At 67.1% G+C, this 54484-nt stretch carries 46 protein-coding genes and 12 pseudogenes (2 of these 58 running past the window's edge); 21 read left to right on the top strand and 37 right to left on the bottom strand.

Annotation, left to right across the window (positions count from 1 at the left end; all coding sequences use genetic code 11):
* From ACUDAL_RS18870 to ACUDAL_RS18850, 5 genes and pseudogenes are all read right to left on the bottom strand, one after another.
* Positions 1-136, bottom strand: the beginning of a protein-coding gene (locus ACUDAL_RS18870; RefSeq protein ID WP_444679213.1) for a hypothetical protein. 197 nt of this gene lie to the left of the window's left edge; 136 of the gene's 333 nt are visible here — the first part of the coding sequence; it begins with the start codon at positions 134-136; the stop codon falls past the left edge of the window.
* A gap of 55 nt (positions 137-191) precedes the next feature.
* A pseudogene (locus ACUDAL_RS18865) lies at positions 192-284 on the bottom strand (alpha/beta fold hydrolase); the annotation flags it as partial.
* Positions 285-390: 106 nt separating this feature from the next.
* A complete protein-coding gene (gene pcaF, locus ACUDAL_RS18860) occupies positions 391-1593 on the bottom strand; it encodes a 3-oxoadipyl-CoA thiolase (RefSeq protein ID WP_444679212.1) in 1203 nt (400 codons plus the stop codon).
* An 18-nt stretch (positions 1594-1611) separates the two neighbouring features.
* Complete coding sequence (locus ACUDAL_RS18855; RefSeq protein WP_444679211.1) at positions 1612-2400, bottom strand: CoA-transferase subunit beta; 789 nt, start codon at positions 2398-2400, stop codon at positions 1612-1614.
* Positions 2384-3228: pseudogene (locus ACUDAL_RS18850) on the bottom strand (CoA transferase subunit A). Before ACUDAL_RS18850 ends, ACUDAL_RS18855 begins: the two are co-directional and overlap by 17 nt.
* A gap of 353 nt (positions 3229-3581) precedes the next feature.
* Here ACUDAL_RS18850 and ACUDAL_RS18845 point away from each other — a divergent pair.
* On the top strand, positions 3582-4337 hold the full coding sequence (locus ACUDAL_RS18845) for an SDR family NAD(P)-dependent oxidoreductase (protein ID WP_444679210.1): 756 nt from the start codon (positions 3582-3584) through the stop codon (positions 4335-4337).
* A 6-nt stretch (positions 4338-4343) separates the two neighbouring features.
* Here the strand turns inward: ACUDAL_RS18845 and ACUDAL_RS18840 are convergent, their stop codons facing one another.
* The 4 genes from ACUDAL_RS18840 to ACUDAL_RS18825 form a co-directional block, all read right to left on the bottom strand.
* Positions 4344-5567, bottom strand: coding sequence for a CaiB/BaiF CoA transferase family protein (locus ACUDAL_RS18840; protein WP_444679209.1), 1224 nt, complete (start codon positions 5565-5567; stop codon positions 4344-4346).
* A gap of 42 nt (positions 5568-5609) precedes the next feature.
* Positions 5610-7115 (bottom strand): tripartite tricarboxylate transporter permease, encoded by a 1506-nt coding sequence (locus tag ACUDAL_RS18835; RefSeq protein WP_444679208.1) that lies wholly within the window; start codon positions 7113-7115, stop codon positions 5610-5612.
* Positions 7116-7145: 30 nt separating this feature from the next.
* Positions 7146-7646: a tripartite tricarboxylate transporter TctB family protein gene (locus ACUDAL_RS18830; protein WP_444679207.1), complete on the bottom strand. Its 501-nt coding sequence runs from the start codon at positions 7644-7646 to the stop codon at positions 7146-7148.
* A gap of 73 nt (positions 7647-7719) precedes the next feature.
* Positions 7720-8706, bottom strand: coding sequence for a Bug family tripartite tricarboxylate transporter substrate binding protein (locus ACUDAL_RS18825; protein WP_444679206.1), 987 nt, complete (start codon positions 8704-8706; stop codon positions 7720-7722).
* Positions 8707-8948: 242 nt separating this feature from the next.
* On the opposite strand from ACUDAL_RS18825, the pseudogene ACUDAL_RS18820 reads away from it, so the two are divergent.
* Positions 8949-9729, top strand: a pseudogene (locus ACUDAL_RS18820) (IclR family transcriptional regulator domain-containing protein).
* 330 nt (positions 9730-10059) lie between these two features.
* Positions 10060-10374 (top strand): hypothetical protein, encoded by a 315-nt coding sequence (locus ACUDAL_RS18815; RefSeq protein ID WP_444679205.1) that lies wholly within the window; start codon positions 10060-10062, stop codon positions 10372-10374.
* A gap of 77 nt (positions 10375-10451) precedes the next feature.
* On the opposite strand, the gene ACUDAL_RS18810 is transcribed toward ACUDAL_RS18815, so the two are convergent.
* The 6 genes from ACUDAL_RS18810 to napE form a co-directional block, all read right to left on the bottom strand.
* Positions 10452-11051: a cytochrome c3 family protein gene (locus ACUDAL_RS18810; protein ID WP_444679204.1), complete on the bottom strand. Its 600-nt coding sequence runs from the start codon at positions 11049-11051 to the stop codon at positions 10452-10454.
* A 9-nt stretch (positions 11052-11060) separates the two neighbouring features.
* The gene (locus tag ACUDAL_RS18805) at positions 11061-11528 is read right to left on the bottom strand and encodes a nitrate reductase cytochrome c-type subunit (protein ID WP_444679203.1); all 468 of its coding nucleotides are present in this window, start codon (positions 11526-11528) and stop codon (positions 11061-11063) included.
* Positions 11529-11540: 12 nt separating this feature from the next.
* Entirely contained in the window at positions 11541-14033 is a 2493-nt protein-coding gene (napA, locus tag ACUDAL_RS18800; protein ID WP_444679202.1) for a nitrate reductase catalytic subunit NapA, read from the bottom strand.
* The gene (locus ACUDAL_RS18795; RefSeq protein WP_444679201.1) at positions 14030-14311 is read right to left on the bottom strand and encodes a chaperone NapD; all 282 of its coding nucleotides are present in this window, start codon (positions 14309-14311) and stop codon (positions 14030-14032) included. Before ACUDAL_RS18795 ends, napA begins: the two co-directional genes overlap by 4 nt.
* Positions 14312-14323: 12 nt before the next feature.
* Positions 14324-14830 carry a ferredoxin-type protein NapF gene (gene napF, locus ACUDAL_RS18790; protein WP_444679200.1) on the bottom strand — a complete coding sequence of 169 codons (507 nt, stop codon included), beginning with the start codon at positions 14828-14830 and terminating at the stop codon, positions 14324-14326.
* Positions 14831-14917: 87 nt separating this feature from the next.
* Positions 14918-15109 carry a periplasmic nitrate reductase, NapE protein gene (gene napE, locus ACUDAL_RS18785; RefSeq protein WP_444679199.1) on the bottom strand — a complete coding sequence of 64 codons (192 nt, stop codon included), beginning with the start codon at positions 15107-15109 and terminating at the stop codon, positions 14918-14920.
* A gap of 125 nt (positions 15110-15234) precedes the next feature.
* On the opposite strand from napE, the gene ACUDAL_RS18780 reads away from it, so the two are divergent.
* Positions 15235-15765, top strand: a complete 531-nt coding sequence (locus ACUDAL_RS18780; RefSeq protein WP_444679198.1) for a DUF4142 domain-containing protein — start codon at positions 15235-15237, stop codon at positions 15763-15765.
* Between the two features lie 105 nt (positions 15766-15870).
* Here the strand turns inward: ACUDAL_RS18780 and aroQ are convergent, their stop codons facing one another.
* The 5 genes and pseudogenes from aroQ to trmB form a co-directional block, all read right to left on the bottom strand.
* Positions 15871-16311, bottom strand: coding sequence for a type II 3-dehydroquinate dehydratase (gene aroQ, locus ACUDAL_RS18775; RefSeq protein ID WP_444679197.1), 441 nt, complete (start codon positions 16309-16311; stop codon positions 15871-15873).
* A gap of 28 nt (positions 16312-16339) precedes the next feature.
* A pseudogene (gene glnE, locus ACUDAL_RS18770) lies at positions 16340-19320 on the bottom strand (bifunctional [glutamate--ammonia ligase]-adenylyl-L-tyrosine phosphorylase/[glutamate--ammonia-ligase] adenylyltransferase).
* A gap of 81 nt (positions 19321-19401) precedes the next feature.
* Positions 19402-19772: pseudogene (locus ACUDAL_RS18765) on the bottom strand (diacylglycerol kinase).
* A gap of 40 nt (positions 19773-19812) precedes the next feature.
* Positions 19813-21249: pseudogene (gene dacB, locus ACUDAL_RS18760) on the bottom strand (D-alanyl-D-alanine carboxypeptidase/D-alanyl-D-alanine endopeptidase); the annotation flags it as partial.
* Between the two features lie 112 nt (positions 21250-21361).
* The gene (gene trmB / locus ACUDAL_RS18755) at positions 21362-22072 is read right to left on the bottom strand and encodes a tRNA (guanine(46)-N(7))-methyltransferase TrmB (RefSeq protein ID WP_444679196.1); all 711 of its coding nucleotides are present in this window, start codon (positions 22070-22072) and stop codon (positions 21362-21364) included.
* A gap of 316 nt (positions 22073-22388) precedes the next feature.
* Here trmB and ACUDAL_RS18750 point away from each other — a divergent pair.
* From ACUDAL_RS18750 to ACUDAL_RS18740, 3 genes and pseudogenes are all read left to right on the top strand, one after another.
* Positions 22389-24264 (top strand): annotated as a pseudogene (locus ACUDAL_RS18750) (beta-ketoacyl synthase).
* Between the two features lie 81 nt (positions 24265-24345).
* Positions 24346-24825 (top strand): pantetheine-phosphate adenylyltransferase, encoded by a 480-nt coding sequence (gene coaD / locus ACUDAL_RS18745; RefSeq protein WP_444679195.1) that lies wholly within the window; start codon positions 24346-24348, stop codon positions 24823-24825.
* Between the two features lie 80 nt (positions 24826-24905).
* Positions 24906-25154 (top strand): YfhL family 4Fe-4S dicluster ferredoxin, encoded by a 249-nt coding sequence (locus ACUDAL_RS18740; protein ID WP_444679194.1) that lies wholly within the window; start codon positions 24906-24908, stop codon positions 25152-25154.
* Positions 25155-25225: 71 nt separating this feature from the next.
* On the opposite strand, the gene ACUDAL_RS18735 is transcribed toward ACUDAL_RS18740, so the two are convergent.
* Positions 25226-25546: a hypothetical protein gene (locus ACUDAL_RS18735; RefSeq protein ID WP_444679193.1), complete on the bottom strand. Its 321-nt coding sequence runs from the start codon at positions 25544-25546 to the stop codon at positions 25226-25228.
* 175 nt (positions 25547-25721) lie between these two features.
* Here ACUDAL_RS18735 and ACUDAL_RS18730 point away from each other — a divergent pair, with 175 nt between their 5' ends.
* From ACUDAL_RS18730 to ACUDAL_RS18720, 3 genes are all read left to right on the top strand, one after another.
* Entirely contained in the window at positions 25722-27050 is a 1329-nt protein-coding gene (locus ACUDAL_RS18730) for an MATE family efflux transporter (protein ID WP_444679192.1), read from the top strand.
* 128 nt (positions 27051-27178) lie between these two features.
* Positions 27179-28489, top strand: coding sequence for a short-chain fatty acid transporter (locus ACUDAL_RS18725; protein WP_444679191.1), 1311 nt, complete (start codon positions 27179-27181; stop codon positions 28487-28489).
* Positions 28490-28549: 60 nt separating this feature from the next.
* On the top strand, positions 28550-29053 hold the full coding sequence (locus ACUDAL_RS18720) for an acyl-CoA thioesterase (protein ID WP_444679190.1): 504 nt from the start codon (positions 28550-28552) through the stop codon (positions 29051-29053).
* A gap of 24 nt (positions 29054-29077) precedes the next feature.
* Here the strand turns inward: ACUDAL_RS18720 and ACUDAL_RS18715 are convergent, their stop codons facing one another.
* The 3 genes from ACUDAL_RS18715 to ACUDAL_RS18705 all read right to left on the bottom strand — a co-directional run bounded on the left by ACUDAL_RS18715 (position 29078) and on the right by ACUDAL_RS18705 (position 29867).
* On the bottom strand, positions 29078-29410 hold the full coding sequence (locus ACUDAL_RS18715) for an I78 family peptidase inhibitor (protein ID WP_444679189.1): 333 nt from the start codon (positions 29408-29410) through the stop codon (positions 29078-29080).
* Positions 29411-29507: 97 nt separating this feature from the next.
* Entirely contained in the window at positions 29508-29639 is a 132-nt protein-coding gene (locus ACUDAL_RS18710) for an entericidin A/B family lipoprotein (RefSeq protein ID WP_444679188.1), read from the bottom strand.
* Between the two features lie 96 nt (positions 29640-29735).
* On the bottom strand, positions 29736-29867 hold the full coding sequence (locus tag ACUDAL_RS18705; RefSeq protein WP_444679187.1) for an entericidin A/B family lipoprotein: 132 nt from the start codon (positions 29865-29867) through the stop codon (positions 29736-29738).
* A gap of 130 nt (positions 29868-29997) precedes the next feature.
* On the opposite strand from ACUDAL_RS18705, the gene ACUDAL_RS18700 reads away from it, so the two are divergent.
* Positions 29998-30423, top strand: coding sequence for an HIT family protein (locus ACUDAL_RS18700; RefSeq protein WP_444679186.1), 426 nt, complete (start codon positions 29998-30000; stop codon positions 30421-30423).
* On the opposite strand, the gene ACUDAL_RS18695 is transcribed toward ACUDAL_RS18700, so the two are convergent.
* From ACUDAL_RS18695 to ACUDAL_RS18680, 4 genes are all read right to left on the bottom strand, one after another.
* Complete coding sequence (locus tag ACUDAL_RS18695) at positions 30424-31485, bottom strand: nickel/cobalt transporter (RefSeq protein ID WP_444679185.1); 1062 nt, start codon at positions 31483-31485, stop codon at positions 30424-30426.
* Positions 31476-32168 carry a DUF1007 family protein gene (locus tag ACUDAL_RS18690; RefSeq protein WP_444679184.1) on the bottom strand — a complete coding sequence of 231 codons (693 nt, stop codon included), beginning with the start codon at positions 32166-32168 and terminating at the stop codon, positions 31476-31478. Before ACUDAL_RS18690 ends, ACUDAL_RS18695 begins: the two co-directional genes overlap by 10 nt.
* A 129-nt stretch (positions 32169-32297) precedes the next feature.
* On the bottom strand, positions 32298-32453 hold the full coding sequence (locus tag ACUDAL_RS18685) for a hypothetical protein (RefSeq protein ID WP_444679183.1): 156 nt from the start codon (positions 32451-32453) through the stop codon (positions 32298-32300).
* Between the two features lie 118 nt (positions 32454-32571).
* Positions 32572-33156 (bottom strand): hypothetical protein, encoded by a 585-nt coding sequence (locus tag ACUDAL_RS18680; RefSeq protein WP_444679182.1) that lies wholly within the window; start codon positions 33154-33156, stop codon positions 32572-32574.
* A gap of 253 nt (positions 33157-33409) precedes the next feature.
* On the opposite strand from ACUDAL_RS18680, the gene ACUDAL_RS18675 reads away from it, so the two are divergent.
* Positions 33410-33883, top strand: coding sequence for a Dps family protein (locus ACUDAL_RS18675; RefSeq protein ID WP_444679181.1), 474 nt, complete (start codon positions 33410-33412; stop codon positions 33881-33883).
* Between the two features lie 191 nt (positions 33884-34074).
* Positions 34075-34638 (top strand): type 1 glutamine amidotransferase domain-containing protein, encoded by a 564-nt coding sequence (locus tag ACUDAL_RS18670; RefSeq protein WP_444679180.1) that lies wholly within the window; start codon positions 34075-34077, stop codon positions 34636-34638.
* Positions 34639-34680: 42 nt separating this feature from the next.
* Here the strand turns inward: ACUDAL_RS18670 and ACUDAL_RS18665 are convergent, their stop codons facing one another.
* The 4 genes from ACUDAL_RS18665 to ACUDAL_RS18650 are packed head-to-tail and all read right to left on the bottom strand — an operon-like array spanning position 34681 to position 38331.
* Entirely contained in the window at positions 34681-36153 is a 1473-nt protein-coding gene (locus ACUDAL_RS18665) for an aminoacyl-histidine dipeptidase (protein ID WP_444679179.1), read from the bottom strand.
* 35 nt (positions 36154-36188) lie between these two features.
* Entirely contained in the window at positions 36189-36953 is a 765-nt protein-coding gene (locus ACUDAL_RS18660; RefSeq protein WP_444679178.1) for a GNAT family N-acetyltransferase, read from the bottom strand.
* Complete coding sequence (locus ACUDAL_RS18655; RefSeq protein WP_444679177.1) at positions 36872-37891, bottom strand: hypothetical protein; 1020 nt, start codon at positions 37889-37891, stop codon at positions 36872-36874. The genes ACUDAL_RS18660 and ACUDAL_RS18655 overlap by 82 nt, the downstream gene beginning before the upstream one ends.
* Before the next feature lie 14 nt (positions 37892-37905).
* Positions 37906-38331: a hypothetical protein gene (locus ACUDAL_RS18650; protein WP_444679176.1), complete on the bottom strand. Its 426-nt coding sequence runs from the start codon at positions 38329-38331 to the stop codon at positions 37906-37908.
* Positions 38332-38719: 388 nt separating this feature from the next.
* Here ACUDAL_RS18650 and dctP point away from each other — a divergent pair, with 388 nt between their 5' ends.
* The 4 genes and pseudogenes from dctP to ACUDAL_RS18630 all read left to right on the top strand — a co-directional run bounded on the left by dctP (position 38720) and on the right by ACUDAL_RS18630 (position 43574).
* Positions 38720-39817, top strand: coding sequence for a TRAP transporter substrate-binding protein DctP (gene dctP, locus ACUDAL_RS18645; protein ID WP_444679436.1), 1098 nt, complete (start codon positions 38720-38722; stop codon positions 39815-39817).
* Positions 39818-39883: 66 nt separating this feature from the next.
* Complete coding sequence (locus ACUDAL_RS18640; protein ID WP_444679175.1) at positions 39884-40387, top strand: TRAP transporter small permease subunit; 504 nt, start codon at positions 39884-39886, stop codon at positions 40385-40387.
* Positions 40384-41719, top strand: a pseudogene (locus ACUDAL_RS18635) (TRAP transporter large permease). The gene ACUDAL_RS18640 and the pseudogene ACUDAL_RS18635 overlap by 4 nt, the downstream one beginning before the upstream one ends.
* A 178-nt stretch (positions 41720-41897) precedes the next feature.
* Positions 41898-43574 (top strand): ABC transporter permease, encoded by a 1677-nt coding sequence (locus tag ACUDAL_RS18630; protein WP_444679174.1) that lies wholly within the window; start codon positions 41898-41900, stop codon positions 43572-43574.
* Here the strand turns inward: ACUDAL_RS18630 and ACUDAL_RS18625 are convergent.
* A complete protein-coding gene (locus ACUDAL_RS18625) occupies positions 43560-44678 on the bottom strand; it encodes an ABC transporter ATP-binding protein (protein WP_444679173.1) in 1119 nt (372 codons plus the stop codon). The two genes, ACUDAL_RS18630 and ACUDAL_RS18625, sit on opposite strands and share 15 nt — an antisense overlap.
* 268 nt (positions 44679-44946) lie before the next feature.
* On the opposite strand from ACUDAL_RS18625, the gene ACUDAL_RS18620 reads away from it, so the two are divergent.
* Positions 44947-45972: a Fe(3+) ABC transporter substrate-binding protein gene (locus ACUDAL_RS18620; protein ID WP_444679172.1), complete on the top strand. Its 1026-nt coding sequence runs from the start codon at positions 44947-44949 to the stop codon at positions 45970-45972.
* Positions 45973-46075: 103 nt separating this feature from the next.
* Here ACUDAL_RS18620 and polA read toward each other — a convergent pair.
* Positions 46076-48870 (bottom strand): annotated as a pseudogene (gene polA / locus ACUDAL_RS18615) (DNA polymerase I).
* A gap of 227 nt (positions 48871-49097) precedes the next feature.
* Between polA and ACUDAL_RS18610 the strand changes: the two are divergent.
* The 3 genes and pseudogenes from ACUDAL_RS18610 to speA all read left to right on the top strand — a co-directional run bounded on the left by ACUDAL_RS18610 (position 49098) and on the right by speA (position 52380).
* Entirely contained in the window at positions 49098-49394 is a 297-nt protein-coding gene (locus ACUDAL_RS18610; protein ID WP_444679171.1) for a DUF2782 domain-containing protein, read from the top strand.
* A 108-nt stretch (positions 49395-49502) separates the two neighbouring features.
* A pseudogene (locus ACUDAL_RS18605) lies at positions 49503-50463 on the top strand (homoserine kinase).
* Positions 50460-52380 (top strand): annotated as a pseudogene (gene speA, locus ACUDAL_RS18600) (biosynthetic arginine decarboxylase). Before ACUDAL_RS18605 ends, speA begins: the two co-directional pseudogenes overlap by 4 nt.
* 105 nt (positions 52381-52485) lie before the next feature.
* Here speA and ACUDAL_RS18595 read toward each other — a convergent pair.
* From ACUDAL_RS18595 to ACUDAL_RS18585, 3 genes and pseudogenes are all read right to left on the bottom strand, one after another.
* Positions 52486-53149 (bottom strand): annotated as a pseudogene (locus ACUDAL_RS18595) (fumarylacetoacetate hydrolase family protein).
* A gap of 108 nt (positions 53150-53257) precedes the next feature.
* Positions 53258-54250 carry an ectoine hydroxylase gene (gene thpD, locus ACUDAL_RS18590; RefSeq protein WP_444679170.1) on the bottom strand — a complete coding sequence of 331 codons (993 nt, stop codon included), beginning with the start codon at positions 54248-54250 and terminating at the stop codon, positions 53258-53260.
* A 159-nt stretch (positions 54251-54409) separates the two neighbouring features.
* A protein-coding gene (locus ACUDAL_RS18585) for a hypothetical protein (RefSeq protein WP_444679169.1) crosses the window boundary here: on the bottom strand, positions 54410-54484 show its 3' end. It continues 348 nt past the right edge of the window; 75 of the gene's 423 nt are visible here — the last part of the coding sequence; its start codon lies beyond the right edge, outside the window; it ends in the stop codon at positions 54410-54412.

Raw genomic sequence — 54484 nt, 5'->3', positions numbered from 1 at the left:
GCCTGGGCAGGAACAGGGCGCCCATGACCATCGGGAACAGCTGGACGATCAACCCGTAGGCACCGAGCAGCAGCAGCACCAGCGAAGCGGGGTTGAGCAGGGCGAAGCCGTAGGCAAGCAGCGACAGGCCGATCACGCTCCAGCGCCTCAGCGGCCAGGTCGGCCGGGGTGATCGGAGCCGCCCCCCATGCCTGACTGGCGCCGTGGCCGGGCAGGTCCCAGGTCAGCACGCGGTAGCGCGGCAGCAGCGCCGGCAGCAGCTCGTCCCACACCGCCTGGCTCATGCCCAGCGGATGGGCCAGCACCACCAGCGGGTTGGCCTCGCTGCCAAGCAGGCGGTAGGCGACGCTGCGGCCCTGATTCATTAAGAAAGCCATGACATATCTCCCGTTATGCGCGCTCGATAAGCGTCGCGATCCCCTGCCCCACGCCCACGCACATGGTGCACAGCGCATAGCGCTTGCCGGTGCGCTGCAGCTCGTGGGCGGCGGTGAGCAGCAGGCGGGCGCCGGACATGCCCAGCGGGTGGCCGAGTGCAATGGCGCCGCCGTTGGGGTTGACCCGCGGGTCGTCGTCGGCGAGCCCCAGCTCCCGCGTGCAGGCGAGCGCCTGGGCGGCGAAGGCCTCGTTGAACTCGAACACGTCGATCTCGTCCAGGGTCACGCCGGTGCGTTCGAGCAGCTTGCGTACCGCCGGCACCGGGCCATAGCCCATGATGCGCGGCTCGACGCCGGCCGTGGCCATGCCGATGATGCGGGCCATGGGCGTGAGCCCGTGCTGCTCCACCGCGGCCCGGCTTGCCACCAGCATGGCGGAGGCGCCGTCGTTGACGCCGGAGGCGTTGCCGGCGGTGATGCTGCCACCCTCGCGGAACGGCGTCGGCAGCCCGGCCAGCGTCTCCAGGGTGGTCTCGCGCGGGTGCTCGTCGGTATCGAATACCAGCGGCTCCTGCTTGCGCCGGGGGATCTCGATGGGCGTGATCTCGATGGCGAAGCGACCCGCTTTCTGCGCGGCGGCGGCCTTCTGCTGGGAGCGCAGGGCGAAGGCGTCCTGATCCTCGCGGGAGATGTTGAACTGCTCGGCCACGTTCTCGGCGGTCTCCGGCATGGAGTCGATGCCGTAGGCCTTCTTCATCAGCGGGTTGACGAAGCGCCAGCCGATGGTGGTGTCCTCGATCTTCTGGCCGCGGGAGAAGGCGCCGTCGGCCTTGCCCAGCACATAGGGCGCGCGGGACATGGACTCCACGCCGCCGGCCAGGGCCAGCTCCATCTCGCCGGCCTTGATGGCGCGGAAGGCGGTGCCTACCGCGTCCATGCCGGAGCCGCACAGGCGGTTCATGGTGGTGCCGGGCACCGAGGTGGGCAGGCCCGCCAGCAGGGCGGACATGCGCGCCACGTTGCGGTTGTCCTCACCGGCCTGGTTGGCGCAGCCCATGAAGACCTCTTCGATGGCGGCCGGGTCGAGGTCCGGAGCCTCGGCCAGCACCGCCTTGAAGAGGGTGGCGGCGAAGTCGTCGGGGCGTACGCTGGCCAGGGTGCCGCCGAAGCGGCCGATGGCGGTGCGCCGCGGATGGCAAAGGAATACGTCGGTCATGGGACTCTCCTGTTCGGCTTACTGAACGCTATGGGCGCGCTCGGTGCGAGCCTTCAATTCACGCAGGATCTCGAGTTCGTTGGCGCTCGGCTCCGGCGTGCTTTCCAGCGTCTCGGCGAAGCGGATCTCCCAGCCGGTGGCTTCGATCACGTCCTCGCGGCTCACGCCCGGGTGCAGCGAGACCACCACCAGCTCCTTGGTCTCGGGGTCGGGCTTCATCACGCACAGGTCGGTGATGACCCGCGTGGGCCCCTTGCCGATGTTGGGCACGCCGTCGCGGCCCTTGCCGTCGCGGCCGAAGCCCAGGGTGGTGACGAAGTCGACCCGGTCGACGAAGGCGCGCTTGGAGTGCTTCAGGGTGATGAATACCTCACCCGCGTTCGTCGCGATTTCCGGCGCACCGCCGCCGCCCGGCAGGCGCACCTTGGGCTCTCGGTAATCGCCGATCAGGGTGGTGTTGAGGTTGCAGTAGCGGTCGATCTGAGCGGTGCCGAGAAAGCCCACGTCGATCTTGCCGCCCTGCAGCCAGTAGCGAAACATTTCAGGCACGGAAACGGTGGTGAGCGCGGTCTCGGCCAGCTCGCCGTCGCCGATGGAGAGCGGCAGCACGTCGGGCTTGGTCTGCAGGGTGCCGGATTCGTAGATCAGCACCACGTCCGGTGCGTGGGTCAGGCGCGCCAGGTTGGCCGCCTCACTGGGCAGGCCGATGCCGACGAAGCAGGTCATGCCGTTCTCCAGCGCGCGGGCCGCGGTGACGGTCATCATCTCCGCCGAGGTGTAGTCCAGGCACTTATCGACGCGACTCATCAGGCGTTCCCCCTGCTTTCATGACGTTCTCTTCGATCCACCGGGTGAAGGTGTCGCGGTCGCGGGCGATGCCGTCCCACTCCTTGTAGAAGGCGTTGTTGCGCGGGTAGTAGCCGTGGGCATAGGAGGGCAGCGAGCCCTTCTCGGCCACGGCGATGGCGCTGATGGCCCAGCCCGGGATGATGCAGGCGTTGGGGTGATAGTCCGGCTCGGCGCGCAGGTCGTCGACGATCTCTTCGACGGTGACGATGCTCTGCTTGGCCGCCAGCACCGCCTCCTTCTGCACGCCGACGATGCCTTCCACCAGCACGTTACCGGCGCGGTCGGCCTTCTGCGCGTGGACGATGGAGACGTCCGGGCGAACCGCCGGCACCGCGGCCAGGCGCTCGCCGGTAAAGGGCACTCGATGAACTTGATCTGGTCGTTGACGCTGGGCAGCTCACTGCCCACATAGCCGCGCAGCACGGCCAGCGGCAGCCCGGCGGCGCCGGCCTCGAAGGCGCAGGCCATGGCGGCGTGGCTGTGCTCGAGGATCTCGACCTTGTGCGGCCAGCCCTTCTCGACCGCGTCGCGCAGGCGGTGCAGCGAGCCCACGCCGGGGTTGCCACCCCAGGAGAAGATCACCTTCCTGGCGCAGCCAGCGCCGATCATCTGGTCGTAGACCAGGTCCGGGGTCATGCGGATCAGGGTGAGGTTGCGCTTCTTCTGGCGGATCACTTCGTGACCGGCGGCGAACGGAATCAGGTGGGTGAAGCCCTCCATGGCCACGGTGGCGCCGTCTTCGACGTAGCGCGCCACCGCGTCATGCAGGCTCAGGAACTCGGCCATGGCTGTGCCCTCTTCGGTTGGGTCTTTTGTTCGACGCTCATTGTTCGTGATACGAACAATGATTTGTATAACGAACAAAATACTGCGCCGAGCCGGCAGCGTCAAACCTCCGCTTGGAAAATTACTGGCCTCTGGCAGGCCTTGCTCTCAAGCACTTTTTAGCGTCAATAAGTTACGTGAAAAAAGGACATCTTGTTCGGCCTCACGCCCATAGTGCCGGCACCCACCGCGACGGTAGAGGGTTATTTAAGGTGACGGCACTGGCCACCTGAGACGAAGGTCGCATTGAGGGGAATCGAGGCAGAGCGCAATGTCTAAACGAAAACGAACTAATGTACGCATTACGCACATGAATGGCGATGCATTACCCCTTCCCCAGCTCTGTAAGGACCCGACATGACCGAATCCTGCGCCGTCGTCACCGGGGGAGCCGCAACATCGGCCAGGCCATCGCCCTGCGCCTGCAGCGTGACGGCTATCGCACCCTCGTGCTGGACATCGTCGAGCCCGAGGCCGAGTCGCTGAAGGCCGATGCACGCCGCGTCGATCTAAGCGACGTGGAGGCCACCCGCGCGGTGCTGGCCGAGATCGTCGCGGCTCACAGCGTAGGCTGCCTGGTCAATAACGTGGGGATCGTCGCGCCGGCGCTGCTCGACGATACGCGAGTGGAGGACTTCGATCGCCTGATGCACCTCAACGTGCGCTCGGCGCTGGTGTGCACCCAGGCACTGCTGCCGGGCATGCGCGAGCGGCGCCACGGCCGTATCGTGATCAATGCCAGCCGCGTGGTGCTGGGCAAGGAGGCCCGCAGCCTCTACAGCGCGACTAAGGGCGCGCTGCAATCCATGGCCCGCACCTGGGCGCTGGAGCTGGCCGGCGACGGCATCACGGTCAACTGCGTCGCCCCCGGTCCCATCGCCACCAGCGCCTTCTGGGAGAACAACCCGCCGGATTCGGAGCGCGCACAACGCATCATCGACAACATCCCGGCGCGGCGCATGGGCCAGCCCGAAGACGTGGCCCAGGCGGTGAGCTTCTTCTGCGACGAGCGCAGCGGTTTCGTCACCGGCCAGACCCTGTTCGTCTGCGGCGGCGTCAGCGTCGGCTGATCCGCGCTAGATCACTCCGCGCTGGCGCAACTCGGCGATCTCCGCCGGCGCCTTGCCGAGCAGCCGCGCCAGCACGGCCTCGGTATCCTCGCCCAGTGCCGGCGGTGCCTTGCGATACTCCAGCTGCGTACGCGAGTACTTGATCGGGTTGGCCACGCCGGGCACCGGCCCGTGGCGCGACTCCAGCTCGATCTTCATTTCCCGCGCCTTGACCTGGGGGTCGTCGAAGACCTGGGCGATGTTCTGGATCGGCCCGCAGGGCACGGCGATCTCGCCCAGCAGTGAGATCCATTCGGCGGCGGTACGGCTGCGGGTGATCTCGACCATGATCGGTACCAGCTCGAGGCGATGCCGGACCCGCTCGGGATTGGTCGCAAAGCGCAGGGCCTCGGCCAGCTCAGGCCGCCCCACCGCCTGGCAGAAGCGCTGGAACTGGCCATCGTTGCCAATGGCGATGATCACCTTCTCGCCGTCGGCGGTGGGAAACGGCTGATAGGGCACCAGGTTGGGGTGATACTCGCCGGTGCGGGTGGGTGGCGTACCGCTGCAGAAGTAGTTCTGTGCCTGGTTGGCCAGCCAGCTCACCTGCACGTCGAGCAGGGCCATGTCGATGTACTGCCCTGCGCCGGTCAGGTGACGATGGTGCAGCGCGCCGAGAATGGCGATGGTCGCGTTCATGCCGGTGGTAAGGTCCGCTACGGCCATGCCGACTCGCTGCGGTCCCGCGCCGGGTTCGCCGTCGGCGGCGCCGGTGATGCTCATCAGGCCGCCCTGGGCCTGGATCAGGTAGTCGTAGCCGGCCAGGGCGGCCATCGGCCCGGTCTGGCCGAAGCCTGTGATGGAGCAGTAGATCAGCCCGGGATTGATGGCTTCCAGGGTGGCGTAGTCGAGCCCCTTGCGCGCCAGCCCGCCGCGCTTGAAGTTCTCCACCAGGATGTCGCTCTGGGCGGCCAGCTCGCGGATCAGCGCCTGCCCTTCGGGCTGGCCCATGTCCACGGTCACCGAGTGCTTGCCGCGGTTGGCCGAGAGATAGTAGGCGGATTCGCGGGTCTCGTTGCCGTCGCGATCCTTGAGCCAGGGCGGTCCCCAGTGGCGCGTATCGTCGCCGCTCACCGGGCGCTCGATCTTGATCACCTCGGCGCCCATGTCGGCGAGTATCTGGGTGCACCAGGGCCCGGCCATCACCCGGCTCAGGTCGAGCACGCGCAGGCCTGTCAGCGGTCCCGCCATGTCATCGTCTCCGCTCGCTTTGGTGGTGCCCGTGCGCGGTGCTCAAGGCGTCTCCTGGGTCGTGCCGCTGCGGGCGGACTGGCGGCGCGCCGCGGCGTAGCGATACAGCGCCAGCAGGATCGAGCCCAGCGTCAGGGCGATGAAGAACCAGGTGATCGGACCGCGCACGAAGATAGCGAGATCGTTGTGCCCGATCAGCAGCGAGCGGCGCAGGTTGTCCTCGAACATCGGCCCGAGAATGAAGCCGATCAAGAACGGTGCCGCCGGAATCGCCGCCCGGTTGAAGATGTAGCCGAGCACGCCGAAGCCCAGCATCAGCCACACGTCGAAGGTGTCGTTGTTCACCGCGTAGGCGCCGTAGACGCAAAACATCAGCACGATGGGAAAGAGGATCGACTTGGGAATGTCGGCGATCAGCGAGAAGTACTTGATCGCCCCGTTGCCCACCACCAGCAGCACCAGCGAACTGAACATGATGCCGACGAACAGCGCGTAGATCAGCGTCAGGTTCTCCTGGAACATGATCGGGCCCGGGGTCAGGCCGTGGACCATGAAGGCGCCGAGGATGATGGCGGTGATCACGTCGCCGGGAATGCCCAGCGACAGCAGCGGAATCATGGTCGCCCCGGCCACCCCGTTGTTGCCCGCCTCGGCGGCGGCCACGCCTTCCACCTCGCCCTTGCCGAAGTTGTCGCGGTTGGGCGAGCGGCGGCGGGCGTCGCTGTAGGAGATGAAGGCCGCGGCGGTGGCCCCGGTGCCGGGAATCGCGCCGATGATCACGCCGATCAGGCTGCCGCGAATGATGCTCTTCAGGCAGCGCTTGAGCTCCGCCAGGGTCATGCCCACCCCGCTGGCCTTGGCCTTGAGGTGCGGCAGCGCCTTCTTGCGATAGAACTCGATGATCTCGGGAATGGCGAACAGCCCGATCAGCAGCGGGATGAACGAGATCGAATCCATCAGGTTGTAGTTGCCGAAGGTCAACCGCTGGGAGCCGTAGACCTCGTCCAGTCCCACCAGCGAGAGCAGGATGCCCATCAAGGCGGCGAGCAGGCCCTTGATCATCGAGCCGCTGGCCAGCGAGATGATGATGGTCAGCGAGAAGCAGATCAGCCAGAAGAACTCGGGGGCGCCGAAGTTTAGCGCGATCTTGGCCAGGTAGGCGGCGAAGAAGATCAGCGCAATGTTGGAGATGAAGTCGGCAATCACCGAGGAGTAGAGCGCCGTCTTCAGCGCCTTCTTGGCGTGGCCCTGCTGGGCCATGGGGTAGCCGTCGAGCAGCGTACAGGCGGATGCCGGCGAGCCCGGGGTGCGGATCAGGATGGCGGTGATCGAGCCGCCGTACATGCCGCCCTTGTAGATGCCCACCAGCAGCAGAATGGCCGCCACCGGCTCCATGGTGAAGGTGAACGGCAGCGCCAGCGCGACTGCCATGGTGGCGGTCAGCCCTGGAATCGAGCCGACCACGACGCCGATGACGACCCCCAGCGCAATGGCCAGGAAGTTGTCCAGGCTGAGAAAGAGATGGAGCACTTCCGAAAACATATCCATGCATTTACCCAGGGGCAGTAGCGCCTGCCGTCAGAACGGCATCAGCGGCAGCGGCACGTTCATGACCTTCACGAAGACGAAGGCGACGGCGGCAGGGAAAACGAAAGCCAGGCTGTAGACCCACCAGGTCCTGACCGGGTGAGCCGCAAACAGGATCAAGGTGGCCAGGATGCCGCTGATCACCGCCCCCAGCGCCTCGAACAGCGTCACGTAGACGACCAGCGCCGCTGCCATCATGGCGAAACGCAGCCGGGGCCCCTTCTCGATGCGGCGCCCATCCTCCTTGTCGGTGTTGTCCACCAGCAGCCCCTGCACGATCAGCAGCAAGGAAAAACCGAGCAGCATCCAGCCGACAATACGAGGCAGCCACCGAGGCGACATCATCGGGCTTTGTAAGAAAGGCGGTTCGCTGATGTAATTCGGCACAAGGTAGAAGAGAAGAAAGGCGGAAGCAGACAGCAGAACGCATCCCGAGAGCACATCGACGGGATCACGAATCGCCCTGATACGCGAGGGAAACGAGGTCGACATAAGCCCCTCCAGAGTGGACGGTCGAGGCGGGGTGGGAACCCCGCCTCGACGAAGCGTCACAACAGTTCAACTCTTACTGGCTGATGCCTGCTTGCTCAGCCACCTCTTGCCAGCGTTCCACTTCTTGGGCGATGAACTGCTTGAACTCTTCGTCGGCCACTTGGCCGGGCTCGGCCCCCAGTTGGTTGGCAAAATTGAGGAATTCTTCGCGCTGCATGACGCCACCAAGCGCCTCATGCATGGCGTCCTGGGCGGCCTGGGAGAAGGATTCATGGGCAATCAAGCCAAACCAGGCGGTGGTCACGAACTGATCGAGGTTGTATTCGCCAATTTCGGCTAGGGTCGGGACGTCAGGAAGGTGCTCGGAGCGCTCGGCAGATGTCACGGCCAAAGCTCGCAGATCACCGGAACGAATATGGGAGAGCACGGTCGGCATGTTCTCGAAGGAGACGTCGACATCGCCCCCGAGCAGGGCCGGAAGCGCCGCACCGCTGCCGGCAAACGGCACGGCGGTCAGGTTGGTCTCGGTCAGCGTCTTGAACAGCTCGCCCGACATATGAATGGAGCTGCCCACGCCGCTGTGGCTGAAGGTCATGTTCTGCTCGCGTGCCGCCTCGATAAACGCCTCGACGCTGTCATAGGGGCTGCTGGCCGGCACCACCATCACGTTGGGAATATCGATCAGATTCTGCAGGAAGACGAAATCCTCGACCGGATCGTAGGTCAGGTCGGGATAGATCGCCGCTCCGATGGTATGCCCGGGCGAGGCCATAAGAATGGTATGGCTCGCATCGCGACCGCCACGTGCCAGACGAGCAGTAGCCACCGTGGAACCTGCACCGGGGCGGTTCTCTACGATGACATTGGCACCGAGCTCGTCTTGCAGCAGGTCCGCAACGCGGCGTGAGAGGACATCGGTCGTGCCGCCAGGTGCGTAAGGCACAACCAGGCGTACGTCATCGGTGGGCCACTCGTTCGCACTGGCTGTCGAGAGGGAAACTCCCAGAACCAAGCTGCTGCTGCAAGCTGCCAGGCACGCTGCTTTTACGATGTTCTTCATTGACGCCACCTTATGTGCTGGTTATTTGTTCGCTATTCGTACACATATTCGCAATACATAACGAGGTTACTGCTTTCTCTCGCGCCGCCATAACCCCGACTTTAGTCGACAACGATTGAGTATTTCATGGTGCTATCTAACTATTTGCCACTCGCCGTGTAGTTCGCATATCGAACATCAATGCGTTATCGTCTCGCCGCGCACGCCATGCCATCCGCCAGACGAGAAGAGGATCTCTCCCTATGCAAGACGACGTATTGAGCCCGGACGATCGAGACTTCGTGGCCGCCCTGGCCAGCGGGCTGGAGGTGATTCAGGCCTTTGACGAGGCGCACCCGCGCATGACGCTGAGCGAGGTAGCCACACGCACCGGCATGAACCGCGCCAAGGCACGTCGCTTCCTGCTGACCCTGCATGCCCTGGGCTACATGCGAAAGCAGGGGCGCGACTTCGAGCTGGCCCCCAAGGTGCTCCAGCTCGGCTACGCCTACCTTTCGGCCAACAATTACCGCAGCGTCATCCAGCAGGTGCTTGAGGAGATCACCGCGGAGATCGGCGAGTCCGCCTCGCTGGGCGTACTGGAGGGCGACGAGGTGATCTACGTGGCGCGCTCGGCGGCGAGCCACCGCCTGCTGGCAATCACCCTGTCGGTGGGCAGCCGCCTGCCGGCCGCCCACACTTCGCTGGGCCGCGTGCTGCTGGCGCAAGCTGCCGGAGCCGGAGCTGGAACGATTCCTTGAACGTACGCGGCTTGAACGCTTCACCGAGCACACCGTGGTGGACAAGGCGGAGCTCAGGCGGCGCATCGTCGAAGTGCGCCAGCAGGGCTACGCCATCGTCGACCAGGAGCTGGATCCGGGGCTGCGTTCGCTGGCGGTGCCCGCCTTCGACGCCAACGGCAAGCTGCTGGGCGGGATCAACATCAGCACCAACGCGGCGCGGGTCGACTACCCGACCCTGCTGCAGCGCTACCTGCCGCTGCTGCAGGAGAAGGCACGCCAGGTGCGCCTGACGGTGAGCTGAGCGCAATGCGCCGCTAGACGCCGACTTTCTGACAGAGCAGCTCTCGCCAGAAACGAGCTTGCGGAAAGATCGGCAGCAAGGCCGGTCAGCAAGGCCTGGCGGCGAGCACCCTGCAGGTGAAGGTCCGGCTAAGGTGATGGCGGCAGGGAAGGGGACGCACCACGCCGAGAAGGCCTCGGGTGGCGCGGGTCGTTCACGAGGAGCGGTTCCGGTCCTCGGTCTGCTCCTCTGCCCCGGCCGGATCGGCCGGCGGGGCTCCTCCAGGCCAGGGTCATCCGGCTCCAGGTCGCGGTAGGGCGACGCGTCGTCGCCGTTGGAATGCGGCGGGCGTTGCTGGCCATTTTCTCCCTGGCCGCCTCCACCCTGCTCGTTACCGCCCCGGTCGTTCACATCCCGGTCGTTACCGCCATGGCCGCTTCCCGCCCGGCCTTGCTGCGGGTCGAAGCCCGGTCCGGTGCCGTCACCGGAAATCCGCTCGTCGCGCTGCGCGGCACCATGCATGTCCTGCTGCGGATCAAGCCGCTCGACCCCAAGCCCATCGGTGCGCGCTTCGATGGTGCCGATCTGCGCTTCATCGGCCACCGAGCCCGGCTGGCCCGGCTCGAGGAACGGGTCCTGGCCGAAGGCGGCCGACGAGGCCCCTAGCGCCAGCACGGCGGCCAGCGCCACCTTTCCCTTGCGATTGCACATCTCCCTACCCTCCTGCGGCATCCTGCCGCTGATTACCAGCCGTGTACGCCGGCCATGTCCGGCAGCTCATGGGCGATGCCCTTGTGGCAGGTGATACAGGTCGCATCGCCCTCCACCAGTCCGCGCTGGTGCGCCGCCGCCGCCCGCGGGCTCTGCCGGGTGAAGTCCATGGCCTGCTCATCGTGGCAGTTGCGACACTCCAGCGAGTCGTTAGCCTCGAGCCGCCGCCACTCGCGCGAGGCCATCTCGAGCCGGTGGTCGAGGAACTTCTCGCGGGTATCGATGACGCCGAAGATGTGTCCCCACACTTCCTTGGAGGCCTGCATCTTGCGCGCCATCTTGTCGGTCCAGTTGTGCGGCACGTGGCAATCCGAACAGATCGCACGCACGCCCGAGCGGTTGGTGTAGTGGATGGTAGGCATGATCTCCTGGTAGACGTTCGACTCCATCTCATGGCAGCTGATGCAGAACTGCTCGGTATTGGTGGCCTCCATGGCGGTGTTGAAGCCGCCCCAGAACAGCACGCCGCCGATGAAGCCGCCCACGGTGAGAAAGCCCAGGCTGTAGTAGCCGCTCGGCGAGCGGAAGACTCGCCAGAAACCCCTGAGAAAGCCGCCGATCCGCTTGAACATGGTCTCTCCTCACTCGCTTCTGGCGCGTTGGCCACGGATCAGTTCGTCCATGTCCACGAAGGTGTTGCCGACCCGTGAGGGCGCATCCGTCTGCGGCACATGGCACTGCATGCAGAAGTAGCGGCGCGGCGACAGCTCGCCGAGGAAGTTGCCTTCCCGGTCCATGTAGTGCGTGACGCTAACCATGATGGCCTGAGTCTCGCCAACGCGGCTGCGCGCATGGCAGGCCATGCAGCGATTGGCATTCAGGTCTACCTGGTAGTTGTCGATGCGGTGCGGAATGGTCGGTGGCTGCATGGGGTACTCGCGCGCCGGCCGCCGGCTGCGGTCCTGCACCTGGTACAGCGGCTCCGGCGTCGGCTCCTGCAGCAGCGGTACATTGGCGCGCAGGGCGTCAAGCTCACCTTCCGCCGCTACGCTGTTGAGGGCGAGCAGGAAGAAAGCGCTCGCACACACCACTATCGTCAGCAGTCTCATGATCACCTCCCCTTAGACGGCCTCGATTCGGCAGGCGCACTTCTTGAAGTCCGTCTGCTTGGAGATGGGATCGGTGGCATCCAGCGTGACCTTGTTGATCAGCTGGCTGGCATCGAACCAGGGCACGTACACCACGCCGCGGGGCATGCGGTTGCGCCCGCGCGTCTCGACCCTGGTATGCATGTCGCCGCGCGGGCTGACGATGCGCACCTCGCTGCCGCGCCTGACGCCGAGCGCCTGCGCATCCTCAGGATGCATGTAGACCACCGCCTGCGGGTAGGCCCGGTGCAGCTCGGGCACCCGCCGGGTCATCGAGCCGGAGTGCCAGTGTTCCAGCACGCGCCCCGTCACCAGCCACAGAGGAAACTCTTCGCTCGGCGCCTCGGCGGGCGGCTCGTAGGGCACGGCATAGATGATCGCGCGGCCGTCGGGCTGGGCATAGAAGTGGAACTGGCGCCCCTCCTCCACGTACGGGTCGTGGTCACCGTTGTAGCGCCAGCGGGTCTCCTGGCCATCGACCACCGGCCACAGCTTGCCGCGGCTCTGGTGGTAGCTGTCGAAATAATCCAGGTCCTTGCCCTTGCCGCGGCCGAAGCGGGCGTACTCCTCGAACAGGCCCTTCTGCACGTAGAAGCCGAAGTGGTGGGACTCGTCGTTGTCGAACTCGGGATTCAGCTCATCGAGTCCGAAGGCGTCCACCTGGCCGTTGCGGAACAGCACTTCATAGAGGGTCTTGCCGCGGAAATCCGGATTGGCGTTGAGGAACTCCTGCGGCCACACCTCCTCGATGTCGAAGCGTTTGGAAAATTCCATCAGCTGCCACAGGTCGGAGCGCGCCTCACCGGGCGCGGTGACCATCTGCTGCCAGAACTGCGTGCGCCGCTCGGCGTTGCCGTAGGCACCCTCCTTTTCCACCCACATGGCGGCGGGCAGGATCAGGTCGGCCACCTCGGCGGTCACGGTGGGGTAGGCGTCGGAGACGATGATGAAGTTGTCCGGGTTGCGATAGCCCGGATAGGTCTCTTCGACCAGATTGGCTGCCGCCTGGACGTTGTTGTTGCACTGCACCCAGTAGACGTTGATCTCGCCATCCTTGAGCATGCGATTCTGCAGTACCGCATGCGCCCCGGGCTGCGCCTGGATGGTGCCCTCCGGCACCCGCCAGATCTCCTCGGCGTAGCGCCGGTGGTAGTCGTTGGTGACCACCATGTCGGCGGGCAGGCGGTGCGAGAAGGTGCCCACCTCGCGCGCCGTGCCACAGGCCGAGGGCTGGCCGGTGAGCGAGAAGGGGCTGTTGCCCGGGGTGGAGATCTTCCCGGTCAGCAGGTGGATGTTGTAGATCATGTTGTTCGCCCACACCCCGCGGGTGTGCTGGTTGAAGCCCATGGTCCAGAACGACATCACCTTGGTATCGGGGTCGGCATAGAGTTCGGCCAGGGCATCGAGCTGGCGCTTGGGCACACCGGAAAGCGCGGTCACCATCTCGGCATCGTACTGCTGCAGAAACTCCCGATAGCGCTCGAAGTCGATGTCGCGCGCACCCGCACTGTCGCGGGCATTGGCCGCCGCCAGCTCCAGGCGATGCTCGGGGCGCAGGCCGTAGCCGATGTCGACATTGCCCTCCATGAAGCGCACGTGCTCGTTGACGAAATCCCAGTTCACCCGGTCGTTCTCGATGATGTAGCGCTGGATGTAGTTGAGGATGGCGAGGTCGGCCTGGGGGTGAAGATGATCGGCTGGTCGGCCAGCTCGAAGGAGCGATGCTCGAAGGTGGAGAGCACCGACACCCGAACGTGGGGAAGAGAGCCGCCGGTCGGTGATGCGGGTCCACAGGATCGGGTGCATCTCGGCCATGTTGGCGCCCCACAGCACGAAGGCATCTGCCGCCTCGATGTCTTCGTAGCAGCCCATCGGTTCGTCGGAGCCGAAGGTACGCATGAAGCCGAACACCGCGGAGGCCATGCAGTGGCGTGCGTTGGGATCAATGTTGTTGGAGCGAAAGCCCGCCTTCATCAGCTTGTTGGCGGCGTAGCCTTCCCAGATCGTCCACTGTCCCGAACCAAACATGCCGATGGCGTTGGGGCCCTTCTCGCGCAGCGCGGCCTTGTACTTCTCGGCCATGACATCGAAGGCCTCGTCCCAGCTCACCGGGGTGAACTCGCCCTCCTTGTGGTACTCGCCGTTGCGCTTACGCAGCAGCGGCTGAGTCAGGCGATCCTCGCCGTACATGATCTTCGACAGGAAGTAGCCCTTGATGCAGTTGACGCCACGGTTGACCGGCGACTGCATGTCACCGTGGGTCGCCACCACCTGGTTGTCGCGCACCGCCACGTTGACACCGCAGCCCACGCCGCAGAAGCGGCACGGCGCCTTCGACCACTTGAGCTGGGTCTGCTGCGCATCGGTGACGATGTTCTGGGCCTGGGTCGCACCCGACATGCCTGCCGCCGTTACTGCCGTGGCCACGGCCGAAGTCTTGATGAAATCGCGTCTTGTGAGCGTCATCCCGCTATCTCCCCTATCTCCCGATCCAGTTCTTCGGCCGATTCGACATGGTGGTAAACCAGGTTGACCGACAGCACGCCCGGCCTCTCCTGCAGCCAGTCGATGAACTCGACAATCCTTCGTTGCGATGGCATTTCAAGCAACACCACCAGCTTCCCCAGCGGGTCGACGACAGGCACATCGACATTCTCGAGCACCTTGCACTGGGTGACGATGGCCTCGACAACCTCCGGCTTTACCTGGGCGATTAGGCTTGAAATATGCTGTTGTTCTTGCATGAGGGTTCCCTTTTATCCCGCCACAGCCAGACCATATGGCTCGATTTTCACCGCCTGAACCGGACAGTGGGCCACACAGGCACCACAGCCGGTACAGGCGTCGCTCTCCACGATGGGCTCCGGCATGCGCCGTTGATTGAAGACGAAGTGAATGGCCCCAGTCTCGCAGGCCTCACCACAATTCTTGCAATAGACGCCCTGGCGCCCGAGGCAGGCATCGCCGATCGTGGCCACAACCTGCCAGGGTGAGGCATCGGGTGAAAGGTCGAAGGCAGGAGCGTGGCAGGCGTCGACGCAGGCACGACAGAAGGTGCATTCGCCGCGGCTGAAGTCGACCTCGGGGAAACCGCCGTCGCCGGCGCGCAGCACCTGCATCTCGCAGGCCTTTAGGCAGTCGCCGCACTGCACGCAGTGTCGGACGAAAGAGGCTTCGTCGCGTGCCCAGGGCGGCCGCAGCGCCGGCTCAGGCCTTGGGTGACCGCGCAGGAAGGCGCGGCGCGACGGATCGATGGCTGACATGGCAAGGATCTCGATTCATCAGGGGTGGCCATCCTGGCCTATTATCATGATCTTGATTATTCGTGCTTCTTCACCAGCCAATCGTACTCAACCAGGCGGTCCGGGCGGGCCGGTCACCAGCTGCAGCATCCACACCGCAAAGCCGTAGCCGGAAACCAGGATGACCGCAAGAATCGGAAAAAGAATGCCCGCCAGGAAGAGGAATACGGCCAATTCCCGCCGTTTTTCCTGCCGCTGTTCCAGCGTTTCCGGCTTGGGAGGTCTGCCGATCTTTTGCATTGTTCGTTCCATAAAACTACACCGAAGCGTGGCGTCATGTACTACCATAGGAAGCATCAGCGGGTTACGCAACCTGAATGAGGTACGTCACCCACCGGAATCGTTTTTGTCCCAGGAGAGCGGGAATGAAACGTAATTTTTCAGCAATGGCACGAACGGCAGCATTTTGTGCCTGCGCCCTTCTGCTGGCCCTCCCCCTGCAAGCGCTGGCGGAGGTCGATCGCCGCGAGGTGGCCGCTGCCCTGTATGCGCTGCATCAGCACCAGGCGGAGCTTGCCGAACTGGCCGAGGAGCGGGCGGAGCGAGACGAGATCGGGGCGCTGGCCAACACCCTGCGACGCAACCATGGCATCCTTGCCGAATGGCTTGAAGAAGCCGAGGAAGACCCGAGGTCGGGCGAAGCGGGGCCGGCCGAGGCCTTCGACCAGGAGGCCCATGAGGCGCTGCGACAGCAGGAGGACGAGGCTTTCGACGACGCTTACCTGACCTACCAGGCCCGGCTACACCAGGCCGCGATCGCCTACCTGGAGCGCAATCTGCCGGCGGAAGCCGCGCGCATGAATGAGTTCAACAATCACCTGATGGTGACCCACGAAACGCTGCACACCCACCTTGCCCTGATCGAGCGCCTCAGCGCGCCCGAGCGCCAGGACTAAAGCAAGCGCCTGCGCCTGGCCGGCGCAGCGAACCGCACCGGCCAGGCGCCCGGCAGAAGCCCGGGGAGCCACGATCAAGGAGACCCCGCGAGGAAGCACCGGCGCTCAGGCCTCGGTGGCGCGGATCACGGCCTCCAGCGCCGCCAGGTAACCCTGGCTGCCGAGCCCCGCGATCACGCCGTCGGCGCGCAGCGAGACATAGGAGTGGTGGCGAAACGCCTCGCGCTTGTGCACGTTGGAAAGGTGCACCTCGATCACCTTGCCCTCGAAGGCGTTGAGCGCATCGAGGATGGCCACCGAGGTGTGGGTGTAGGCGGCGGGGTTGATGATGATCGCCGCCGTGCCGTCGAGCCGCGCCTCCTGTATCCAGTCGATCAGCTGCCCTTCGTGGTTGCTCTGCAGCGCCTTGATGTCCCAGCCGTTGATGGCCGCCTTCTCGTACAACGCGTGGTTGACGTCGTCGAGGGTCTGGTGGCCGTAGATCTCCGGCTGGCGGGTGCCCAGCAGGTTGAGGTTGGGGCCGTGCAGGATCAGGACCTTGTTCATGGCATCTCTCTGGGTGGCGTGGAAAGGCTCAGGCGCTGGGCTCCAGCAGCTGCTGCCAGGCGTCGCGCACCGCCTGGCGGTGAGCAGCGAAGTCGGCATCGCGCCCGCGGGTGGTGTCGCGGGTCAGCGAGGCACGGTGGGCCGCGCTGCGCAGGGCCAGGTAGGCCTCGCGCAGGCGCCGGCACGCCTCGGCCGGCAGGCGCTGCGTCGCCTCCAGGGTTTCGAGGATGCGCATGTTGTCGCTCCAGCGCAGCAGCTCCGGCGTCTCGTGGCCCAGCGAGAGCACCGCGAATTGGCACAGGAACTCGATGTCGACCATGCCGCCGGGATCGTGCTTGATATCGAACTCGCCCGCTTGCGCCTTGCCGCCCAGGTGCTCGCGCATCTTGTGGCGCATCTTCACCACTTCCTCGCGCAGCGCCTCGGGGTCGCGCCGGCGGCCCAGGATCTCCCGGCGAATGGCATCGAAGCCTTCGGCCAGGCCGGCGTGGCCCGCCACGGCGCGAGCCCGGACCAGCGCCTGGTGCTCCCAGGTCCAGGCCTCGCGGCGCTGATAGTCGCCGAAGGCGGCCAGCGAGCTGACCAGCAGTCCGGCGTTGCCGGAAGGACGCAGGCGCATGTCGACCTCGTAAAGCGTGCCGGCCGGGGTCACCGCGGTGAGCAGGTGGATGATGCGCTGGCCCAGGCGGGTGAAGAACAGCGCCGTTTCGATGGGCCTTGCCCCGTCGGTGCTGCCCTGGGTGTCGGCGTCGTGGATGAACACCAGGTCCAGGTCCGAACCGTAGCCCAGCTCGATCCCGCCGAGCTTGCCGTAGCCGACGATGAGGAACTCCGGCTCGGCCCCGGCGCGCGAGCCGTCTTGGCGCAGCGGGTAGCCGTGCTTGCGCACCAGGTGGCGCCAGGCCATGGCCAGCACGGCATCGAGCAGCACTTCCGCGATATAGGTGAGGTAGTCGCTGACCTTCATCAGGTGGCGGGTGCCGGCGATGTCCGAGGCGGCCACGCGCAGCACATGGGCGTGCTTGAACACCCGCAGCGCCTCCAGCTGCGCCTCCTCGTCATCCTCGGGCAGGCGCGCCAGGGCCTGGCGCAGCTCGTCGGCCAGGCGCGCCTTGTCGGCCGGCGTGTAGAGCGTTGCCGGGGTCAGCAGCTCGTCGAGCAGCAGCGGGTAGCGCGCCAGCTGCTCGGCGATCCAGGGCTAGCGCCGCACAGCCCCATCAGGTGGCTCAGCGCCTCGGGATTCTCGCGCAGCAGCGCCAGGTAGGCGGTGCGCCGCAGCACGGCCTCGATCAGCGGCAGCACCCGCTCGAGCGCCGTGTCGGGCGCATCGCTCTGGGCCACGGCGTCGAGCAGCAGCGGCATCAGAGCGCTCAGGCGGTCGTGGCCGATCTGCTGCATGCTCTGCACCTGGCGCGACTGGCGCAGCCCCGAGAGGCGGCGCAGCGCCGTCTCGGCCTCGCTGAAGCCCGCCTCGGCCAGCATGGCCTGGGCCTCGTCGGCGTCGAGCTCGCCGCTCCACAGGGTGCGCCAGTCGTCCAGCGTTCGCCCGCCAGGCGCGGCGCCCTCGTCGCTCTCCGCGGCCCCGTCCTCGGGGTCGGCGATCACCGCATCGAAGTGGCGCCTGACACGCTCGCGTGCCTCGTCCAGGCGTGCCATCAGCGCCGGCCAGCCGTCCTGGTCGAGCGCCAGCGCCACCCGCTCGCGGTCCAGCGCATCGTCGGGCAGGCTCTGGGTCTGGCGATCCTCGCGCGCCTGCAGCACATGCTCGAGGTCGCGCAGGAAGACGTAGTCGGGCTCCAGCTCCTCGACCACCGCCTGGGGCAGCAGCCCCAGTTCGGGCAGCCGCGACAGCGCGGTGCGCAGCGACGTGACCTGCAGCTCGGTATCGCGCCCGCCGCGGATCAGCTGGAACGCCTGCACCACGAACTCCACCTCGCGAATGCCGCCGGAGCCGAGCTTGATGTTGGCCTGCATGCCGCGACGCTTCACTTCCCGGTTGATCAGGGCCTTGAGCTCGCGCAGCGACTCGATGGCGCCGAAATCGAGATAGCGGCGATAGACGAAGGGGCGCAGCTGGGCCAGCAGCTCCCGCCCGGCCTGGCAATCGCCGGCCACCGGCCGCGCCTTGAGCAGGGCGTAGCGCTCCCACTCGCGACCCTGGTCCTGGTAGTAGGCGGCCAGCGAGCTGAAGCTGCCGACCAGCGGGCCGCCTTCGCCCAGCGGACGCAGGCGCATGTCGACGCGGAACACGAAGCCGTCGGCGGTCATGGCATCCAGCGCGGCGATCAGTTTCTGGCCCAGCTTGGTGAAGTACTCCTGGTGCGCGAGCGCGGTGCGCCCGCCCACGGTCTCGCCCTTTTCGGGAAAGGCGAAGATCAGGTCGATATCGGACGAGAGATTGAGCTCGCCGGCGCCGAGCTTGCCCATCCCCAGCACCACCAGGCGCTGCTCGCTGCCGTCACCGCGCGGCGCCGGCCGCCCCCAGCGCGGCGCATGATGGCGCTCGAGCCAGCCCAGCGCGCCCTCCAGGCACACCTCGGCGAGCCGCGACACGGCGGCGGCGGTGGCCCACATGTCGATGCCGGCAGGGCGGGTCAGGTCGCGCCACACGATGCCCAGCATGCGCGCGCGGCGAAAGCGCCGCAGCGCGGCATGCAGCGCGGCCTCGTCCTCGGCGGCCTCCAGCCGCTCCTCCAGCCAGGCGGCGAGGGTGTCGGGCTCGGGCGCGGCGTCGAGCTCGCCGCCGGCATCCAGGTGCAAAAGCCAGTCGGGGTAGCGGACCAGGGTGTCGAGGGCGAAGTCAGAGACCACCACCACCCTGGCCAGCTGGCGGCGACGCGCCTCACCAAGCCCCTCCCAGTCGAGCGAGGGAGGCTCTCGGCCGGTCATCTCGGCCAAGTTGTCGGCCTGGGCCAGGCTGGCACTGAGCCGCTGCCACGCCTTGTCGCGCACCGCAACGAGCGCGGCGGGCAGATCCTCGGCAGGCAGGAAGTCATCGGGCAGGGGCATCGCCGCACACCTCTTTACATGGCTCGAAAGGCTCCAGCATAGCGAAGCCCGCGGCGCGACGGCACCCCTCGGCGTCGGCCCTCAGCCGAACAGCTTCTGCCACAGCAGCAGGCCCCAGGTCAGCCCGGCCGCCACCAGTGCCAGCATCACCGCCGCCGAACCGATGTCCTTGGCACGCCCCGAAAGCTCGTGGTGCTCGGTGCCGATCCGGTCCACCACGCTTTCGATGGCGCTGTTGACCAGCTCCACGATCAGCACCAGCAGGCAGCTGCCGAGCAGCAGGATCCACTCCACCGGCCCGGCGCCGATCCACCAGGCCAGGGGCAGCAGCGGCACGCACAGCGCCAGTTCCTGGCGGAACGCCGTTTCGTGGCGAAAGGCATAGCGCAGCCCTTCAGGGAGTAGCCGGTGGCGGCCACCAGATGGCGCCACCCGGTAAGTCCTTCCTTCATCCTGATGCCTTGCGGTAGTGGCGTGACGAGACGCGCCTCGGTGAGCCTCGATCATGCGCTCGAGGTCCAGCGCCAGGGGTCGAGCACCTGGGCCCAGTTGAGCCAGGGCGTGCTGGAGGTGCCGTTGACCAGCACGGTGAATACGCCCCAGCGCCCCGACCGTGTTCGAAAGTAGCCGCTTGCGGCGCGCACGGCAATCGGCTGATTGAGCGTACCGGTCTTGAGCATCACGTGCTCCTGGAACACCGGCGAGCCGCGCCGGATGAAGCGCGACACCCCGTTACCCGGCGACTGGAAGCTGGCGACGAAGCTGGGAAACAGCGCGGTGCGGTGGAACATGCTTTCGAGTAGCACGTTGGCCCCTGGGCCGAGGTGCGGTTCTCGGTGGTCAACCCGCTGCCGCTGAGCATGATCAAGGGGCCGTGGTCGGGCACGCCGGCCACGTAGTCCTGCAGCGCCTCGCCGCCTTCCAGCAGGCTGGCCCGCGGCCTGTCGACCAGGTTGAGCGCCAGCACGTCGGCCATGAAATTGTTCGAGTAGTTCATGACGTGCAGCAGCAGCTCCTGCAGCGGCCTGCCCTGCACCTGCGCCAGCACGCGGGCGGAAGCCGGCGGCGGCTCGATGCTGGTGACATAGCCCTGCCCCACGCCGATGCCACTCTGCTCGAGCATGGCCATCAGGGTGCGCGCCGTCTGTCGCGCGGGGTCGCCGCTGGCCCGGTAGACGTCGCGGGGCGAGGCGCCGAGCGCGATGTGGCCGCGCAGCAGCATCACGTCGCCCTCCTCACGCGTCACCCGCTCGGCGCTGAATTCGGTGCCGCCGTCGGCCGCGCGCGTCTCGATCCCGTTGTCCACGCCCAGCACCAGCGCCTGGCTGTCACAGCTGGTGACCCGGGCGGGCTCGCCGGCCGCGGCCCCGGGGCGACGTTGACGCACCAGTTGCCATGGTTGACGCCGGCGGACGAGAGCAGGGCGCTGTAGGAATTGCCCACCCGGGTCTGGGCCTGGCAGCGGTCGGTGGTGATGCACGCCACCGGGCCGAAGCGCCACTGGCTCACCACCAGCCGCCCCTCCACCCGGCGCACCCCGGCCTGGTGCAGGCGCTGGGCCAGGCGCCACAAATCCTCGGTGACCAGCCCCGGGTCGCCGCCGCCGTCCAGCACCAGATCGCCCTGCAGCACGCCCTGCGCATCCACCTGCGCCTCGCTCACCAGGTGCGTGGTGAAGCGGTGCTGGGGGCCCCAGCGGTCGAGCGCGGCCGCCGCCAGGTAGGCCTTGGTCACCGAGGCCGGCGAGAGCTGGCGCGCCGGTTCGATGGCGCCCAGCAGCTCGCCTGGGGCGGCTCCGTCGCCCAGCAGCCGGGCTTCGGCCCCGATCTGGTACCCGCGCTCGGCCAGGCGCCCGAGTTCGGCGAACCCCGAGCCCCAGGCCGGAAAAGTGAGCGCAAGTCCGCACAGCAGGACAACGCAACGCAGCATGAAGGCACCTCGCTAGGTGTTACGGCCAGCGCCTCTCGGTGGGCGCCAGGCCATGAAAAGAGTTGAATCACCCCACTCTGGCCACCTCGCCCCAATGGGCCGACGCAGGCCATCAAATCTCCTTGAAGCGGGCCAGCGCCTCCGGCGCGGGCGGCAGCGCGATCCTCAGCCGCCACAGTTCCTGACCGCTGAGCGCGTACTTGCGTTCGAAGGGCGTCAGGAAGGCGTCGCCCGGCGAATGGCGCTCGACGCTGGGCAGCGTGCCGACCACCTGGGCCACCGCCAGGGCGAACTCCTCCACGTAGAGCCGCCAGTTGGAGCGCAGCTCGAGCCGCCCTCCCAGCGCCAGGATCACCGGGAACACCGGGTGGCCGTGCCAGCGCTGCTTGAGGTGGGCCGACTTGGGATAGGGGTTCGGGTAGAGCAGGTAGTGGCGGGCCGGCTGCCAGCCAGCGCTCAGCGCCAGCCGCCAGAAGTCGACCAGGTCGGCCCTGACCAGCAGCGCGTTGCCGGGCAGCGCGCCATGGTTGCGCGACAGCCGGCTTTCGCTGCGATCCACCCCGATGACCAGGTGGTCGGCAAAGCGTTCGGCCAGCGCACGCGTAGAGAGCCCCACCCCGCAGCCGGCATCGAGGATCAGCGGCGGGGCAGCGGGCCCGGTCATGTGTCGCTCGCGCCAGGCCTGCGCCCGGGCGAAGGCGTGCCGGGTATGCTCGGCGACAGGCTTGCGAAGGGGCGCCGCCAGGGCACGCTCGACGCGCCGCGCCAGGTCCTGGTGCGGGCCGTCCTGATTGCTCGTGATGGAGCGCGAAGTGGCGTGCATGGGCGTCACGGCGTGGCGGAAAACGCCGCCATTCTACCAGCCATGCCTGGCCTTGCGAGTGTGAAAAAAAGGCGCACTCCCGAAGAAGCGCGCCCACATACCCACTCGTATGACTCAAACAGCCCGCCTAGCATAGCCCTGGCAGCACGATATTTCAAACGTTCGTTTCATGAAAAACAGCGTTTTTCTCGGCAAGGCGGCCATGACGGGGTCCAGAGACGGGTGCTATGATCGCGGCACATATCCCTATAACACCGACTCGCACAAACAGCACAACGAGGAAAGCGGCTTGTCACACTTACCGGTGATCGTCGGCATGGGCGGCATCAATGCCGCCGGCCGCACATCAGGCCATCAGGCGTTTCGACGCACCGTGATCGACTCCCTGCCCCAAGCGGAACAGCAGGCCCTGTTGCTCAGCCTGGCCGCGCTGATGGGCCTTGGCCACCACCGGGACGGAAGCTGGTACAACACCGCTCAGGAGCCGGTTGCCGCCGAGCAGCTCGTTGCCGAGTGTCGCGGGCGAATTCTCGACCACACCCTGATCCGCCGCATCGAAGACCCCCGCTTCAACGATGCCGGCCTGCCGGCCAACCGCCGCGCCCAGCTCGACCTGCCCCACAGCCTGGTGTTTCACATTCGCCGCCGCCAGCTGCCCGACCAGGTGCCGCCCACCTGGCAGATCCGTGAGATCGACCGCCACACGCTGGAGGTTTCGGTGCCTCCCGGCGAGCTGGAAGTGATGCTGCCGGAGGTACGCCAGGCCCAGGTGAGGGCGGCCGGCCAGCTTCCCAGCGGCTTCGACCCGAGCTCCCACTACCGCAGCGTGCACCACCCCCGCGGGCTGTCGATGGCCATCTTCGCCGCCAGCGACTGCTTGGGCAGCAGCGGGCTTGCGTGGGAGGCACTGCGTGACCGCCTCGACCCCGACGAAGTAGCGGTGTACGCCGGCAACTCCATCGGCCAGCTCGACGACGAGGGCTGGGGCGGCCTGCTCAAGAGCTTCGTCTCGGGCAACCGCGCCACCTCCAAGCAGATGCCGCTGGGCTACGGGCAGATGCCCGCCGATTTCCTCAACGCCTATGTGCTCGGCAGCGTCGGCGGCACCGGCGCCGCCCTCGGCGCCTGCGCCAGCTTTCTCTACAACCTGCGCCTGGGCATCGAGGACATCCGCAGCGGCCAGCGGCGCGCCGTGATGGTCGGCACCTCCGACGCCCCCGTGACGCCGGAGATCATCGAGGGCTTTCGCGCCATGGGCGCGCTGGCCGACGACGACAGCCTCAAGGCGCTGGACGCCCTGGAGCTGCTCACCGACGCCGACTACCAGCGCGCCTGCCGCCCTTCGCCCGCAACTGCGGCTTCACCATCGCCGAGGCCAGCCAGTTCATCCTGCTGCTCGACGACGCCCTGGCGCTGGAAGTGGGAGCCGAAATCCTCGGCAGCGTGCCGGGGTCTTCGTCAACGCCGACGGCTGGAAGCGCTCCATCTCCGCGCCCGGCATCGGCAACTACATCACCCTGGGCAAGGCGGCGGCGCTGGTGCGCGACATGCTGGGCGAGCAGGCTCTGAAGGAGCGCACCTTCCTGCATGCCCACGGCACCAGCACGCCGAAGAACCGCGTCACCGAGTCCCATGTTTTCGACCTGGTGGCCCGTGCCCACGGCATCGACCAGTGGCCGGTGGTAGCGGTGAAGGCCTTCGTCGGCCACTCCCAGGGCAGCGCGGCGGGGGATCAGCTGGTCAGCGCGCTGGGCAGCTTCGCCCACGGCCTGCTGCCGGGCATTCCTACCCTCGATGCCGTGGCCGACGACGTCCACGCCGAGCGGCTGCGCTTCTCTCGTGAGTCGCAGCCGTTCGCGGCCGACGCCGCCTTCATCAACGCCAAGGGCTTCGGCGGCAACAACGCCACCGGCGTGGTGCTATCGCCGGCGGTAACCGAGCGGCTGCTGGCCCAGCGCCATGGCGAGGCCGCCGTGGCTGCCTGGCGCGAGCGCCGCGAAGCCACGCGCCAGGCCAGCCAGGCCTACCTGGACGCCGCCGACCGCGGCCACTACCAGGCGCGCTACCGCTTTGGCGAAGGGGTGCTGGAAGGTCCCGAGCTCGAGGTCAGCGACACCGCCATTCACATCCCCGGCTACGCCAGGCCAGTCTCGCTCAAGGTGGACAACCCCTTCGGCCGCCTGGACGACTGACGACACGGGCAGGTCGGCATTGTCGCCCTGCCCTGTCGGCGTTACCCTGAGCCCCTCGACGCATCAGCAGAGCCCAGCGCCATGAAAATTGCGGTCTATCCCGGCACCTTCGATCCCATCACCCACGGCCATTTCGACCTGATCGAGCGCGCCTCGCAGCTGTTCGACAAAGTGGTGGTAGCGATCTCCGCCAGCCCCGGCAAGGGCCCGGCGCTGGACCTCGATACCCGCATCGCCCTGGCCCGGGAGGTCTCGGCGGGCCTCGACAACGTCGAGGTGATCGGTTTCTCGGGCCTGCTCACCGACATGATGACCGAGCAGAACGCCCATATCATCCTGCGCGGCCTGCGCGCCGTGTCCGACTTCGAGTACGAGCTGCAGCTGGCCAACATGTACCGCGCCCAGGCCCCCGAGCTCGAAAGCGTGTTCCTCACCCCGGCGGTGGAGAACTCCTACATCTCTTCCACCATCGTGCGCGAGATCGCCAAGCTCGGCGGCGACGTGTCGCGCCTGGTGCATCCCAGGGTCGCCGAAACGCTGCGCAGCCATTACAATACCTGACCGAATTACTCGGCGATTAGCCGAGCCGCATTGCCCCTGGGCCCCGCCACCGTGCGGCCGCCCAATCGCGAGGTAGCCCTATGGCCTTGATGATCACCGACGAGTGCATCAACTGCGACGTCTGCGAACCGGAATGCCCCAACGGCGCCATCTCCGCCGGGGAAGAGATCTACGTGATCGACCCCAACCTGTGCACGGAGTGCGTCGGCCACTACGACGAACCCCAGTGCCAGCAGGTGTGTCCGGTGGACTGCATCCCGCTCGACCCGGCGCGCCAGGAAACCCAAGACGAATTGATGGCCAAGTATCGGCTGATTACCGCGGCCTGACACCGTAGCGCCATGCCACGTCTCCAGCCCCGCGCCTGCGGGGCTGGGCGTTTCGGGCGTATCCGCTCGACTCAGCGAGCGCGGGGCGGGTTGGTTGCGGTACAGCCCAGGCAGCGGCGGAACGTTGCCTCGGCGGGCGTCTTGACCAGTGTATCGGCAACCGCATCGACATTGCCGCCCATCGCGGAAAATGGCAGCGTGACCGCAAACAGGGCCGTGCCGCCAACGGTGGCCACCAGCAGCAGCGGCCGGGCGATCAGGGCATCGGCGATCATCGCCGCACCGCTCGGCCTGGCCTCCAGGCGCGACTCCTGCGCCAGCGCCTGCCCTCCTCCCAGCAGCAGTGTCGCCGCCACGCCCACTGCCACCGCCACTCTTCCCATGCGCTTCATGCCTGTCTCCCACTTTTTTCTGGCTATCTTGATGAATAGGGTTATTGGCTCGATCGTGCACCGACGGGGCTAACATCCCACGGCGGCGAGCCGGTATCCAGTCGCGGCTTATCACGGTTGCATTGCATCGGCACGCCCGCCATGCTGCTCGGCTCGTTCACCACCGGGGCAAGACGTGGCGACCCAGCCCACCGAGACACCTGCGACCGCCCGGCGACGCCTCGGGGCGCTGGCCTGGCCGATCATCCTTTCCAACATCACCGTACCGCTGCTCGGGCTGGTGGATACCGCCGTGGTCGGCCACCTGCCGGATTCGCGCTACCTGGCGGCGGTCACCCTGGGCGCGACGCTGTTCAGCTTTCTCTACTGGGGCTTCGGCTTCCTGCGCATGGGCACCACCGGGCTGACGTCCCAGGCCGTGGGTCGCGAGAACGACAGCGAGGTGCGCCACCTGCTGGGGCAGTCGCTGCTGCTGGCCGCGGCCATCGGCACGCTGCTGATCCTGTTCTCGCAGCCGCTGATTTCGCTGGGCCTGTGGCTGCTCGGCGGCAGCGAGGCCGCCTCGGCCCTGGCCGCGGAGTATGCCCAGATCCGCATCCTCTCGGCGCCGGCGGTGCTGGCCAACTACGCCATCCTCGGCTGGTTCCTGGGCCAGCAGAATTCGCGGGTGACGCTGGCCATCCTGGTGCTGACCAACAGCGTCAACATCGTGCTGGACCTGCTGTTCGTGGTGGGGCTGGGCATGACCAGCGACGGCGTGGCCTGGGCCACGGTGATCGCCGACTACACCGCCCTGGCGTTCGGCGGCTGGCTGGTGAGCCGCCGGCTCCGGCGCCTGGAAGGACGCTTCCTGCGCGAGAAACTGCTCAGGCTCACCGCCTATGCCGAGCTGTTCCGGGTCAACGCCAACCTGTTCGTGCGCACCTTGGGGCTGCTCTTCGCCATGGCCTTCTTCACATCGCGCGGGGCTGCCCAGGGCGACACGGTGCTGGCGGCCAACGCGGTGCTGTTGCAGTTCATCATGCTGACCTCCTATGCCCTGGACGGCTTTGCCCACGCCGCCGAGGCGATCGCCGGGCGCGCCGTGGGTCGCCGGCGCTGGGACGAGTTCGCCCTGGCGGTGCGCACCGCCGCCGAGTTCTCGCTGCTGACCGCAGGCGCCGCGGCCCTGGCCTTCGCCCTGGGCGGCGGCTACCTGATCGCGCTACTGACGGGGTTGGCAGAGGTGCGCACGGCCGCGGCCGAGTTCCTGCCATGGATGGTACTGATGCCGCTGATCGCGGTGTGGAGCTACCTGTTCGACGGGGTCTTCATTGGTGCCACGGCGATCCGCGAGATGCGCAACAGCATCTTCGCGGGCCTCGCGGTCTTCCTGCCGCTCTGGTGGCTGACCCAGGGTCTCGGCAACCACGGCCTATGGCTGTCGTTCCTGGCCTTCGCCCTGGTGCGCTCCAGCGTGCTGAGCGCCTACTACCTCGCCTATCGTCGCAGCCGCTGGCGTTAGGCTTTGACAATCCCCGGCGGGGTCGGCACCGTTGATCGAAAGCAGCGCAAGGCCCCAGGCCTGCACTACTTTTTCCTGTAGCTTCGCCAAACGCCTCAACAACCTCACTAGAAGAAGCGAATACCGCCATGCTCAAGTTCCTTTCCCGGCCGGCCGTACGGCTTGTCGAGCGCTACCTGCCTGACCCCTTCATCTTCGTGTTGCTGCTGACCGTGATTGCCGCGGTGGCGGCCATTGCCGTGGAGCGCCAGACACCGCTGGCGGTGATGCGCTTCTGGGGCGACGGCTTCTGGAACCTGCTGACCTTCTCCATGCAGATGCTGCTGGTGCTGGTGACCGGCTTCATGCTGGCCAGCTCGCCGCCGGTCAAGCGCCTGCTGCAGCGCATCGCCGCGCTGGCGAACAACGCCGGCCAGGCGATCCTGCTGGTCACCCTGGTCTCGCTGCTGGCCAGCTGGATCAACTGGGGCTTCGGCCTGGTGGTGGGGGCGCTGTTCGCCAAGGAGCTGGCGCGCCTGGTGCGGGTCGACTATCGCCTGCTGGTGGCCAGCGCCTACTCGGGCTTCGTGGTATGGCATGGCGGCCTGGCCGGCTCAATCCCGCTGACCATCGCCACCGACGGCCACTTCAGCGCCGAACAGATCGGCGTGATCGGCACCGGCTCCACCATCTTCGCCTTCTTCAACCTCGCCATCGTGGTGTGCCTGTTCGTGGCCATCCCGCTGGTCAACCGCATGATGCTGCCCGATGAGAAGGACAGCGTTTACGTCGATCCCAAGCTGCTGGACGACGCTCCCGCCACGCGGGTGCGCATTGGCCGGCCAGCCGAGCGCCTGGAAAATAGCGTGACGCTGGCCTGGCTGGTGGGCATCCCGGGGGTGATTTTCCTGCTCGACCACTTCATGCTGCGCGGCGGCGGGCTGAATCTGAACATCGTCAACTTCATGTTCCTGTTCCTGGCCATCGTGCTGCACCGCACCCCGCGCAGCCTGCTGGAGAGCCTGAACGAGGCGATCAAGGGCGGCGCCGGGATCGTGATCCAGTTCCCCTTCTATGCCGGGATCATGGCCATCATGGTGCAGTCTGGCCTGGCAGAATCCATGTCCCAGGCGCTGATCTCGTTCGCCACCGAAACCTCGCTGCCCTTCTGGTCGTTCATCAGCGCCGGCATCGTCAATCTGTTCGTGCCCTCCGGCGGCGGCCAGTGGGCGGTACAGGCGCCGGTTATGCTGCCGGCCGCCGAAGCGCTGGGCGTCGATGTCGCCCGCGTGGCCATGGCCGTGGCCTGGGGCGACGCCTGGACCAACCTGCTGCAGCCGTTCTGGGCGCTACCGGTGCTGGCCATCGCCGGGCTGAAAGCCAAGGACATCATGGGCTTCTGTCTGATCCAGCTGTTCCTGACCGGCATCATCATCTCGGTGGGTCTGACCTGGTTCTGAGCCCCGCCTCCCGCGCCGCACTTCGACGCGGGAGGCAACCCTTTCAATGAGGAGAACGCCATGGAAGATACGCCGCTGCCCGGACAGCACGAGCTGATCATGACCGTGCTGATGACCCCCGACATGGCCAACTTCAGCGGCAAGGTGCATGGCGGCGCCATCCTGAAGAAGCTTGACGAAGTGGCCTATGCCTGTGCCAGCCGCTATTCGGGCCACTACGTGGTGACCCTCTCCGTCGACCAGGTGCTGTTCAAGCAGCCGATCCACGTCGGCGAGCTGGTCACCTTCCTGGCCAGTGTGAACCACGTGGGCCGCTCGTCGATGGAGATCGGCATCAAGGTGGTGGCGGAGAATATCCGCGACAAGGTGATCCGCCACACCAACAGCTGCTACCTGACGATGGTCGCCGTGGACGCCAACGGCCAGCCCGCGCCGGTGCCGCCGCTTGAACTGACGACCCCGCTGCAGAAGCTGCGCTTCGAGAAGGCGGCGCTGCGCAAGACCCTGCGCAAGCAGGCCGAGGAAGCCGAGCGCCGCACCCAGGCCGAGCACCGCTCCGCCTGAGGCACGCTCTCCGCTCGGCGAGCGTCAGCCGCAGCCGATGTCGCTGATCACTTCGTTGTCGTCGACGCGCACATTGATACGGTCGTCGCGGTACTCCAGGGTATAGGCGTGCCCCGGGCGCATCACGCGCAGCGTGGCGGCCCCACTCTCCTCGAGAATCGCCTGGCCCAGGCCTTCGTCATACGCGCGGCCGACCCGATCCTGCACGCGGCCCGCACCGCAGCTATCTTCGCGCGCCTCGACCCGCGGCGGCAGCGGCGCCGGCTCATGCGGAACGGAGGAGGAGGTGGCAGACGTACAGCCGACCAGCAAAACCAGGCTGGCACTGGCCAGGGAGAACCGGAAAGGCAGGAGCATTGGAGTGTCTCGAGGAGGGAAAGGGAGGGAAGTGTAACAGGCAGCAAAGGGCGCGCCGAAGCGGCGCGCCCTTAAATAGCCAGGCCAAGGCGACGTATCAGCGGGCGGCATCCTGTACGGCTTGACCGCCGCGCTCGACGTCCTGGCCGGCACCTTCCATCGTGTTGCAGCCTGCCAGGGCACCGGCGGTCATCAGCAGGGCGAAGCTGAGGGCGATCGCTTTTTTCATGGTTCATTCTCCTTGAAAGAGTCGGGTATCCATTCCTTGGCAAAAGCAAGGGCCTACTCAAGCGTAACAGCGAATTCCCGAGTTTGCACAACCAGGTCAGCTCGCCTGCCGCTGAATGGCCTCGCCCCCACGTTCGATGTCCTCCCCCATGCCGCGCATGGTATTGCAGCCGCTCAGCAGCGAGAGGCCGACCAGTACAACCAGCAAGAGCAGCAGCATCCGTTTCATGGTTCACTCCTCGGTGATGGAACGCTTCCCACCCCTTCAATCTAGCACCCAGTAACGCGACGCGAGGCAGCGGGGCCGTCCGCCCGCTGTGCCATGATGAACCAACACGACCCATGAGAAGGAAAGCACCATGCACGATCTCGCCCTGGACGAACGCCTGGCGCAGGATAGCTACCCGGTCACCGAGCTGCCGCTGTGCCAGCTGCGGGTGATGAACGACCGCCGCTACTGCTGGCTGCTATTGATTCCACGCCGCGACCACGTAAGCGAAGTCTTCGACCTCGACGACGCCGACCAGCGCCAGCTTTGGCATGAGGCCACCCGACTCGGGGCGCTGCTCAAGGAAATGACCGACTGCGACAAGATCAACATCGCCACGCTGGGCAACGTGGTCGCCCAGCTGCATGTGCATGTCGTCGCCCGGCGGCGTGACGATCCCGCCTGGCCCGGCCCGGTGTGGGGCCACGGCCAGGCAGAGCCCTACGACTTGGATACCCTGGCCGAGGTGCGCGATCCGCTGCTGGCGCAGCTCGATGGCAGCGACCTGCTGCGCTGATCAGCCGCCCCCGAACGGCGACGGCCGGGGTGCTTCGCCGCTCGCGCTGCGCGCAGGCGGTTCCCCCAGCAGCGGAACGGAGGTGGGCTGGCTGACCCCGGTGATCGACAGCGATATACCCAGCGCGAAGATCGCCAGGCCACCGCCCAGCGCCGCCCAGCCCAGCAGGCGCCCGGCACGCTGGGCATTGTGCTGGCGCACCAGGCGGCGCTCGGCCCAGCCCCGCGCTACCACGCTGGCCAGCGCCAGGGCGGAGACCGTGAGCGCCGTGCCCAGCGCCATCACCATCACGGCAGCCACCCCCACCGCAAATTGCCCCAGCAGCGTAGCCGCGCCCAGCAGCAGCACACCCCCGCTGCAGGGGCGCATGCCGATGGCCACCACCGTGGCCAGCGCCGTACGCCAGTCGCGTGCCTGCTCCGGCGCGACGTGATGATGCCCGCCGCAGCAGTGGCCATCGTGACCATGCCCGTGTACATGCGCATGTCCGTGGGCCACCGGGGCGAACGACGTTGCCGCCACGGGCTGGAACGCGGGCGCCGATGCGGAGTAGGCCGCCGACCGGCGCAGCTGGCGAATCGCCCGCAGACACAGCCAAGCGCCCAACAGCGCCACCATCAGGAAGCTGGCCTGCTCCACCCAGACCACGCTGCCCATGGCCTGGCGGGTCACCCAGCCCAGTCCATGCACCAGCACCACGACCAGCGCGATGGCCACCAGCCCCTGCAGCAGCGAGGCGGCGAAGGAGAGCGTCAGCGCCCGGCGCAGCGCCCCGCCCTGGGACACCAGGTAGGTGGCCAGCACCGCCTTGCCGTGGCCGGGCCCGGCGGCATGGAAGACCCCGTAGCCGAAGCTGACGCCCAGCAGTGCGGCCCAGGCAGCCGGTGACGGGGTGCCCGAGAAGTTGGTAATGGCCAGGGTCAGCGCACGGTGCAGCTCACGCTGCCAGACCACCAGTTGGAAGCTCAGCGCCTGCAGCCCTCCCATCACGACCAGGTAATAGAGCAGCAGCGCCAGCAGCAGCACACCGCCCAGCAGCGCGGCCCTCAGGGTCACTCGCATGCCACCTCCCCGGTCTCGGCGAAGTAGCGGCCAAGGCCGGGCTCGGCCTCGTCGGTCACGTCGAGCATGGCGGCCGCCATGACCCGCTCCGGGTCGGGGCGGGCCGGGACGATCCGCGTGCTGCAGGCCAGCGAGCCACTCACCGTCAGGGCCGTCTCCTGCGGCGTCTCGCCCTCCGCCTCGTGCACCATTTCCAGGTAATAGGTGGGATCGAAGATCTGGTAGCTCAGGCTACGCTGCGCAAGTGGCTGCGCCGAGGCCAGCGGCAGCAGGAAGACGAACTCGATGCGCCCGCCGCGTTCCATCGCGGTGTACTCGCTGACCTCGCCCAAGGCGATGCGCTCGCCGTCGAGGTGCAGCTCGGTGAAATAATCGAACGGCGCCAGGTTGCCGCGTATCTCGCCGCCAAGCTGGTCCAGGGCCGCCTCCAGGCCCTCGTCGGCGCGGCCGAGCTCCTCAAGCAGCACCAGGCTGTAGAAGGGGTCCATCCGCCAGGCCTGGTGCAGGCCCTCAAGGCGGCCTTCATCGTCGACCAGCAGCCGCACGCGCACGTCGATCCAGCCATGCGGATGGGCCAGCGCGAGGCTCGGCGGCCCCAGCAGAGCCAGCAGGCCGAGTGACAGGGCAAGCCGCTTTCCCGACCAGCGCCGGGCACAAGAAACCAGGCAGTTCCGTCTATTCATGTGTTGCCTACTCATCGTGTCACGGAGGGGCGTCGGCGAAGCCCGGAGCGAGCCCGAGCCTGACCTGGAGCGCCGCCAGCAGGGGGTCCAGCAGATGGGGCGGTAGGGCCTGCCCGCCCCGGGTGGCGCTCAGGGCGACGCGGGCCCTTCGCCTTCGGGTATCACGCTCAGCCGCACCCGATAGCCCGGCCAGCGCGCCAGTGCGGCATCCGCCCGCCCAAGCCCCGGGTCGGCATGGCGAATGACATAGCCTTGCTCCATCAGCAGGCCAAGGGTGGCCTGCATGGCCTGCTCGGGAGGTGCGGCCAGCGAGAGCTCACGCGTTTCGGCCGCCGGGGCGCCAGTCGCGGCGCAGCCGCTCAGCCACAGCGTCAGCAGCAGCGCCAGGGGGCCAGCAGGGCTCTCATGACCCCTCCCCGATCGCAGGCGCGGCCGTGGTGGTCATGACCTGACGCAGGCGCAGGCAGAAGTCGGCATCGCTGGCGCTGCGGGTCTCGCGCAGGTCGCCGCGCCAGTCGATGACCTGGATGTCACGGGTGAGGCGCACCCAGTCGGCGTCGGCCACCAGCGAGACCCGCTCCAGGCGGGTGGCATCGCGGGTGACGCTGCCGACACCGCCACCGAAGCCGATCATCAGCCCGGTGGAGAAGCCGCCGCGCCCACCGCCCACGCCCACACCGTAGCCGCCATAGAAGCCGCTGCCCTCCCAGTCGTCGTGGAAGTCGCCGTAGGCGGGCAGCACCTGGGTGCGATCGGCGCTGACCAAGCCGAGGCCCAGCGCGGTGTGGCGCACCACGAAGCCTTCGTTCTCCAGCGCCGTCAGCGCTCGCCGCACCCAGTCGGGCGCGGGCGTATCGCCCGCCTCCCAGCGGCACTCCGGCGCCGGCCGCGGTTCGGCCGCAGGCAGCACGCTGGGCGCCGCCTGGCAGCCTGCCAGCATGATCAGCCAAGGGGTGAGCCACCACAGGCGCATTGAGCCATCTCCCATCCAGGTTGCTCGAGTCTACGCACAGCGTAGAGCAGCGCAAGCGACACCGGGCGGCGCCTGCGCCTCACTCAGAGTCTCGCCAGCGCCCCGGGTTCCCGCAAGGGCAGGCCTTGAACGGCTCGCCGGCGCGGCCACCTCATGGGCTGGGCCTATGGCGGCCATGGCCAATTTTTGCTTAGCCCCGGGCCCGGTCCGCTTACACTGGTGCCAGCTTCCCTACAATGACCGCTTCCCTACCGAAGAGGAGACAAGCATGAGTGATACCAACCCCATCGGCCTGCACAAGGGCAGCGCCAGCCAGCTGGCCGAGAAGCTCAACGTACTGCTGGCCAACTACCAGATCTTCTACATGAACGTGCGCGGCTACCATTGGAACGTGAAGGGCCCGCAGTTCTTCGAGCTGCACACCAAGTTCGAGGAGTTCTACACCGACCTGCTGACCAAGGTCGACGAGGTCGCCGAGCGCATCCTCACTCTGGGCCACCAGCCGGTGCACGCCTACAGCGACTATGTGGCCATGGCGCAGATTCAGGAAGAGAAGCACGTGTCGGACGGCGAGACCTGCGTGCGCGGCGTGCTCAAGGGGTATCAGACCCTGATTGAACTGCAGCGCGAGATCCTGGCGCTGGCCTCCGATGCCGACGACGAAGGCACCGCCGCCCAGGCCGGCGACTACATTCGCGAGCAGGAAAAGACGGTCTGGATGCTCAACGCCTACCTGGGCTGATTCGCTTTCGTAGCCGGGCCGCACCCGGCTACGGCCACATTCTGTCACACATCGTCATCGTGCCTTGACGTTTCGCAACGCTCGCCCCCTTGTGACCCGCGCCGTCCGCCACGACGCTTGAAGAAGCAGGCGAAGGCCACTCGCCACCAGGCCGGCCAAGCCGGCTCACACTGCTTGCAAGGAGGTAGCCCATGAGCGAGAAACTGAAAGGCAAGAGCGTCGCCATCCTGGCAACCGACGGCTTCGAGGAGTCGGAGCTCACCGAACCCAAGGCGGCACTGGCGCGCGAAGGCGCCACGGTGCATGTGATTGCACCGGACAAGTCGAACATTCGGGCCTGGGCCGGCAGCGACTGGGGCGAGCGCCATGCTGTCGACAGGCAGCTCGCCGACGCCAGGGTCGACGACTACGACGCCCTGGTGCTGCCCGGCGGCCTGTTCAACCCCGATACGCTGCGCCAGGACGACCAGGCGCTCGCCTTCACCCGCGGCTTCTTCGAAGCGCACAAGCCGGTCGGCGCCATCTGCCACGGCCCCTGGGTGCTGATCGACGCCGGCGTGGCCAAGGGACGCCGCATGACCTCCTACCCTTCGGTCAAGCAGGACCTGCGCAACGCCGGCGCCGAGTGGGTCGACCAGGAGGTGGTCGTCGACAGCGGGCTGGTGACCAGCCGTAAGCCCGACGACCTGGACGCCTTCTGCGCCAAGCTGGTCGAGGAAGTCGCCGAAGGCCCGCACCGCCGCCAGCGGGCCTGACCAGGGCTTGCGCGTGCCGCCCGCCCGGGCGGCACGCCGGTTTCAAGCCTGGCGGGGCGAACCGGCCAGGTCGGCCACCAGCGCTCGCAGCAGCTCCCAGAACTCCTCCACCGACGCCAGCTCCACGCGCTCGTCCGGCGAGTGCGCGCCACGGATCAGCGGGCCGAAGGAGATCATCTCGAGCCCAGGGTACTTGCCGGCCAGGATGCCGCACTCGAGCCCGGCGTGGATCACCTTCACCGCCGGATCGCTGCCCAGCCGCTGGCGATGCAGCGCACAGAAGCGCGCCAGCAGCGGGTTGCCGGGGTCGGGCGTCCAGCCGGGGTAGGCGTGCTCGACGCGGGTGCGCGCTCCAATCAGCTGGAACAGGCCACGAAAGCGCTCGGCGATATCCGCCGCGGCGCTGTCGCGCAGCGAGCGCACCAGGGCGCAGAGGTGGAAGCGCCCCTTCTCCAGCGTCACCACCCCCAGGTTGTTGGAGGTCTCGACCACGCCGGGCATCGCCTGGCTCATGCGCTCCACGCCGCAGGGGGCGGCGTGGAGCGCCGCCAGCAGCATGCTGCTGGCATGCGCGTTGAGCGCCTGCTCCGGCTGGTGCGGCTCCGCCGTCACGCACAGCGCAAGCCCCTCGTCGACGCCGCTCAGCTCGGCGCGCAGCGTCTCCTCCAGGGCGGCCACGCGGGCCTGGACGCCTGCGAACTCGGCGGCCGGAATCGCCAGGGTAGCGAAGGCCTCGCGCGGGATGGCGTTGCGCAGCGTGCCGCCGCGATAGGCCACCAGCCGGGCATCGAAGGCTTCCAGCGCCCGCAGCACGCGCACCAGCAGGCGGTTGGCATTGCCGCGCCCGCGGTGGATGTCGATCCCCGAATGGCCGCCGACCAAGCCGGTCAGCGCCAGGCTCACCGCCATTTCATCGCCGGCCAGCGCGGCGGTGGGCAGCTGCACCTCGACCACGATATCGGCGCCGCCGGCACGGCCGATGAAGACCTCGCCCCGATCCTCGGAGTCGAGATTTAGCAGCACCTGGCCTTCGAGCCAGCCTTCGGCCAGGTTGAGCGCTCCGCCCATGGAGGTTTCTTCTTCCAGGGTGAAGAGCGCCTCCAGCGGACCGTGGACCAGGCTGTCGTCCTCGAGGAGCGCCAGGGCCGCAGCCACGCCCAGGCCGTTGTCGGCACCCAGCGTGGTGTGGCGGGCATGCAGCCAGCCGTTCGCCACGTAGGTCTCGACGGGGTCACGGGTGAAGTCGTGGGGCGCATCGGCGTTGGCCTGGGCCACCATGTCGAGGTGGCCCTGCAGGATCACGCCCGGCGCCTGCTCATGCCCGGGGCTGGCCGGCTTGCGCAGCCGCAGGTTGCCGAAGGCGTCACGGTCATGGGCCAGCCCGCGGGACTCAGCCCAGCGCTCGAGCTTTTCGACCAGCTCGGCTTCATGGCCGGAAGGGCGCGGCGTGTTGCACAGCGTACGGAAATGGCGCCACAGCGGCTGAGGGTTCAGGTGTTCGAGATGCTCGTTCATGACGACTCTTCAGCAGGGTATCCGGCTTACCTTACCTAGCCGCCGCGCGCTGGGAAAGCCCGCACGATGCCTTGTGGCTCGGCCAGGTGGGCGATACCGGCACGCAGCCGATCGTGCACGTCGCGGCGCCCTTTCGCGCCCAGCCGTGCGCCCAGCCAGTCGGTATCGCGCCCCTGGAAGGCCCAGGCCACCAGCCAGGGCAGCACCGGGTCGCACTCGCCGCGCCGCGCCGCGTGTTGCAGCAGTGTCTGCAGCGCCGGGCGTGCCAGCGCCGGTTCGCGCCGCCCCCAGGCGACGTCGGCGATCGCCTCGCGGTCGACGTCGCTCAATTCGGGCGCCGGCCCTTCGCCCAGCAGAGCCGCCGCCACCCGAGGCTCCAGCCCGCGCAGTTCGAACGCCAGCAGCGCCGGCAGCAGGCGGTGGAAGCGCTCGGCCAGCCGCTCGGCCAGGGCCTTACCGCCGGCACTGGTCGGCCGCACCACCATCAGGGCGTGCTCGCCGGTAGAGGTTTCGCGCGAGAGCCCCAGCCGTACCGCACGAAAACCTTGGGCCTGCCAGAAGGCGATCAGCCCCGGTTCGGCACCGAAGCTCGCCCCCAACAAATCGATGCCTTCATGCCGGGCCGCCTCGCCGGCCTCCTGCAGCAGGCGTGCACCAAGCCCCTCACGGCGCCGCGCCGGATGTACGGCAATGCGCTGAATGCGCCGCAGCCGGGCGGTCAGCGCATCGCGGCAGCCGGCATGGGCCGCCAGCGACTGCGCCAGCAGGTGCCCCGGCAGGCGGCGCTCACCGCGGGCCACCTGATCCGCCAGCCGGCTGTCGAAGCCCCCTCGTCGCTGCAGGCCATCACACCCTGGACCTGCCCGGCCGCACTCAGGGTCGTCAGGCTCAGGTCGGGCGCGTCGAGCAGGCGGCACAGGTCGCCGGGGGTGGTGCGGTAGTGGGCCTGCACCAGCAGGCCGAACAGTGCCTGCAGGGTCGCCTCCTCACGCACCAGCTCCGCACCGCGCCACTGGCGGCAGGCCAGCGGCTCCGCGGCGTCGGCGGCGGGCGGCGGCTCGGCGTCGAGCAGCAGCAGCCGCGCCACCAGGCGTTCGAGCGGGTCGCCGGGCGCCCAGCGCACCGGGGTGTCGAGGTGCAGCTCACGCCAGTCGGGAGCCTGGCGGGCAAGACGGTCGCGGAAGCGCAGGGCAAAGCCGCGCCCCGACCCTTCGTAGCCGTGCACGGTGGTGGCAAAGGCGATGCGTGGAAATGCCGCCAGCCACTGCCCCAGCAGCGCAGCGGGAATGGCAGCGGCCTCGTCGACCAGCAGCCGCGTACCCGCCCCTCCGGCCTCGCCACACTCAACCCGGGCGGTCAACGCATCGGGGGCGACGAATACCACCCGCCCGCCGCCGGCATCGACAAAGCACGGGGGCTGCCAGGCGCCCTCGGGGCGCAGCACCGCCAGGCGTTCGAACAGGGCGGCCAGCGATTCGAGCCGCGGCGCGGTGACAAGGATCTCGCGTTCGCCAGCCTCGAGCAGCCGGGCGCAGGCGATGCCCAGCGCCGCAGTCTTGCCGCGCCCGCGGTCGGCAGTGATTACCAGCGGACGGCGGCGCTTCAGCCCGACCAGCCCGCGCACCGCCTCGGCCTGGTCGGGCGTGGCGCAGCCGCCCGGCGGCGTCGATGCCGTCGGCGCCACGCCGGCGGACAGCGCAGGCAGCCGCAGGGGCGCATCGCCGTGCCAGTGCGCCACCGCTTCGGCTTCGGCTAGCCGCCGGGCAAGCCGGCGGTGGTAGAGGTCAGCTTGGCCGCCTGCTGGGCGGCACCCTCCAGGGCCCAGCCGGGCGGCGTCAGCAGCACCAGCAGGCCGCCGGCCCGCAGCGTTCCGCTCAGGGCACCGAAGGCGTCCGCATCGAAGGGAGACGCCGCCTGGGCATCGAACACGAGCAGGTCGTGCTCCCCGCCCAGCCGGGAGCGAGCCTTGCCGGGCGGCAGCCACTGCACCGACGGCATCGTCGCGGGCGGTTGCGCTGCGATCCAGCAGGGCGAGCGCCAGCCACCGGCCTGCCACAGCGCCGCCGCCCGGCGCTCGGCCTCTTCTTCGTCGGCAGCCAGCCACAGCAGGCCGCGCCAGCCGCGAGACGCCAGCTCGCCCGTCCACTGCAGGATGTCGGCGCAAGCCCGTGGGGTCATCCACGCCCTCCCATACGCTTGGGTTGTCTTTTTCCGGCCGACAGGGAGCAGCAACGGCGTTCCTGCCGTACCTCCTAGACTTTGGTCTTAGCCTCTGCGCTCGACACACCACCCTGCCCTGTGCCAGTTCATCACAGGTTTTCTTAAAATACAGCAACATGTTGATTTTCATTGGGCACATGGTGGTCTGACCACTTGCACGGCGGAGCGCACCAGGGTTGAACAGCGGCCCGTGCAAGATATCGCTACCGGCGGCTTGGCCATGCTAGCTTGTTCTTGCCACCGCAGGCTGCACGGTGCCGCGCCGCCTCGCCGCCATGCCGATGCAGTTCGCGGGCTGTCCTTGCCATACGCACAACAAGATCCACAACGGGAGCATGACATGACGATGAAGACAAGGTTTGCGCTGACCGGCCTGGCCGCCGGTATTGCCCTGGCGGCTTTCGCTACTTCCGCCCAGGCGCAGGAGCGCTGGACCATGACCTCCACCTGGCCCGACAATCTGGATCTGATCCAGATCGACCGCCACTGGGCGGACCTGGTCAACAAGCTGGCCGGTGACGAAGTGCGGATCGAATTCCGCGCCGGCGGCACGCTGATGCCCGCAACCGAAGTGTTCGACGCCACCGAGACCGGCAGCATCGAAGCCGCCGGCGACTGGCCCGGCTACTGGGCCGGCCGCAACCCGGCATTTTCTCCGCTGGCCACCACCACCATGCTGTTCAACGGGGTGGACTACCTGAACTGGATCCAGCAGTGGGGTGGCTTCGATCTCTACCAGGAGATTTACGGCCAGTACAACATGGTCTACCTGCCCTACGGCATCACCAACAATGAGTCCGGCTTCATGGGCCGCACGCCGATCCAGAGCCTGGCCGACCTCGACGGCAAGCGCCTGCGCCTTTCCGGGCGTGACCAGGGCCGCGTGCTCGAGCAGCTCGGCGGCTCCCAGGTCAACCTGGCCGGCGGCGAGATCTATCAGGCGGTGGAGCGCGGCGTGGTGGATGCCGCCGAATTCTCCACGCCGGGCGTCGACTACAACGCCGGCTTCGCCGAGGTGGTCGAGCATTGGAGCGTACCCGGCTGGCACCAGTCAGCCAGCGTGTTCGGGGTGATGATCAACAAGGATGCCTGGGACGCCCTCTCCGAGGAGACTCAGGAGAAGCTGAAGATCGCCGCCGATGCCACCATGGCCTGGTCGCTGGCCTGGTCGGAGCGCGGCTCCACCGAAGGCACTGAAAACTTCATCGAAGCCGGGGTGCAGATCAACCAGCTGGCCGACGAAGAGCTGGCGCGCATCCAGGAGATCACCAACCAGGTAATCGTGCGCGGCGCCTGCGAGCACCCGGACCACGCCAAGGTCTACCACTCCATGATCAGTTACCTGGAGCACTACGCTAGCTGGCGTGACATCTCGGCACCGTTCAACATGAGCCGCACCATGGACAACCTGCCGTCTCTGGAAGAGATCGAAGCCTGCCTGTAAGGCACATGCCTGCCGCCCCGGCCCCCACTGCCGGGGCGGCTTTCGTTCCGACGTCGGAGACTTTCCATGAATGCGATTGCCAAGGCGATCGATACGCTCAACGAGCTGTTCGGGCGGCTCATCGCGCCCCTGATCGCCGTCATCACGCTGATCGTTCTCTATGACATAGCGCTGCGCTTCTTCACCGGTCGCCCCAGCGACTGGGCCTTCGACATCACCAAGATGCTGTTCGGCGCCCATTTCATGCTGATGGCCGCCTACGGCCTGCGCCATCACGCTCACGTCGAGGTCGACGTGCTCAAGCGCCTGCTCGCGCGGCGCAAGCAGGCGGTGCTCGAGATCCTCGGCTACCTGATTTTCTTCGTGCCGTTCATCTGGATGCTGCTGACGTTCGGCTGGAGCTTCTTCATGCGCTCCTACAGCCGCCTCGAGACCACCTACGGCGTGGTGTCGCTACCGGTCTATCCGGTCAAGGGCGTCATCGTGGTGGCGGCCTTCCTGATCCTGCTCCAGGCCGTTGCCATCGTGATTCGTGCCATCCAGCAGCTGCGGGAGGAGAGAGCCGCATGAACCTGAGTCCCGAACTGCTCACCCTGGTGATGTTCGGCGGGCTGCTGATCGGCCTGTTCATGGGCCATCCGCTGGCCTTCGTGCTGGGCGGCGTAGCCGTGATCGGCGCCTACCTGGGCCCCGGCGAGCGCGTGCTCGGCACCATCATCAACAATATCTACGGCAACGCCATGGACAACTATGTCCTGGTCGCCATCCCGCTGTTCGTGCTGATGGCGCGCTTCCTCAACGACTCGGGCGTGACCGAGAAGATGTTCGAGGCCATGCGCCTGCTGCTGGCCAACCTGCGCGGCGGCCTGGCGCTGACGGTGGTCATCGTCTCGGTGCTGCTTGCCGCCACCACCGGCATCGTCGGCGCCTCCATCGCGGTGATGGGCATGATCGCGCTGGCCCCGATGCTCAAGTACGGCTACAACAAGGAGCTCAGCACCGGGGTGATCATGGCCAGCGGCTGCCTGGGCATCCTGATCCCGCCCAGCATCATGCTGATCCTGATGGCCAGCTACTCGCCGGTGTCGGTGGGCGCACTGTTCGCCGGCGCCCTGGTGCCGGGGCTGATGCTGGGCGCCATGTACGCCCTCTATGTGCTGGTGATCTGCTTGATCAAGCCGGCCTATGGCCCGGTGGTGCCCGCCGAGGAGCGTGCCGACGTCTCCACTGGCCAGCTGCTGATGATGCTGGTGAAGTATGTGCTGCCGCCGATGACGCTGATCCTGGGCGTGCTGGGGGCACTGTTCACCGGCATCGCCACCGCTACCGAGGCCTCGGCCATCGGCGTGGGCATTGCCTTCCTGCTGTTCCTGATCTTCGGCGATCGCAAGCTCAAGACCTGCTTCAACACCCTGATCGAGGCGAGCAAGACCACCACCATGGTGATGCTGGTGCTGGTCGGCGCTACCGCCTTCACCGGGGTGTTCTCCCGCGGCGGCGGCATGACCGTGATCAGCGACCTGGTGCTGGCGATGCCCGGCGGCACCACCGGGGCGCTGATCCTGATGCTGTTCCTGGTGTTCCTGCTGGGGATGTTCCTCGACTGGACCGGCATCGTGCTGCTGAGCTTCCCGATCATGCTGCCGATCGTCAGCCAGATGGGCGTCGACGTGCTGTGGTTCGTGGTGATGGTGGCGGTGGTGCTGCAGACCTCGTTCCTCACCCCGCCGTTCGGCTACGCGCTGTTCTACCTCAAGGGGTGGCGCCCAAGGGGTGGAGATCGTCGACCTGTACAAGGCGGTGGTGCCGTTCGTGGCGCTGATCCTGCTGGCGTGCCTGCTGATGGCGTTCTTCCCGGTGCTGGTGACGGGTCTGCCTTCGGCGCTGCTCGGCTACTCGTAGCTCGTAGCACACCGCCACTGCCGCCGGCCACTGGCGCCCGCATCGCTCGATGCGGGCGCCTTTTATTGATGTCCGTCAGCTGGCCGAGCTGCAGCCAAATGCAGCAACTGATATCATTTCCAATCGTCACCGCCTCGCATTACTGCGCTGTCACCCCGGCCAGTGAAGGAGTTCTCGCTTGTTCCGACCCGCAACTACCGCGCTTGCCGGCGTGTCACGTCGACTCAGCCCCTGGACGCTGCTGATCCTCACTGTCGCCCTGTTCGTCGCCCTGCCGGTGATCGTGGTGCTGGCGCATATCTTCATGCCGACCGAGGGCGTCTGGCAGCATCTCGTCAGTACCGTGCTGGGACGCTATCTGGGCAACACCTTCTATCTGGCCGTGACGGTGGGGCTAGGCACCATGGTGATCGGCACCGGCACCGCCTGGCTGGTGGTGATGTGCCGCTTCCCCGGGCGACGGATCTTCGAATGGGCGCTGCTGCTGCCGCTCGCGGTACCCACCTACGTGATCGCCTATGCCTATACCGATTTCCTGCAGTTCTCGGGGCCGCTGCAGACCTGGCTGCGTGAATTCTTCGAGTGGGGGCGCGGCGACTACTACTTCCCCAACATCCGCTCGCTTGGCGGTGCCGCCACGCTGATCACCCTGGTGCTCTACCCCTACGTCTACCTGCTGGCCCGGGCCGCCTTCCTCGAGCAATCGGTATGCGTGCTCGACGTCGGCCGTACCCTGGGGCGCGGACCCTGGCGACTGTTCGCCACCGTGGCCGTACCGCTGGCGCGCCCGGCCATCGTCGGCGGGGTCTCGCTGGTGTTGATGGAGACGCTCAACGAGTTCGGCGCGGTACAGTTCTTCGGCGTCGACACCTTCACTACCGGCATCTATCGCACCTGGTTCGGCCTGGGCGAACCCGTGGCCGCCGCCCAGCTGGCCGCCTGCCTGCTGCTGTTCGTGATCCTGCTGGTGCTGCTCGAACGCTGGTCGCGCGGCAAGCGCAAGTACTTCCACACCACCAACCGCTATCAGCAGCTGCCGGAGTATCGCCTGCACGGCTGGCGCGCCGCCGGCGCTTTCCTGGCCTGCGTGCTGCCGGTGCTGATCGGCTTCCTGGTTCCCAGCGGCCTGCTGCTGCAGATGGCCATCGCCAAGGGCGACGCCCTGTTGGGCACTCGCTTCCTCGACTTTGCCTGGAACAGCCTGTTGCTGGCGGTGATCGCTTCGGTGGTCGCGGTGGGGCTGGCGGTGATACTGAGCTACGGCGTACGCCTGCACGACAGCCCGCTGACCCGCATCGCCACGCGGATCGCCTCGATGGGCTATGCCATTCCGGGTTCGGTGATCGCGGTGGGCATCCTGATTCCCTTCGCCTGGCTCGACAGCACCCTCAACACCTGGCTGCACGCCAATTACGGCAAGATCGTGGGGCTGATCTTCAGCGGCACGGCGTTCATCCTGGTCTACGCCTACGTGGTGCGCTTCCTGGCGGTGTCGTTCAATACGGTGGAGGCGAGCCTGGGCAAGGTAACGCCGAGCATGGACGCCGCCTCGCGCACCCTGGGTCAGACCCCGGCCGGCACGCTCAAGCGCGTGCATACGCCGATCATGCGCGGCAGCCTGATCGCCGCCGGCATCCTGGTCTTCGTCGATGTGATGAAGGAGCTGCCGGCAACCATCATCCTGCGCCCCTTCAACTTCGACACCCTGGCGGTGCGGGCCTACAGCCTGGCGTCGGACGAGCGCCTCGCCGAGGCGTCGACGGCGTCGCTGGCCATCGTCATCGTCGGCATCCTGCCGGTGATCCTGCTGAGCATGGCGATGCGCCGCTCCCGACCCGGCTCAGGCAGCCGGTGACGGGAAGACGAAGACCTGGGAGAGATCGAGGTGAATGTCCACCCGCTGCCCTTCGGCGGGCAGGAACACGCCGGGAACGCGGGCGTGCAGGTGGGCTTCGCTGCCATCCTCGCCGTGGGCGCAGATATGCAGCAGACTGCTGCGCCCGAGCAGCTTGGCCATGATCACATGGCTATAGCGGTGCTCCGGCGAAGGCTCGAAGTGCTCGGTGATGCGCAGCGCCTCGGGGCGGATCATCACCTGCGCCCGGCTTCCCTCCGCTAGCCAGCCGGCCTCCACCGACCCCACCGGGGTCTGCACCCGCCCTCCCTGCACGACGCCTTCAAGCTCGTTCACCTCACCGAAGAAAGCCACCACGAAGGGGTCGCAGGGCGCGCAGTAGAGCTCGCGCGGCGTACCCATCTGGACCACTCGTCCGTCGCGCATCAGCGCGATTCTGTCGGCCATGAACATGGCCTCCTCGGGGTCGTGAGTGACCAGCAGGGTGGCAGCGCCGACTTTCTTGAGCACGTGCAGGGTGTCGTCGCGGATGCGATCGCGCAGGCGAGCATCGAGGCTGGAGAAGGGTTCGTCGAGCAGCATCAGCTGCGGGGCCGGTGCCAGCGCGCGCGCCAGCGCCACGCGCTGCTGCTGCCCGCCGGAGAGCATGTGCGGGTAGGTGTCGGCATAGGCCGCCATGCCAAGCTGCTCGAGCAGGGCAAGGGCTCGCTCGCGGCGCTGGCGCGCCGGCTCGTGCTTCAGCCCGAAGGTGACGTTCTCGAGCACCGTGAGGTGCGGAAACAGCGCCGAGTCCTGGAAGGCCAGGCCGACATTGCGCTTCTCCGGCGGCACGTGGCGCCCCTTGGGCACGGCGATCTCGCCGCCGTTCAGGGTCACCCGGCCCTGCTGCAGGACCTCAAGCCCCGCCGCGATGCGCAGCAGGGTCGTCTTGCCGCAGCCCGAGGGCCCCAGCAGGCAGACCACCTCGCCCGGCGCCACGTCCAGGTCGACGCCCTTGACGGCAGCGAGGCTTCCGAAAGTGTGATGCACGCCTTCCATGGTCAGCGCGGAGGGCTGACGGTAGGGCGAGTGTGCAACGTCCATTGGCTTCGATTGGCTAGTCATAGGGCAGGCGACTTGGTCAAGAATGGGTAGGCCTTATCCTACCCGAAATGTCCAGCAAACACGTTTGAAATTTAATCGCATTTGCCACCTTTTCCACATTTTCTTGCTTCGGGTCAGTCCGGCGTGAGCGGCTTGCATGCGGACGCCTGGAACTCTGCGCTGGAGGCTTGACGGCCAAATCGGGAAGCGCTTCAATAGCGCTCAACGTAATACAAAGCATTATCATTAACTCGACTCACCCACTCCATCAGGTCCGCGAGGTCACTCCATGCGTCATCATCGTCTCGTCGCTCCGCTCGCCGCCGTACTTGCCGGCTCAGCCTTTGCCACTACCGTAGCAGCCAACGAGGTCAACCTCTACTCGGCACGCCACTACGATGTCGACGAGCAGCTCTACCAGGCCTTCACCGAGCGGACCGGAATCAAGATCAACCTGCTGGAAGGCGACTCCGATCAGCTGATCGAGCGTATCCAGCGCGAGGGCGTGGCCAGCCCCGCCGACGTGATGATTACCGTCGACGCTGGCCGCCTGTGGCGCGCCGAGCAGGAAGGCATCTTCCAGGGCGTCGAATCCGAGGTGCTCGCCGAGCGCCTGCCGGAATCCATGCGACACCCGGAAGGCAAGTGGTTCGGCTTCAGCCAGCGCGTGCGGGCGATCTTCTACAACCCGGAGAACGTCGACCCCAGCGAGATCAGCACGTACGAGGATCTGACCGATCCGCGCTGGCAGGGCGAGGTGTGCATTCGCTCGTCGAACAACATCTACAACCAGTCGCTGATGGCCGCCATGATCGAGCACCACGGCGTGGAAGGCGCCGAGGAGTGGGCCAAGGGCATCGTCAACAACATGGCACGCCAGCCCGAGGGCGGCGACACCGACCAGATTCGCGCCGTCGCCGCCGGCGAGTGCGACCTGGCCGTGGCCAACCACTACTACTACGTACGCCTGATCAATTCCGATAACGAGGCCGACCGCGAGGTCGCGGCCAAGGTCGGCATCCTGTTCCCCAACCAGGATGACCGCGGCATCCACGTCAACGTCGGCGGCGCCGGCGTCGTCGCCACGGCACCGAACCGCGAGAATGCGATCCGCTTCCTCGAGTTCCTGGCCTCCGACGAAGCGCAGGAGATCTTCGCTGCCGGCAACTACGAGTACCCGGTGGTCAGCGGCGTGAACATGGACGAGACGCTCAAGTCCTGGGGCGAACTGAAGATGGACGAGCTCAACATCAGCATCCTGGGCGAGAACAACCCGGAGGCGGTACGCGTCTCCGACCGCGCCGGCTGGCGCTAAGCCTTAGCCGGCAAGCCTGAAACGAAAACGCCACCGCAGCCGCGGTGGCGTTTTTTATTGAACTAGCATGGGGAAGGAGAGAGCAGCGTCACAAGCGGAAGGGCTAGTGGGCTTCGTCCCAGTTCACTCCACTCTCGGCCTCGACGATCAGCGGCACGCTGAGTTCGGCGGCAGCCTGCATGCGCGCCTTCACTTCACCGATAAACTCATCGACCTGCCCCTCCGCCACCTCGAACACCAGCTCGTCGTGGACCTGCATGACCATGCAGGCATCGAAGGCGCTCTCCTGCAGCCAGCCGTCGACCTCGATCATGGCACGCTTGATGATGTCCGCCGCGGTACCCTGCATCGGCGCGTTGATCGCGGTGCGCTCGGCGCCCTGGCGCCGGGCGCGGTTTTGCGAGCGGATCTCCGGCAGGTAGAGACGCCGACCGAACACGGTTTCGACGAAGCCGTCCTCGGCGGCCTGGGCGCGAATGCGGTCCATGTAGCGGGCCACGCCGGGGTAGCGGTCGAAGTAGCGGTCGATATAGGTCTGTGCCTGGTTGCGCTCAATGTGCAGCTGCTTGCCCAGGCCCCAGGCGCTCATGCCGTAGATCAGCCCGAAGTTGATCGCCTTGGCGCTGCGCCGCTGCTCGCCCGAGACCCTCTCCAGCGCCACGCCAAACACTTCTGCGGCGGTGGCGGTGTGGATGTCGCGCCCTTCGGCGAAGGCGGTGAGCAGCCCCGCGTCCTCGGACAGATGCGCCATGATGCGCAGCTCGATCTGCGAGTAGTCGGCGGCGACGATGCGGTAGCCGGGCCGGGCGATGAAGGCCTGGCGAATTCTGCGCCCCTCCTCGGTGCGGATGGGAATATTCTGCAGGTTGGGGTCGCTCGACGACAGTCGCCCGGTGGCGGTGACCGCCTGGTGATAGCTGGTGTGCAGCCGGCCGGTGCGCCTGTTGACCAGCCGCGGCAATTTGTCGGTATAGGTCGACTTGAGCTTGGCCAGGCCGCGATGCGCCATGATCACCTTGGGCAGCGGGTAGTCCAGCGCCAGTTCCTCGAGCACCGCCTCGGCGGTGGAGGGCGCTCCCTTGGGCGTCTTCTTGAGCACCGGGATCTTCTGCTCCTCGAACAGGATCTCGCCGAGCTGCTTGGGTGAGCCGAGGTTGAACTCGCGCCCGGCCAGCTCGAAAGCGCGACTCTCCAGCTCGCGGATACGCTCGGCCAGCTCGCGGCTCTGGGCATGCAGGCGCTCCGGGTCGATCGCCACGCCGGTACGCTCGATGCGCGACAACACCGGGATCAGCGGCCGCTCGAGGGTGTCCAGCACCTCGGCCAGGCGCCCCTCTGCCTCGATGCGCGGGCGCAGCGCACGGTGCAGCCGCAGGGTCACGTCGACGTCCTCGCAGGCGTAGGGCACGGCCTGTTCGAAGGCGATCTGGTTGAAGGTGAGCTGGCCCGCCCCCTTGCCGGCGATCTCCTCGAAGCTCACCGTCTTGTGCCCGAGGTACTTCAGCGCCAGTGAATCCATATCGTGGCGGGTGGCAGTGGAGTTGAGCACGTAGGATTCGAGCATGGTGTCGGTCAGCGGCCCGCGCACCTGGATGTCATAGTTGGCCAGCACCGAGATGTCGTACTTGAGGTTCTGGCCGATCTTGCCGCGGCAGGGGTCCTCCAGCAGCGGCTTTAGGGCGGCGAGCACCGCAGCTCGGTCGAGCTGGTCGGGCACGTCGAGATAGTCGTGGGCCAGCGGCACGTAGGCCGCCTCGCCAGGCGCGAGCGCCAGCCCCACGCCGACGATCTCGGCGTCCATGTAGTTGAGGCTGTTGGTCTCGAGGTCGAAGCAGAAGGCCTCGCATTTACCTAGCCGCGCCAGCCACTCGTCGAGTTCGGCCTGGGTCAGTATCAGGTGGTTGTGGCACAGCGGCACGCCGGCCGGCACATCGTCGCCCGCAGCCTGCGAGACCATCGGCGGGCTATCGGCCGATGCGCCGGGGCCGTGCCGCCGGCCACGTCGTCGACGCCTTCGTCACGCCCTTCGAGCAGCTCCGACAGCCAGGCCTTGAATTCGAGCTCGGCATAGAGCCGCTTGAGCGCCTCGCGGTCGGGGTGGGCAATGTCGAGGTCGTCGAGTCCCACCGGCAGCTCACAGTCGGTCTTGATCGTCGCCAGCTGGTAGGAGAGATAGGCCATCTCGCGATGCTCCTCCAGCTTCTTGGGCAGCGTCTTGGCACCGCGAAAGTCGAGCGTCTTGACTCGCTCCAGGTCGGCGTAGATGGCATCGAGCCCACCGCCGATGCCTTGCAGCAGGCCCAGCGCGGTCTTCTCGCCCACCCCCGGCACCCCGGGGATGTTGTCGACCTTGTCGCCCATCAGCGCCAGGAAGTCGATGATCAGCGCCGGTGGCAGGCCGAACTTCGCCTCGACCCCGGCCACGTCTAGAGTCTCGTCCTTCATGGTGTTGACCAGGGTGATGTGCGCATTCACCAGTTGCGCCATGTCCTTGTCGCCGGTGGAGATCACCGCGTCGCGGCCGGCCTCGGTGGCAAGCCGTGCCAGGGTACCGATCACGTCGTCGGCCTCCACGCCCTCGACGCACAGCAGCGGCAGGCCCAGCGCACGCACGCAGGCGTAAAGCGGCTCCACCTGGCTGCGCAGGTCGTCTGGCATCGGCGGACGCTGCGCCTTGTACTGCTCGAAAAGCTCATCCCGGAAGGTCTTGCCCTTGGCGTCGAAAACCACCGCCATGGGGCTGTCGGGGTAGTCCTTGATCAGCCGCTTGAGCATGTTGAGCACGCCCTTGATCGCACCGGTGGGCTGGCCGCTGGAAGTGGTCAGCGGCGGCAGGGCATGGAAGGCGCGGTAGAGATAGGACGAACCGTCGACGAGAACGATAGGCGTGTCGGCCATGTATCGGGCATCCGTTGGGTCTGTGCAAGAAAATGTGATCCTGATCAGCCATGATACGCATTGCGCATCGCAAATGCCGCCATCGATGGGATCGTGCTGTCCAACGGCATACACTGGGAGGCATTGGCCCGGCGGGCTGATGAAACTCTCGCGGACGAACGCTTCGTGAGGGGATCAGGCCAGCGCCTGCCGGTGTCACGATCGCCGCATGGTCTTCGGAGGCCAACATGAACGCCTATCCTCGCCTTCTGGCTGTCACCCTGCTTGCCCTCGGGCTTGGCCTGGCATCGACCGCACCCGCCCTGGCCCAGAGCTCGACCGATATCACGCCCGATATCACCATTCGCCAGGAGCAGGACCGCACCATCCGCGAATACCGGGTCAACGGCCAGCTCTACGCCATCGAGATACGCCCAAGCCAAGGGCCCGGCTATTTCCTCGTCGACCACGACGGTGACGGCAATTTCGTGCGTCAGGAGGGTGATCGAGTGGCGGTGCCGCACTGGGTGCTGATCCGCTGGTGAGCCCCGGCACCGTCTGGCGGTTCCAGGTACGTCGAAACATGTCCACGGGCGTGCATCGATGAGCCAAGTCGCTACAATAGGCGGCTTGGCAACCTGGGCGAGAGACACATGGCCGTATTCACCCCGTTGAGCGACGCACAGGTCGCGGAGTTTCTCAGGCGTTTCGATGTCGGCAGCCTGGTGTCCCTGCAGGGGTCGCCGGCGGCACCGAGAACAGCACCTTCTTCATCACCACTGACCGGCGCGAGCTGGTGCTGACCCTATTCGAGCAGGGCGAGCACGAGGAGCTGCCGTTCTTCGTCGAACTGCTCGACTATCTCGACGAGCACCGCCTGCCGGTGCCGGGGCCGGTGCATGACCGGGAAGGCGTCGCCCTGCACAGCCTGGCTGGCAAGCCCTCACTGCTGTTCCCGCGCCTGCCCGGCAAGCACCCCATGGCGCCCAGCCTGGCGCAGTGCCGCATCCTGGGAGACACCCTCGGCCGCCTGCACCTGGTCTCGCAGCACTTCCCCGGACATCGCCCCAATCCGCGTGACCTGAACTGGCTGACGGCTATGCATCACAAGGTGCTGGGCTACCTCTCGCCCGAGGACCAGGCCCTGATGAAGGACGAGGTGGAGCTCTACCAGGAGGTGTTCGGCAGCGCCCCCGAGCTGCCCCAGGGCGCGCTGCACGGCGACCTGTTCCGCGACAACACCCTGTTCGAGGATGACCGCCTGGGCGGCATCATCGACTTCTATAACGGCTGCACCGGCGACCTGCTGTTCGACCTGGCCATCGTGATCAACGACTGGGCCTCCGGCCCCGACGGCCGCCTCGACCCCGCGCGACACGACACGCTGCTGAGCGCCTACCAGGCACGCCGGCCGCTGACCAGCGCCGAGCGCGAGGCATGGCCGACGATGCTGCGCATGACCGCCCTGCGCTACTGGCTGTCGCGGCTGCTGGTGGTCTACGTGGACCCGCCGGCCCACGACCTGACCCCCACGACCCGGCGCAGTTCCATACCATCCTCACGGCACGCCTGCACCACGGCGCCCTGCCCCTGCCCGAAGCGAGTCACACATGAGCCTAACCACGGGAACGACCAATGGTCCTGCCCAGCGTGCCCGCCGCACCTGGAACATCGACCAGTGGGGGAGCGGATACTTCGACGTCGATGACAGTGGCCATGCCCTGGTTCGCCCCTTGGCAGCGAGGCCGAAGGGCCGGCCCTGCCGCTCGCCCCGCTGGTGGACCAGCTGCGCGAAGCCGGCCTGCGCCTGCCGGTACTGGTACGCTTCAGCGACATCCTCCATGACCGCGTCGAGCAGCTGTGCGACGCCTTCGATCTGGCCATGCGCGAAGAAGAGTACGAGGGTGGCTATACCGCCGTGTACCCGATCAAGGTCAACCAGCAGCGCCGCGTGGTCGAGGAGATCCTCGCCACCCGCGAGCGCGGCCACGGCCGGGTCGGCCTCGAAGCCGGCAGCAAACCGGAGCTGCTCGCCGTGCTGGCACTCTCCGGCGACGGCCCCTCGTTGATCGTCTGCAACGGCTACAAGGACCGCGAGTACATCCGCCTGGCGCTGATGGGCGAGAAGCTCGGCCATCGCGTCTACCTGGTGGTGGAAAAGTTCTCCGAGCTGCCGCTGATCCTCGAGGAGGCCGAGAATCTCGGCGTCACCCCGCGTATCGGCCTGCGTGCCCGCCTGGCCTCGGTGGGCATGGGCAAGTGGCAGGACACCGGCGGCGAGAAGTCCAAGTTCGGTCTCACCGCCAGCCAGATGCTCGCCGTGGTGGAGCGCCTGCGCGAGGCCGGTTCGCTGGCCAGCCTGCAGCTGGTGCATTTCCACCTGGGCTCGCAGATCGCCAACATCCGCGACATCCAGTTCGGCCTGCGTGAATGCGCCCGCTTCTACCAGAGCCTGCTGAGCCTGGGCGCGCCCATCGATACCGTTGACGTCGGCGGCGGCCTGGGCATCGACTACGAAGGCACTCGCTCGCGCAGCTTCTGCTCGATCAACTATTCCATGCGCGAGTATGCGCGCAACGTGGTCAGCGCTTTCGCCCAGGCCTGCAGCGAGGCAGAGATCCCCCACCCGCATTTGATCAGCGAGTCAGGGCGAGCCCTGACCGCCCACCATGCGGTGCTGATCGCCAACGTGATCGGCGAGGAGCGGGTCAACGACGAGGCCCTGCACGCCAGGCCGAGGACGACCCCCAGCTCGACGAGCTGTGGCGGGTCCACGACCTGGTGCAGGGCGAAGTGGAGCCGCGCGAACTGGTCGAGGCCTGGCACGACCTGCTGCAAGCAGTCAGCGAACTGCACGACCGCTTCATCATGGGGCTGGCCGACATCACCGTGCGCGCCGAGGCCGAGGGCGTCTACTTCGCCGCCTGCGCGCGCCTGCGTGAACGCCTCGACAGCCGCAACCGGGCCCACCGGGAGATCATCGACGAGCTGGCCGAGAAGCTCGCCGACAAGCTGTTCGTCAATTTCTCACTGTTCCAGTCGGTGCCCGACGTCTGGGGCATCGACCAGATCTTTCCCGTGCTGCCACTCACGGGCCTGCATCGCGAGCCGACCCGCCGCGGCGTGATCCAGGACATCACCTGCGACAGCGATGGCCGCATCGACGGCTACGTGGATGGCCAGGGCGTGGAGACCACCCTGCCCCTGCCGGAGTGGCACGAGGACGAGGAGCGCCTGCTGGGCTTCTTCCTGGTCGGCGCCTACCAGGAGATCCTGGGCGACCTGCACAACCTGTTCGGCGATACCGATTCAGTGGACGCCGCCCTGGGGGAGGACGGCCAGTGGGTGCTGAGCCACGCCCAGCAGGGCGACCGTGTGGCCGACGTGCTGGCCTACGTCAATTTCGACGCCAAGGTACTGCGCGACCGGCTCGCCGGCCAGCTGGCCGACAGCGGGCTGCCGGCCGAGGAGCAGGCGCATTTCCTCGACGACCTTTCGGCCGGGCTGCAGGGCTACACCTACCTGGAATAAGACGAGCCCCAAGATGAGAAACGCCCCTTCGGCCTTGCCGAAGGGGCGTTTTCTGTCTGGGCCAGCCGGCGACTCACCCAAGCCTGAGAGAAACGCGCCTGGGCCTCACTCGCTGACCTGGCCGGTCACTTCCAGCCCGCCGGTCAGGGTCAGGCGCAGCTTGGCGCCACGAGGCAGCTCGCCCACGCCCTGCGGCGTGCCGGTCAGGATCACATCGCCCGGCTCGAGGGTAAAGTGCTGGCTCATCTCCGACACCAGCATGGGAATGGGGAACAGCATGTCGGAACCCTCCCCGTGCTGGCGCAGCTCCCCGTCGATCTCCAGCTCGAAGCTCAGCGCATTCCAGTTGGGGACGCGACTCAGCGGGAGAAAGTCCGATAGCGGGCAGGCCCCGTCGAACGCCTTGGCGATTTCCCAGGGATGCCCTTTTTCCTTCAGGCGGGTCTGCACGTCGCGCAGGGTGAGATCCAGCGCCAGGCCGATGCCGACGATGGCACGCTCGGCTTCGTCCGTGGTGGCATGGGTCAGCGTTTCGCCGATCAGCAGTGCCAGCTCCGCCTCGTAATGCACTTCGCCCCGCGAGAAAGGCCTCCAGGGGCTCATCGAAGCGCACCGCGCTGGTGGCCGGCTTGATGAACAGCAGCGGCTCGCTGGGCACCGGGTTGTCCAGCTCCTTGGCATGATCGGCATAGTTGCGGCCAATGCACACGATCTTGCCGAGCGAATGGGGAAACGCCTGGCCATCGGTGAAACGGGGAACAAAGCGCATGGCGGGTCTTCTCCTTCTCGTTATGCGTGCCGCTTTCCAACGACAAGCCTCACAGTCTACCGCACCATGCGCCCTGTTCCACCTCTTCCGCGAACCAGCGGCAATCGGTCACCCGGCGGGGCGCCACGCCTCGTCGGGGGCATGGGCCAGGAAGGCAGGCCGACTGCGGCGAGCGGCGAAGGGCGCACCGCAGGCGTTGTCGCGCCGGTTGTAGACGAAGAAGACATTGCTGCGCGGGTCCGGGGACATGTTGGCATTCGAACCGTGCAGCGTGTTGCAGTCGAACAGCAGCAAGCCACCGGCGGCACCCTTCGGCGCCTCGATGCCGTGGCGCGCCACCAGCTCTCGCAGCGCCTCGCGACCCGGCACGCCAAACGCCTGGCGCTTGAGCGACTGGCGATGGTGGTTGTCCGGCGTTTCGCCCAGGCATGGCACGAACACCTTGTGAGAGCCGGGGATCAGCATCAGCGGGCCGTTGAACTCGTGGTTGTCGGTCAGCACGATGGAGGCGCTGACCGCATGCATGGCCGGCATGCCGTCCTCGGCGTGCCAGGTCTCGAAGTCGGAGTGCCAGCTGAAGCCCTTGCCCTCGAAGCCCGGCTTGTAGTTGATGCGCGACTGGTGCACGTAGGCCTCGCCGCCGAGGATCTGACGCACCCGGCCAACGAGACGCTCGTCGCGAGCCAGTCTGGCGAAGCGTCGCGACAGGAAATGCACCGCGAACAGCGAGCGGATCTCCTGGCTGTCGGGTTCGGTGATGCTGAAGTCGCGGCCGCGGAAGTCGTCGCGGCTGAGCAGGGCATCGAGCTCCCGACGCAGCTCATCGAGCTCCTCCCCGCTGATGAAATTGGGCTCGAACAGAAAGCCCTTGCGTTCGAACTCGTCGAGCTGCGCCTGGCTCAGCGGCTCCTCGTCGGCGCTGCCGCGCACCACGGGTTCGTGGCGCGGCAGCCAAAGGGTGTCGAGCGGCTGGCTCAGGCGGGTGGGATAGGCATCCGGCACGCGGCCTGGTTCACCAAGAAGCGGGGATGCGGGCGTATCGGCAGCGACGAAATCGGTCACCTGCTTCTGCTTACGGCTGGACGAAGTCTGCACTGTCATCTAATCACCTCCTGTGTATCCGTGATCAGTTTCAGTCCTAGCTCGTGCAACGGCATGCGCCGTCGCGGGCCCCAAGGGGCCTCGCAGCCGAGATATGGTGCTGGTGCGCTTCGCTTTCAAGCGCGAAGCCGCGATCCCGCTGCCAGCATGGGGCACTGCCTAGGCTTCAGGCTTCGCATTGAACCGGTTGACCCTGAAGAAAATATTTTCCATCAGCACTTTTGCCCTTGCCTT

This window comes from Halomonas sp. E19 (assembly GCF_052439355.1).
GTDB lineage: Bacteria > Pseudomonadota > Gammaproteobacteria > Pseudomonadales > Halomonadaceae > Halomonas.
The sequence above is the reverse complement of the archived record's forward strand: the minus strand, read 5'-3'. Positions and strand labels throughout refer to the sequence as shown.

Bases quoted from the DNA above. Each gene is read 5' to 3' on its own strand.
- ACUDAL_RS18650 (WP_444679176.1), bottom strand. From the start codon at position 38,331: ATGACCCCACGGGCTTGCGCCGACATCCTGCAGTGGACGGGCGAGCTG.
- dctP (WP_444679436.1), top strand. From the start codon at position 38,720: ATGAAGACAAGGTTTGCGCTGACCGGCCTGGCCGCCGGTATTGCCCTG.
- ACUDAL_RS18680 (WP_444679182.1), bottom strand. From the start codon at position 33,156: ATGGGAGATGGCTCAATGCGCCTGTGGTGGCTCACCCCTTGGCTGATC.
- ACUDAL_RS18690 (WP_444679184.1), bottom strand. From the start codon at position 32,168: ATGAATAGACGGAACTGCCTGGTTTCTTGTGCCCGGCGCTGGTCGGGA.
- ACUDAL_RS18625 (WP_444679173.1), bottom strand. From the start codon at position 44,678: ATGACTAGCCAATCGAAGCCAATGGACGTTGCACACTCGCCCTACCGT.
- ACUDAL_RS18780 (WP_444679198.1), top strand. From the start codon at position 15,235: ATGAAACGTAATTTTTCAGCAATGGCACGAACGGCAGCATTTTGTGCC.
- ACUDAL_RS18695 (WP_444679185.1), bottom strand. From the start codon at position 31,485: ATGCGAGTGACCCTGAGGGCCGCGCTGCTGGGCGGTGTGCTGCTGCTG.
- ACUDAL_RS18670 (WP_444679180.1), top strand. From the start codon at position 34,075: ATGAGCGAGAAACTGAAAGGCAAGAGCGTCGCCATCCTGGCAACCGAC.
- napE (WP_444679199.1), bottom strand. From the start codon at position 15,109: ATGCAAAAGATCGGCAGACCTCCCAAGCCGGAAACGCTGGAACAGCGG.
- ACUDAL_RS18735 (WP_444679193.1), bottom strand. From the start codon at position 25,546: ATGAAGCGCATGGGAAGAGTGGCGGTGGCAGTGGGCGTGGCGGCGACA.
- napA (WP_444679202.1), bottom strand. From the start codon at position 14,033: ATGACGCTCACAAGACGCGATTTCATCAAGACTTCGGCCGTGGCCACG.
- ACUDAL_RS18715 (WP_444679189.1), bottom strand. From the start codon at position 29,410: ATGCTCCTGCCTTTCCGGTTCTCCCTGGCCAGTGCCAGCCTGGTTTTG.
- ACUDAL_RS18725 (WP_444679191.1), top strand. From the start codon at position 27,179: ATGCTCAAGTTCCTTTCCCGGCCGGCCGTACGGCTTGTCGAGCGCTAC.
- ACUDAL_RS18805 (WP_444679203.1), bottom strand. From the start codon at position 11,528: ATGAGACTGCTGACGATAGTGGTGTGTGCGAGCGCTTTCTTCCTGCTC.
- ACUDAL_RS18675 (WP_444679181.1), top strand. From the start codon at position 33,410: ATGAGTGATACCAACCCCATCGGCCTGCACAAGGGCAGCGCCAGCCAG.
- ACUDAL_RS18700 (WP_444679186.1), top strand. From the start codon at position 29,998: ATGCACGATCTCGCCCTGGACGAACGCCTGGCGCAGGATAGCTACCCG.
- ACUDAL_RS18705 (WP_444679187.1), bottom strand. From the start codon at position 29,867: ATGAAACGGATGCTGCTGCTCTTGCTGGTTGTACTGGTCGGCCTCTCG.
- aroQ (WP_444679197.1), bottom strand. From the start codon at position 16,311: ATGAACAAGGTCCTGATCCTGCACGGCCCCAACCTCAACCTGCTGGGC.
- ACUDAL_RS18665 (WP_444679179.1), bottom strand. From the start codon at position 36,153: ATGAACGAGCATCTCGAACACCTGAACCCTCAGCCGCTGTGGCGCCAT.
- ACUDAL_RS18810 (WP_444679204.1), bottom strand. From the start codon at position 11,051: ATGTTCAAGCGGATCGGCGGCTTTCTCAGGGGTTTCTGGCGAGTCTTC.
- ACUDAL_RS18840 (WP_444679209.1), bottom strand. From the start codon at position 5,567: ATGGCGGGACCGCTGACAGGCCTGCGCGTGCTCGACCTGAGCCGGGTG.
- thpD (WP_444679170.1), bottom strand. From the start codon at position 54,250: ATGACAGTGCAGACTTCGTCCAGCCGTAAGCAGAAGCAGGTGACCGAT.
- trmB (WP_444679196.1), bottom strand. From the start codon at position 22,072: ATGCACGCCACTTCGCGCTCCATCACGAGCAATCAGGACGGCCCGCAC.
- ACUDAL_RS18720 (WP_444679190.1), top strand. From the start codon at position 28,550: ATGGAAGATACGCCGCTGCCCGGACAGCACGAGCTGATCATGACCGTG.
- ACUDAL_RS18740 (WP_444679194.1), top strand. From the start codon at position 24,906: ATGGCCTTGATGATCACCGACGAGTGCATCAACTGCGACGTCTGCGAA.
- napF (WP_444679200.1), bottom strand. From the start codon at position 14,830: ATGTCAGCCATCGATCCGTCGCGCCGCGCCTTCCTGCGCGGTCACCCA.
- ACUDAL_RS18610 (WP_444679171.1), top strand. From the start codon at position 49,098: ATGAACGCCTATCCTCGCCTTCTGGCTGTCACCCTGCTTGCCCTCGGG.
- coaD (WP_444679195.1), top strand. From the start codon at position 24,346: ATGAAAATTGCGGTCTATCCCGGCACCTTCGATCCCATCACCCACGGC.
- ACUDAL_RS18830 (WP_444679207.1), bottom strand. From the start codon at position 7,646: ATGTCGACCTCGTTTCCCTCGCGTATCAGGGCGATTCGTGATCCCGTC.
- ACUDAL_RS18710 (WP_444679188.1), bottom strand. From the start codon at position 29,639: ATGAAAAAAGCGATCGCCCTCAGCTTCGCCCTGCTGATGACCGCCGGT.
- ACUDAL_RS18855 (WP_444679211.1), bottom strand. From the start codon at position 2,400: ATGAGTCGCGTCGATAAGTGCCTGGACTACACCTCGGCGGAGATGATG.
- ACUDAL_RS18835 (WP_444679208.1), bottom strand. From the start codon at position 7,115: ATGGATATGTTTTCGGAAGTGCTCCATCTCTTTCTCAGCCTGGACAAC.
- ACUDAL_RS18795 (WP_444679201.1), bottom strand. From the start codon at position 14,311: ATGCAAGAACAACAGCATATTTCAAGCCTAATCGCCCAGGTAAAGCCG.
- ACUDAL_RS18620 (WP_444679172.1), top strand. From the start codon at position 44,947: ATGCGTCATCATCGTCTCGTCGCTCCGCTCGCCGCCGTACTTGCCGGC.
- ACUDAL_RS18685 (WP_444679183.1), bottom strand. From the start codon at position 32,453: ATGCAGGCCACCCTTGGCCTGCTGATGGAGCAAGGCTATGTCATTCGC.
- ACUDAL_RS18825 (WP_444679206.1), bottom strand. From the start codon at position 8,706: ATGAAGAACATCGTAAAAGCAGCGTGCCTGGCAGCTTGCAGCAGCAGC.
- ACUDAL_RS18845 (WP_444679210.1), top strand. From the start codon at position 3,582: ATGGCGATGCATTACCCCTTCCCCAGCTCTGTAAGGACCCGACATGAC.
- ACUDAL_RS18640 (WP_444679175.1), top strand. From the start codon at position 39,884: ATGAATGCGATTGCCAAGGCGATCGATACGCTCAACGAGCTGTTCGGG.
- pcaF (WP_444679212.1), bottom strand. From the start codon at position 1,593: ATGACCGACGTATTCCTTTGCCATCCGCGGCGCACCGCCATCGGCCGC.